Origin of the sequence: Limibacillus halophilus, assembly GCF_014191775.1 — a bacterium.
Taxonomy (GTDB): domain Bacteria; phylum Pseudomonadota; class Alphaproteobacteria; order Kiloniellales; family CECT-8803; genus Limibacillus; species Limibacillus halophilus.
This window is the reverse complement of sequence record NZ_JACHXA010000008.1, coordinates 112,084-167,064: the sequence shown is the minus strand read 5'-3', so window position 1 is coordinate 167,064 and position 54,981 is coordinate 112,084. Positions and strand designations below refer to the sequence as shown.

The window sequence follows — 54,981 nt, the reverse complement described above, 5'->3', positions numbered from 1 at the left end:
AGGAATATGGCGGCCTCGCCGCGATGCATGCTCTCTAGAAAGTCGCAGGCCTGTCGCAAGGCATCCGGCAAATCATGACAGGCCATTCCCATGCGGTATTTGAATTTGGGCAGGCAAAAGAGCTCGCAGGCGAACTGGTGAAAGTCGTCATCTTCTTGCTGATGGGGAAAGATATCGGATACCCAAAGATGAAAGGGTAGCTTCGTCCCGTCGGAGAGCACATAACTGCCTTTAGCCTCATGGGCTGCCTCGAGCGCCGGATTGGGGCCTTGCAATTTGTCCCTGATATCGACCAGTTTTTTCGGATCGCCTTGCTGTTCGGTCATTGCTTCGGCTCCGTTGCCGGGCGTTTGCCGCTCATCGCTTTTTGGGCGTCTTCGGTGTTTTTCTTTCGTGAGTCCCATAGGGCGTTGACTTCCCTGTCCACGAACTCACTGTGGCGGGCGCGGATTGCCGCTCGACCCTCCTCGGTGCCGCTATCGGGGTAGCCGGGGTGCTGGTAGGGGTAGGGCTCCGACATCCAGAAGTGAAACGGCGTTATCTCGCCGTTGAAGGCGACGTAGCTGCCCTTGGCCTCCAGGGCCGTGTCCAACTCCGGGTTCGGCCCGGTGATATGCTCACCCCGGGTGATATGCCGATGCAGCCTGTGCTCCTCTTCTGCCAAGGGTTGATCCTCCTATTCCGCTGCGCTTCATACAGTTCGAATAGGGTCACCTTTATATAGAGAACAAATAAAGAACAAATTTGTCTGAATTTGTCACCGACCGTGGTCGTGGCGCACGTTCGCCATTCTCGCTAACGGTCAGGCCAGTGATCCGCATGTGGGTCATTCCTCGGGCTTCTTTTTTCTCTGTGGGCGGGTCTCTTCCCACTCCCGGCCCAGGTCGTCGAAGAAGGTTTCTAGCTCCTGGTCGATTTCCGCCTGCTCTTCGGACGTCAAAGGCCACGCCCAAAGTCGTTCGTTTTCACGACCAGTTCGGCCACCTCCTCCTCGGAGGGCCAATCGGGTTCGAAGTCCTGTGGTTTTGGCAACGGGAAGCGTTCTCCCGCTTCATCAAAGAGCGTTTTGCCCCGCAAGACCTCACGCAGGAAGCAACAGGCCAGTGCTAGCCTGTGTGCGTTGCTCGTCCCAATAACGCGCATCGGGATTTCCCCCGTGTAAGGCTGACAGTCAATCAAACCATAAGCGCTGACTCCGTCCTCAGCGTCCGGCTGCCGCAATACAAAGCAAAAGCTATTGCGTTCGCCAGTCTCATCCAAGGTGAAGCCAGTAATTTTCATTCGTCCTCGATGACCTCGTCCAGACCGACCGGTTCTTCTCTTGGGAAAGTTGGGTCGAAGTCTCTGGGAGACGGGAGTTCAATCTGCTGCCCCAAAGCGTCAACAAAAGGCCGCCCAATGCCTTTGAGGAAGGATTGAGCACAGAGAACTGCTGCTGCCACAGCCTCCTCTGCACAGTCGCCTTCGACGAGATAGAGTTTTGTCATTAGAGGCGAGCAAAGAAGGTCACAGCCAAACCGTTCAGCATCGATCTCGAAAGGTTCACCCGTCGTGATGGTTAAGGGGGAACGGCCATTATCCCGCCCTACCAAATTGCCTTTGAACTCGAGTCTGGTTGTCATTATCCGGTTCCATTAACCCTTGGAGTTCCAGTATTGCGTCTTGCTATCAATCGACGAACTTCGGGAAAATGCTCTCAGGTGTGGGTAGGGTGATCGCCATGCCTTCGTCGTCCTCCAGCGTCATCCTCTCGTCTTCAAGGCGTTCCAGGACGATTTGGATGGCAACGGCAACAGTGTGGTCGGGCCACTCGCTGACAACATCGAAGTCTGGCGGCGTGAGCGTGCATTCCAGCGACGCACCCCAGAGCCCGGCGCGACGATCTTCTTCCGGATACGCCTGTGGTTCCCCAATGACCAGATGAAACGGCGCACGTTCGCCATTCTCGCTAACGGTGAAGCCAGTGATTTGCACGCGGGTCATTCCTCGGGCTTCTTTTCTCTCTGTGGGCGGGTCTCTTCCCACTCCCGGTCTAGGTCGTCGAAGAAGGTTTCTAGCTCCTGGTCGATTTCCGCCTGCTCTTCGGGCGGTAGGTCATCAAAGCAGATGTAGGTAGGGTCGTAGTCGCAGGGGTGCGGTGGCTCAATGCGCTGTCCCTCGGCGTCTTCCAGAGTGGAAGCGCGGGCGCGTAGGCAAGCGCGCAACCCCGCCGCGGCCAGGGCAAGTGCGCCCTCTGCTGTTTCATAATCACTAGGATAAATGAAGTTGCCAAAGAGTCGGTGGCAGCGGACTTTGCAACGATACATGCCATTTGGGAGCATTTCTGGCAGACTAGTTTCGTATTGGAATGAAAGGCGGCGCCCAGATCGGGTCCGAACAAAGCAATCCAGATTGATTTTGTTGGATCTTCTAGTGTTGTTACTCATCGAAGTAGCCTTCCATACTGGGAACATTTGGAAATCCACGCACACAGGCTCCTAATCGGTGCTCCACCCTTGCTAAGCACTCATCTCTGCGCTGCTGGGATTTATTTCTCCTACATCGGGCGTCGTACATTTCCTTTCGTCTTGCACACTCCTCGCTACGCTCCCCGGGCTCCATATTTCCAAACTCTTCCTGAAGTTCCTTTTCCTCCGCTTCATTCTGTTCCGCCCTTTCCTTCATACGTCGGCGGTGTTCCTCGGTTGAATCGCCGTCCGGTGCTTCTCCGTCCTCGGATTGGCTGGGCATCTGGGTGCCGGGAGCCTCTTCGGGGGTCGGGTTTGGCACAGGAATGGGCGGTCGGGCCGCGGGCTTTTGAGGGGTCGGTCGGGGACGACTGAATCCTCCGCCGCCGAAAAAGTTGGGCCCAAGTTCGGGCCAGATAATGCGATTGTCTCCAGGCTTTTCGCCCGGAGCGGCGTTTGCCTCCTGAACCGGCGCGGCTTCCGTCGTCTGGGGCGCCTCTTGGGTTAGGGGCGTGAGGCGGACCGGGTTGGAGGTTGGGCGCGGGCCGGTCGTGTTGCGGCCCTGGACGCGCGCGGGGTCAAAGGCCACGCTGACGCCAGCGTCGGCTTCCGGTTGGAAGGAGAAGCCGCTGTCTTCAAAGGCGCGCTGCATGGCCTGGCTGCCGCCCTGTTCGCCACGCACGGCGCGCTTGGCGCTATCGAGTGCGGCGCCGGTCATGCGGAAGCCGAGATCGGCCGGACTCATGGGTTCGAATTTGCTTTTGCCGCCCGCTTCCAGAAAGCCGATCTGGGAGGGACTGATGGGGGAGAGGCGTTGCTGCTCCTCGGCGAAGAGTCCGATCTGCTCTTCTGGCCGCAGGCGCGCAACCCGGGAGGGGTCGGTTAGACGCATGGTGATCCACTGTTCCTTTTCTTTTCAACAAGTAAGATAGGGAAATAGTCGATCAACCAGGAAAAATGGTGAACAATAGGGTATTATTTTGTAACCGCGTGGTGGGCCCTGTGCTATCGGCGCGGTGCGGCCCTTTCAGGCGCGCACCAGCCTCTCCAGCCGCCCTCTTGACCTGCCGGTCTCCCGCGCGTAAGTTCCGCGCCAATCACCGTCAGGACCATTCGTCTTTGCGGTTCCAAGGAGCCCCACCAGCCTGCGAGTTTCGCACACTGGTGCGAAACCGCTTTTGCGTTGGTCCCTGGGGAGTTTCGCACACTGGTGCGAAACCGCGTTTGCGTTGGTCCCTGGGGAGTTTCGCACACTGGTGCGAAACCGCGTTTGCGTTGGTCCCTGGGTTTAGATGAGGATTTGAAGCGGCCCGAGGGTCGCCCGGGAGTTGTGATGTTCGAGAGCCTGCAAGAACGCCTGAGCGGAGTCTTCGATCGCCTGACGCGCCGTGGCGCGCTGAGCGAGGAAGACGTCTCCGTCGCGCTGCGCGAAGTGCGTGTGGCGCTGCTGGAGGCCGACGTGGCGCTGCCGGTGGTCAAGGACTTCGTCGCCGCCGTCAAGGAAAAGGCGGTCGGCCAGGAAGTCTTGCGCTCGGTCACGCCGGGTCAGCAGGTCGTCAAGATCGTCCACGACGAACTGGTCGCCATGCTGGGCGGTGTGGCGGAGGATGAGGGCGCGCAGGCCGGACAGCCCTTCGAACTGCGCGGCCTGGGCCTCAACCTGAACGTGACGCCGCCAGCGCCGATCCTGATGGTGGGCCTCCAGGGTTCAGGTAAAACCACGACCACGGCCAAGATCGCCAAACGCCTTGCCGAGCGCGAGAAGAAGAAGGTCCTGATGGCCTCCCTCGACGTGCGCCGTCCGGCCGCCCAGGAACAGCTTGCGCTGCTGGGCATCCAGGCTGGCATCGCGACCTTGCCGATCGTGCCGGGCGAGACGCCGGTGAAGATCGCCAAGCGGGCGCTGCAGACCGGCGCGCTGGAAGGCTACGACGTGGTGATGCTGGACACCGCCGGGCGTCTGGCAATCGACGAGGCGCTGATGGCCGAGGTTGCGGCGGTGCGCGACGCGACCAAGCCATCGGAGACGCTGCTGGTCGCCGACGCGATGACCGGCCAGGACGCAGTCAACGTGGCCACGGCCTTCAAGGACAAGGTCGGGCTGTCGGGCATCGTGCTGACGCGGGTCGACGGCGATGCGCGCGGCGGCGCGGCGCTCTCGATGCGTGCGGTGACGGGCTGCCCGATCAAGCTGTTGGGTACCGGCGAGCAGATCGACAAGCTGGAGACCTTCCACGCCGACCGTATCGCGGGGCGTATCCTGGGCATGGGCGACGTGGTCTCGCTGGTCGAGAAGGCTGCCGAGACCATCGAACAGGACGAGGCCGAGAAGCTCGCCAAGAAGATGCAGTCGGGCAAGTTCGACTTGGACGATCTGGCCAGCCAGCTCAAGCAGTTGCTGAAGATGGGCGGGCTGTCCGGGCTGATGGGGATGTTGCCGGGCGTCGGCAAGATCAAGAACCAGATGAAGGACGCCAAGATCGACGATTCCATGATCAAGCGGCAGTTGGCGATCCTCTCCTCGATGACCAAGGAGGAGCGCCGCCGCCCCGAGATCATCAAGGCGAGCCGCAAGGTGCGCATTTCAAAGGGCGCGGGCGCCACGGTGCAGGAAGTCAACAAGCTGATGAAGCAGCACCAGGAAGCCGCGCGCATGATGAAACAGGTCAAGAAGATGGGCAAAAAGGGAATGATGCGCCACGGACTGCCGGGAATGATGCCGGGCAAGGGGCCGAAAGGCGGCGGCTTCCCGGGCTTTTAGCCCTGGGACCTGGTAAGCGCCCGAATGACGACAGCAGAAACACGCGACCAGAAGACAAGAACCACTTTTTTACAAACTGAAACGACTTAGAACGTCAACGAAAGGAACAACCATGTCTCTCAAGATTCGCCTCGCTCGCGGCGGCGCCAAGAAGCGCCCCTTCTACCACATCGTCGTGGCCGACTCGCGCTCTCCGCGCGATGGCCGCTTCATTGAGCGCGTCGGCAGCTACAACCCGATGCTGGCCAAGGATCACGCCGAGCGCGTGGTGATGAAGGAAGAGCGCATCACCTATTGGCTGGGCGTCGGTGCACAGCCGACCGACCGGGTGGCCCGCTTCCTTTCCACCAAGGGCATGTTCGAGCGTAAGATTCCACAGCAGACCTTGAAGAGCCAAGCCAGCGCCAAGACCCTGGAGCGCCTCGCCGAGCGCGAGGAGACCAAGAAGGCCGCCGAGGAAGCCAAGCAGGCTGCTGAAGAAGAGGCCAAGCAGGCCGCCGCCGCCGCTGCCGAAGCTCCCGCCGAGGAGGCCCCGGCTGAAGAAGCTGCTGCCGAAGCTCCCACCGAGGAGGCCCCGGCTGAAGAAGCTGCTGCCGAGGCGCCCGCCGAGGAAGAAACCAAGGCCTGAGGGTCGAGGACTCTTTAGCGGGTCGAGGTGCCGGGTATGGCTGCGCCGGAAAATAGCGCCGACAAGCGGGTCTGCCTGGGCGTCATCGTCGCCGTGCACGGGGTGCGCGGTTTGGTGAAGGTAAAACCCTTCACCGAGACGCCCGAGGCGCTGACCGCCTATGGACCTCTGGGCGATGCCGCCGGAGTGCGCTCCTGGCAGGCAACGCTCAAGGGACTCCAAAAGGGTAATGCGTTGTTGGCCTTGTCCGGCGTGGAGACTCGCGAGGCGGCTGAGGCGCTGAAGGGCTTGGAGCTCTACGTGCCCCGCAACAGTCTGCCAGAGCCCGCCGAAGAGGAGGTCTTCTATCACGACGACCTCTTGGGGCTGGCGGTGGAAGACGGCGAAGGACAGGTGCTGGGGCAGGTTCTGTCGGTGCAGAACTTTGGGGCAGGCGATCTGCTGGAGGTGGGAGAACCCGGTGAACGTAGCCGCTTCATCCCCTTCACGCAGGCCGTGGTGCCGACGGTGGATATCGCGTTGGGGCGTCTGGTGGTCGACCTGCCGGAGGAAACCTGAGATTTTGCACCGTCATGGGACGGGGCCGATAATTGGGCTGGACGAAGAGGGCGCGAAAAGGCATAACACCGGCCTTCCGAGGCCCGGTGGGCCCCCGGTGGTCCCGTAGGACGCTCCTTGAAGGGCGGTCTTGCGGGTAAAGGAGCGAGGCGGATATGAGCGCTGCGGAGGTGGAACCGACAGTTCCCTGGATGGCGACAGTCCTGACGCTTTTTCCGGAAAGCTTTCCGGGGCCGCTCGGGATCAGCCTTGCGGGCAAGGCTCTGGAAGAAGGGCGCTGGAATCTGGAAGTGCTGGACATTCGCGACTTCGCGCGCGATAAGCACCGCACCGTGGATGACACGCCCTATGGCGGGGGTGCAGGCATGGTCATGCGCTCCGATGTTGTGGACGATGCGATCGAGGCGAGTTCGGCCAGTCCGGGACCGCTATTGTATCTCAGTCCGCGCGGACGCCTCCTGACGCAGGAGCGTGTTCGCGAACTGGCCTCCGGGCCGGGAGCGCGGCTTCTCTGCGGCCGCTACGAGGGTGTCGATCAGCGCGTCTTGGATGCGCGCGGGGTCGAGGAGATAAGTGTCGGCGACTACATTCTCTCCGGCGGAGAGATGGCGGCGCTGGTTTTGATGGATGCCGTGGTGCGTCTCTTGCCCGGTGTGATGGGCAATGATGACAGCGCCGGCGAGGAATCCTTCGAGCGGGGACTTCTTGAGTACCCGCACTACACGAGGCCTCCGGAGTGGCGGGGGCAGACGGTGCCGGAAGTCTTACTTTCCGGGCACCATGAGAAAATCCGGCGTTGGCGTTTGGCCGAGGCGGAGGCGATTACCCGGAAACGGCGGCCCGATCTTTGGGTGGCCTACCGGGCGGAACGAAAGCAAGGGGCCGATTAGGCCAGGGTTGATAAAGATTGAGCGGTATGGTCGTCGGGGTAGGTCCGTCGGATGACCCGCTGCCGCCCAGAAAGGACTAAAGTCATGAACGTGATCCAGCAGCTTGAGCAGGAGCAGATTGCCAAGCTCAGCGACGGCAAGGCGATCCCCGAGTTCACGCCGGGCGACACCGTCCGCGTCAATGTGCGCGTGGTCGAAGGCAACCGCGAGCGTGTGCAGGCCTTCGAGGGTGTCTGCATCGCCCGCAAGAACCGCGGCATCAATTCTTCCTTCACCGTGCGCAAGATTTCCTACGGCGAGGGTGTTGAGCGTGTTTTCCCGCTCTACAGCCCGCGAATTGATTCGGTTGAGTTGGTGCGCCGCGGCGACGTGCGACGTGCCAAGCTTTACTACCTGCGTGGCCGCCGTGGTAAGTCCGCCCGTATCGCCGAAGCGACGACCGGTGTGGCCGCCAAGGCCGCTCAGGCCGATCGCGAAGTCGCACAGGCCAAGAAGGAAGCCCAGAAGCAGGCTTCCGCAGCCAAGGCCGCCGCGAAGAGCTAAAAGCCCTTCCATCGGCAGTCTAAGCACTACAAAAGCCGCCGGAGCGATCTCGCCCCGGCGGCTTTTTTGCATGGGCCAGCGATTTTTGCATGGGAGGGTCCGGGCGTTGGGGTAGCCCTTCCTCTTTGCCTTTTGGCCGCTTGGCGCTATGCTCCCGCCGCTTTCGCGCGATATCTCCGATCTCGGGAGATGTCGCGGCGTCATCATAGTTCGAGGAATCGCAACAGCCATGAGTCAGCCCAAGACCCTTTTCGACAAAATCTGGGACAGCCATCTCGTCCAGCGTGACGACGACGGAACCTGTCTCATTTACATCGATCGCCACCTGGTCCACGAAGTGACCAGCCCGCAGGCTTTCGAGGGGTTGCGGCTCGCCGGGCGCAAAGTTCGGCGGCCCGATGCCACGCTGGCGGTCGCCGATCACAATATTCCGACAAGCAATCGCGCCCAGGGCATCGAAGACGAGGAAAGTCGCATCCAGGTCGAAACGTTGGAGAAGAACTGCCGCGACTTCGGCGTCCCGTATTTCGAGGTAATGGACGTGCGCCAGGGCATCGTCCACATTATCGGGCCGGAACAGGGTTTCACGCTGCCGGGCATGACCATCGTCTGCGGTGATTCCCATACCTCGACCCACGGCGCATTCGGATCGTTGGCCTTCGGCATCGGCACCTCCGAGGTGGAGCATGTGCTTGCGACCCAGACCTTGATCCAAAAGCCCGCCAAGAATATGCGAATCACCGTGCGGGGCACCCCGCCCAAAGGCACCACGGCCAAGGACCTGATCCTGGCCATTATCGGCAAGATCGGTACTGCCGGCGGTACGGGCCACGTCGTCGAGTATGCGGGCGATGCCATCATGGACCTGTCGATGGAAGGTCGTATGACCATCTGCAACATGTCCATCGAGGCTGGTGCGCGCGCCGGTCTGATCGCTCCGGATGAGAAGACCTTCGAGTATATCAAGGGCCGCCCCATGGCGCCCAAGGGTGCGGCTTGGGAGCAAGCCGTCGCCTACTGGCGGACCCTGCCGTCGGACGCAGGCGCTGCTTATGACAAGGAAGTCGTGCTGAAGGCCGAGGATATCGTGCCGCAGGTCACCTGGGGCACCAGTCCCCAGGACGTGCTGCCGATTACCGCCAGGGTTCCCGATCCGATGGCCGAGAGCGACGAAAGCCGTCGCGGCTCGATTGAGCGCTCGCTGGAGTATATGGGCCTCAAACCGGGGCAGCCCTTGACCGACGTTACGGTCGACAAGGTCTTCATCGGATCCTGCACGAATGGTCGCATCGAAGATCTTCGCGCTGTCGCCGAAGTGGCCAAGGGCCGCAAGGTCGCTCAGGGCGTGTATGCCATGGTCGTGCCGGGTTCTGGACTGGTGAAGGATCAGGCGGAAGCCGAAGGGTTGGATACAATCCTGATCGAAGCCGGGTTCGACTGGCGCGAGCCGGGTTGCTCCATGTGTCTGGCCATGAACGCGGATAAGCTGCAGCCGGGTGAGCGTTGCGCCTCGACCTCGAACCGCAACTTCGAAGGCCGTCAAGGCCGCGGCGGGCGCACCCATCTGGTCAGCCCCGTCATGGCCGCCGCTGCCGCGATCACCGGGCATCTGGCCGACGTACGCGAGTTGCTAGATTGAACGGCGAGACCGAAAAGGAGAGATAAGAGCAATGCAAAAGTTCGATAAGGTCACCGCCACCGCTGCGCCGTTGCCCATCGTCAACGTCGACACGGACATGATCATCCCCAAGCAATTCCTGAAAACGATTCAGCGGACGGGCCTGAAGAAGGGCCTGTTCTATGAATTGCGGACAGATGAGAAGGGCAACCCCAAGGACTTCGTGCTGGATAAGGAGCCTTGGACCGATGCTGGCGTACTGGTCGCCGGCGCGAACTTCGGTTGCGGCTCCTCACGTGAGCATGCGCCCTGGGCCTTGCTGGACGCCGGTATCCGCGTGGTGATTGCCGCCTCTTTTGCCGACATTTTCTACAACAACTGCTTCAAGAACGGCATCCTGCCGATTACCCTGCCGCAAGCCCAGGTTAATCAGTTGATGGCCGACGCCAACCAGGGCGCCAGCTTGTCCATCGACCTTGAGGCGCAGTCGATCACGCGTCCCAACGGCGAGACTGTTGCTTTCGAGGTCGAGCCCTTCCGCAAGCATTGCCTGCTGAACGGCCTGGATGACATCGGTCTGACCCTGCAGAAGGAGGCGGCTGTCGATCGATTCGAGGAAACTCAGCGCCTGGGTGCACCCTGGCTTTATCGAGAGAGCGCCTGAACTGGATTTGGGGCGCAATCGCCCGCCGCGCGTTTTGCATACTGCACGAAAATGATTGGGAGACGAACCGAACATGGCCGCCAACAAGAAGCTATTGATCCTGCCGGGTGACGGCATCGGTCCCGAGGTGATGGGGCAGGTTCAACAGGTCATCAACTGGATGGATAAGCGTCGGGCGGTCACGTTCGATGTTGAGACGGGCCTCGTTGGTGGCGCGGCTATCGATGCCGAAGGTAGTCCCCTGGCGGATGCGACAATGGAGAAAGCATCCAATGCGGATGCCGTTCTGTTGGGCGCCGTGGGCGGCCCGAAGTGGGACGAGCTCCCCTTCGAGCAGAAGCCGGAACGGGGGCTGTTGCGGCTGCGCAAAGAAATGGAACTTTATGCCAATCTCCGCCCGGCGCTTGTGTTCGACGCCCTGGTCGAGGCATCGACCCTGAAACCCGAGGTCGTCAAGGGCCTGGATATCATGATCGTGCGCGAGTTGACCGGCGGTATTTACTTCGGCGAGCCGCGCGGCATCGAGGATCTGCCGGACGGGCAGCGCCGCGGCATCAACACCCAGGTTTACACGACCAACGAAATTCGCCGGGTGGCGGCCGTGGCCTTCGAGTTGGCGCGCAAGCGCGGCAAGCGGGTCACCTCCTGCGAGAAAGCCAACGTCATGGAGTCCGGCGTGCTCTGGCGCCAGGAAGTGCAGAAGCTGCATGACGAGTCCTTCCAGGATGTAGCACTGTCGCACATGTACGCGGACAACGCGGCCATGCAACTGGTGCGAAACCCAAAGCAGTTCGACGTGATCGTCACGGACAACCTCTTCGGCGACATTCTCTCCGACGAGGCGGCGATGCTGACCGGTTCGCTGGGTATGTTGCCCTCGGCTTCGCTGGGCGATCCCGACAAACATGGCCGTCGTCAGGCGCTCTATGAGCCGGTGCATGGCTCGGCTCCGGACATCGCGGGCCAGGATCTGGCCAATCCCATTGCCTCGCTCCTGTCCTTCGCCATGGCCCTGCGTTACACCTTTGATCTGGCGGAAGATGCCGATCTTATCGAGCAGGCGGTGCAGCGCGTGTTGGCCGGCGGCTTGCGTACGGCCGACATCATGAGCCCGGGCGCGGCCAAGGTCTCGACCGTCACGATGGGGCAGGCGATTTTGCGCCAGCTCGATCAGATGGCGGCCTAGGTAATGCAGTCAAAGGCTCGCAGGTCGAAAAAACGTTGACCGGCGAGCCTCGCGGCCTTAGTTATTCGCATCTGTTGAAGCTAAATTCGAGGGTAGAACGGTGCTTGTCGGGGTTTGTTGGAGCGTGAAGGGTCAGGAGGGTGCTTATGCGCCTTGCCGTGGCGCCGTCATGCCGAAAACGACGACCGCGAAAAGCAAAACCACCACCGGAAAGGCGGTGGCCTGACCGTTCTTGTGACGCCCGCGAATAGCAGCAGCACGATGAAGAACGTAGGGGCCACCGGAAACGGGAGGCCCCTTAGCTTTTTGGTGACTCAAGACCCGACGGTCTGTTTGTGTCGGTAATATCGTCAAGGTCTCTGGTCGATGCCCAGGCGCACATACTCCTGTTCCAGGCGCCCGGTCATCCAGAGGAAGAACATGCGGAAGTCGCTTAGGAGCGACCAGAACGGGTAGGTGAAGGTGGCAGGCTTGTTGCGCTCGACGAAAGCGTGACCGATCCAGGCAAAAGTGTAGCCGCTGACGAGGGCTGCAACCAGCAGCCACCAGGTCTGGGTCGCCAGGGCAAGAAAAACCAAGCAAAGCCCCAGGGCCGTGCCGATAAAATGCAGCCTGCGGGACCGGGCGCTTTGGTGTTCTGACAGATAGTAGGGCCAGAACGCCGCATAGTTTTGAAGTTTCTCCGCCAAAGGCCATTTCCTTGTGCTGGGCGGTGGCAAGCCATTAATCAGGCGTCGAACCGTAAGGTAGGCGCAGTAATTGAAGTTTAAACCCTAGGACGAGGTGAATAGAAGACCATGGGTTACAGAGTAGCAGTCGTCGGTGCGACGGGTAACGTTGGCCGTGAAATCATTCAAACGCTGGCCGACCGTGAGTTCCCGGTCGACGAGCTCATCGCCTTGGCAAGCGAGCGGTCCGTTGGCCGCGAGGTTTCTTTCGGCGAAGACGAGGTGGTGAAGGTCCAGGATCTCGCCAAGTTCGACTTTCAGGGCGTGGATTTGGTTCTGTCCTCACCCGGTGCGAAAGTCTCCGCGGTCTATTCCCCCAAAGCCGCGGCAGCCGGCGCGGTGGTCATCGACAACACATCACATTTCCGGGTTGATCCGGACGTGCCGTTGATTGTGCCCGAGGTGAATCGGGAAGCCATCGCGGGCTATACCGCAAAAGGCATCATCGCCAACCCGAACTGTTCGACCATTCAGATGGTCGTGGCGCTGAAGCCTCTGCACGACCTCCAGCGCATTCGCCGCGTGGTGGTTTCCACTTACCAGTCCACCTCTGGCGGCGGTAAGGAATCGATGGACGAATTGTTCAATCAGACGCGCGGCATTTACATGAACGAGCCTATCCGGCCGAAGCGGTTCACCAAGCAGATAGCCTTCAATGTAATTCCGCATATCGACGTTTTCATGGACGACGGTTCGACCAAGGAAGAGTGGAAGATGACCGTCGAGACGAAGAAAATCCTCGACCCGGGCATCAAGGTGCATGCGACCTGTGTGCGCGTGCCGGTATTCGTTGGGCACGCCGAAGCCGTCAACGTCGAGTTCGAGGGGCCGGTTGACGAGGACGAAATTCGTGCAGCATTGCGTGCCGCGCCGGGCATCTCGCTGGTCGACCACAGGCAGGACGAGGGCTACGTGACACCGGTAGAATCCGCCGGATCGGACCCGGTCTACGTGAGTCGCGTGCGGATGGATCCGACAGTCGACAACGCGGTCTCCTTGTGGGTGGTTTCCGACAATCTGCGCAAGGGCGCCGCACTCAACACGGTGCAGATCGCCGAGTGCCTGGTAGAAGATTATCTGAGCTGAGGACACGGTGGCTTGTCGGACGCAGTGATCATCCGTGACGGGCGCCCCGGCGATGCCGGGGCGCTCGCGCGTTTGGCCAATGCCTTGAGTGTGCACGAGGGCCTGGGCGCTGCGGTTTTTACCGAGGCCGGCGTACGGCGTGATTTCTTTGCGGCAGACGGGCGGCTTTCCTGCATTGTGGCCGAAACGCCATCCGGCGAAGTCGTCGGGTACCTCCTGTATCAGGACCTGTACAACACCGACCGTGCCGGTTGGGGTCTCTTCATGCTGGACCTCTATGTCGATGACGGATTACGCGGGAAAGGCGTTGGGCGAGCCCTGGTCGCACGTCTTGCGGCAAAGGCTGTGAAGCGCAAGGCCGTGTCCATCTGGTGGGGCGTGATGTCGGCGAACGGCGGCGCACGGGATTTTTATCGCATCCTGGGTGCAACCGACGACGACGCACGACTGCTGGGCATCGAGGGCGGGGATTTACAGCGTCTGGCCGCCGAGGATTCTTAACCTTCCTGCTCGACAAACTTGATGGCCTGAGTTGCCAGGCGCAGAACCTGCGGCCGGTGCGGCGGGTTGGCGAGGAAGCGTGCCAATGCTGCTAACAGGGTGTCGTGCCAGGGCGCTTGTGGAGCGGCGGTGAGCTCCTCTTTGATGGCGGTCGATAGCTTCACCACATGAGCCGTGACGATGGGCTCGGGATTGCCGTGGTCGAACAGCGTCTTGAAGGCGTCGTCCAGGAAGGCCTTTCCGTCCTTGGGTGCCCATTCCCGCTCCAGCGGCTCATTGCTAACCGCGCCGGCGTTGCGTCCGACGAAACAGGCGAGTTGCAAAAGGACAGCAGGCCAGAGATCGGGATTTCGTTCAGCGAGGTTCCGTCCGGCGTTGGCGAAGGTGATGGCATGCGTGAAGCTGAGCCAGGTTTTTGATTCCGAGGGCTTCAGATCAACCCGCCTTTCCAAGCTGAGATCAAAATGCAGGAAGTTGTAGGCCGCCGCGCCCAGTAACGCCTCGTACAGCGCGTGCGTCTTTCCCGATGATTCCAGGGTACGCCTCAGCGCTTGCTTAACGCCGAGGCCGCGAAAATCCTCTGAGGACACCGGAGTCCGACCCGCGCCGTCCCATGCCTCCAGCGCGGGCTTGTAGGCGCGAAACTCGGGGATCAAATCCTCGCGCCAAGCCTCGCATAGCGCGCGCGTCAAAAGCAGCGCCAGCGGTTCCAGGGCGTCGTGTCCCAGTCGCTCCAACAAGCGGCCGGTCTTGTAGGTATAAATCGCCGAGTGACCAAAATCGGCATAATGATGGAGCGCGGCACGGGCGAAGGCTGGTTCCATATCTGGCCAGCCAAGGCCTTGCGCCAAAGCGCCGTGGACTAAGCGACTCGCAGCCTCGTCGTCGCTGGCAAGGATTGCCTGTTCAAGGCTTGCGGCGTCGAACGGCTCGGCTTCTTGGGAAAAGGGCCGGGGTGCCTCGCTCAAGCTGTCGTCGATCAGGTGATCGACGATCTCCACCAACGGGACCAGACGTTCGGCGGGCGTGCGGGCGTAGTCGGCCCTCAAGGCCAGCCAGTCGTTGGCGGCGGCCTGGGCGTGAGACATGCCATAGGCAAAGCGCGGCGCGGTTTCGCAAATGGCACGGGTGACGGCTGAAAGCGGGTTGCCGCCAGCGTTCTCCAGTCGCGCAATCTCGCGGGCGATGCGACCGCGGTCACGTCGGCGAAGGGCATCCGTTAGCGCGGTTAGCGCCTCGGAGATTCGTTGCTCCGCTGGCGGATCGCTCAGGTCGAGGAGAATCTCACCGCTTTCGGTTTTGACGGGATAGACGCGCACGCGATCACCTTCCTCCGTACTCCCGTCGCGCAGGTTGAAGCGCCAGGAATGCCAGTTACAGGTCAAGCGGCAACCGGTGCCATCCGGACCGTCGTCCAGCGACCCTTCCATCAGCGGATAACCCTCGTGCGGGCAGCGGTTGCTACAGGCGAAAACTCCACTCGATGTGTGGAAGATCGCCACTTGCTTACCCTCATGGCGCAGCAGAAACCGGCCTTTTTCCTTCAGTGTTTCCAAGCTGGTTGCGCGAACCCAACTCCGTTCCATCACTCCACTCCCAACAGCGGTCCACTCGTTCATCGTCGCTAGTTTCAATCAGGCACTTGAATTATTCAAGAAAAATCTTTAGAAAATAAGAATGGCTGAAACCAACAACTATAAATCCCGCCGCCAGATCCTGGATATCCTGAAGCAGGAGGGCGAAAAGACCGCCGAGGAGCTTGGGGAGCGCTTGGGCGTGACAGCGATGGCGGTGCGCCAGCATCTCTATGACCTGGAAGCGGAAAGCCTGGTGCGGCACGAGGCCCGGCCGGCCGGCCGTGGGAGACCGCGCAAATGGTGGTGCCTCACCCCGGCGGCGGATCGCTTCTTTCCCGATGGTCATGCAGAGCTCACGACCGGTTTGCTGGGAGCCATGCGTGAAGCCTTCGGCGACGAGGGCCTGGAGCGCCTTCTGGCGGCTCGCCGCGCCGGGTTGATCGAGACCTATGCGAAGGTCGTCGCGCCACATGACGCTTTGGAGAACAGACTGGCTGCGCTCGCGGCGGAACGTTCGCGCGAGGGCTATATGGCTGAGGTCATGCCACATCCGCAGGGCGGTTGGCTGCTAGTTGAGAACCACTGCCCAATTTGCACGGCAGCAAGTGCTTGCAGCGGGCTTTGCCGTATCGAACTCGAGGCCTTTCGCGCGGTGTTGGGCCAGAGCACCCAGGTGGCGCGAGAGGATCACATCTTGGCGGGCGCCCGACGCTGCGCTTACCGGGTTGTCGGCGACGATTGATCGCTTTCCTTCGTCGGCGTCAACCGCTATCAAGTCGCTCCATGGAGAAACGGACATCATCGCCAGAAGGCCCACAGGCCCGCTATCAGCGCTGGCTTGCGGAAGGTGCTGTCAAACCGGACAGCGCGCAGGCCGCTGCCGCCGAGAAACTCCAGGCGTTGCACGAGGCTTTGCAGGGTTACCGTCCGTCTTCTTCGAACGGCAAGAGTTTGCTCGCACGCTTGGGTTTTGCAAGCCGGAAGTCATCCGGCGAAGTGCCCTTGGGGCTGTATCTCTTCGGCCCGGTAGGCCGTGGCAAGTCGATGCTGATGGACCTTTTTCATGAAACCGCGCCGGTAAGGCTGAAACGCCGGGTTCACTTTCATGCCTTCATGCAGGAGGTGCACGACGAACTCCACGCCTGGCGGCAAGAGACCAAGGGACAGGAAACCGATCCCCTGCCGCGACTAGCAGCGGCACTCGCCGAACGGGTCCATCTGCTGTGTTTCGATGAATTCCACGTCGTCAACATTGCCGACGCGATGATTCTCGGCCGTTTGTTCGAGGCGCTTTTCGACGCCGGTGTCGTGGTCGTGGCCACCTCCAACTGGCCCCCGGAGAGACTCTACGAAGGGGGCCTGCAGCGTGATCGCTTCCTGCCTTTCATCGAGCTGTTGCAGGAGCGCACCGATGCGTTCGATTTGGGTGAAGGGCTGGACTACCGGATTGCGCGCTTGCGCGATATGCCGACATACCACACGCCTCTGGGCGAGCGGTCGTCGGCGGCATTGAACCGCGCGTTCGAGCGCCTGACCGACGGCGCCCAGCCCCACGCCGGATCCGTCAAGGTGAAGGGACGGGAAATCCCGGTCTCAAGGTGCGCGCGCGGCGTCGCTCGCTTCACCTTCGAGGAGTTGTGCGCCAAACCGCTAGGTGCCGGGGATTATCTATCCCTAGCGCGGCATTTTCACTCCTTCATACTGTCGGACATCCCGGCGCTTGGCCCGGACAGGCGCAACGAGGCACGGCGCTTCATGACCCTCATCGATGCGCTTTACGAGCACCATTGCAATTTGATTGTTTCGGCGGCGGCCTTGCCGGAAAGTCTCTATCCCGAAGGTGATGGCACCTTCGAGTTCCAGCGCACCGTCAGCAGATTGCAGGAGATGCAATCCAAGGACTACATCGCCAAACCGCATCTGGCCGCGCGCGAGCGGCAACGGCCGAATACCGATGGCCCCGCTCCCATCGAGACCAAGCTCAATGGGGCCAAACCCACAGCCGCGACAGAGTGAAGCTCCAAACGAAGGTGATGCCGATCGCCACGATCTTGGCCAACCAGGCCGGCATGATGAGTGCCGCGAGCCAAATCGAAGCCGAAGCCAGCAAGAGCGCCGACCCGGCGGTCAAAAGATAGCGCAGGAACTGTCCTTTCATGTCGCTATCGCCAGCGACCCGGGCGAAAGTCCAGTTGCGGTTCAGTAGAAAACCGACCGAAAAGGCGGCAAGCCAAGCAAGCAGATTGGCCAGCAACAGGGCATACCCGAGTTCATAGAATAGTAAGTTGAAGAGAGCGAAGTCGACCGCGGTGTTGATGCAACCGACCGCGATGAAGCGTTTGGCGCGTTGCCCGTCGGCAAGCTTTTTGATCAGGGCCGTTGCGCCTTGCGTCATGGTTTGAACTTCCCTCAGACTGCTGTCCGTTCCTAAACAAGAAAATGCCCGGACGCCACAAAGGAATTGGCAAAGCGCGCGCGGTCGGGGAACGATTTGCTTTTCCGCGATCCGCACCGGGGGTATGATCCCGCCATGCTTTTGTCCGTTGTCGTTCCCGCTTTTAACGAAGAAGAAGTGCTGTCGGCGTTCCACGAACGGCTGATCGCGGTTCTGGGCGCCCTGCCGAGTGAATATGAAATTCTCTACGTCAATGACGGTAGCCGTGACGCGACCCTGGAAATCTTGGGGAAAATTCGCAAACAGACACCACAGGCAGCCATCATCGATCTGTCCCGAAACTTTGGTAAGGAGGCCGCGATGACGGCCGGCTTCGATCTGGCCAAGGGCGACGCAGTGGTGGTGATCGATGCCGACCTCCAGGATCCGCCGGAGTTGATCCAGGACTTCTTCAGAGCCTGGAACGACGAAGGTTTCGATGTGGTTTACGCTCGTCGTCGGACGCGTTCGGGCGAAAGCTGGTTGAAGCGCACGACAGCGACGGCGTTCTACTGGACGATGAGCAAACTTAGCCAGGTCGAGATTCCCCGCGACACCGGCGATTTCCGCCTTATGAGCAGGCGGGCGGTCGAGTCCCTGAAGCAATTGCGCGAACAGCATCGTTTCATGAAAGGACTGTTTGCCTGGGTCGGCTACCCGGCAAAGGAAATTCTCTACGACCGCGATCCGCGGTTCAAAGGTGTGACGAAGTGGAACTACCTGAAGCTCTGGAACTTCAGTCTCGAGGGTATCACCGGCTTCACCATCGCGCCGCTCAAGGTCGCGACCTATCTTGGTCTGGTGATATCAGTCGTGGCGGCCGTCTATGGCACCATCATCATCCTGCAAACCTTGATCCAAGGATCCGACGTCCCCGGCTATCCGTCCCTCATGTCGGTTATTTTGTTTCTTGGCGGCGTCCAGCTCTTCTTCCTGGGGCTGATCGGGGAATACCTGGGCCGCGTGTTCAATGAAAGCAAACGCCGACCTCTCTACATCGTGAAAGATTATCAAGCCGCCCGGTCCAGCGACTCCTGATCTGCGGTGCCGATCTTGCGTCACCGTTCCTCGGGGGAAGCGTGAGGTTTGCGGGTCGTGACGCTTTAAACCGGCCCATTCAAGGCATATTGCGCCTTGCTCTTGCAGTGCAGCATGATTCGCGCTACCAACGCCCCGTCATATCTAGCAAGGGCCTGCCGGGAGTGCGTAACCGCGGCGATCTGGCGACCCGCTTACTCAAGAGGGAATAGAAAGAATGGCTCGCACCAAGATTGCCTTGATCGGCTCAGGCCAGATCGGCGGTACATTGGCTCTTCTTGCCGGCTTGAAGGAATTGGGTGATGTCGTGCTTTTCGACATCGCGGAAGGCATTCCGGACGGCAAGGCACTTGATTTGGCGCAGGCTGCGCCGGTCGAGGGCTACGATGCCAAGCTCTCCGGGACCAGCGACTATGCGGGTATCGCCGGGGCGGATGTCGTTATCGTCACTGCGGGCGTGCCCCGTAAGCCCGGCATGAGCCGAGATGATCTCCTGGGTATCAACCTCAAGGTCATGGAATCCGTCGGCAAAGGGATTCGCGAAAACTGTCCCGATGCTTTCGTTATCTGCATAACGAACCCGCTGGACGCCATGGTTTGGGCGTTGCGGGAGGCTTCGGGTCTGCCGCACGCGAAGGTCGTCGGAATGGCCGGTGTGCTGGATTCCGCACGTTTCAGGCATTTCCTCGCAGACGAGATGAACGTTTCGGTCCAGGACGTATCCGCCTTCGTGCTGGGCGGTCATGGCGACACCATGGTGCCGACCGTGCGCTACACCACGGTGGCGGGCATTCCGCTGCCCGATCTGGTCAAGATGGGCTGGATCACGCAAGAGCGTGTGGACGCGATTGTCGATCGTACACGCAATGGCGGAGCGGAGATCGTCGGCCTGCTGAAGACCGGATCGGCTTTCTACGCGCCCGCTTCCTCGGCCATCGCAATGGCGGAGAGCTATCTGCGGGACAAGAAGAGGGTTCTACCCTGCGCGGCCTACCTCTCCGGGCAATACGGCGTGGATGACCTTTACGTGGGCGTGCCGGTCGTGATCGGTGAGGGCGGTGTCGAGCGTATCGTTGAGCTTGAGTTGACGGCGGAGGAGCAGGAAATGTTCTCCAAGTCCGTCACGGCCGTTCAAGGATTGGTCGAGGCGTGTAAGAAACTCGGTTTCAAGGGCGGCGCCTAAGGCGCCGTTTCCTTGTCGTCAGCGTGTCCGGCCGGGTTCGGTTGCGCTATGGCAAGGGCTTGTTAAAGTGAGCCGTCACGGGTACGCGCGGCTGACCGGAACGCATGGCGTGCCAACAAACCTTTCGATTAACGGGAAGAGACAGGCAGCATCCCGATGAACATACATGAATATCAGGCCAAGAGCCTTTTGAAGAAGTATGGAGTGGCGGTACCGCGTGGCGGTGTGGCCTTTACCCCTGAAGAGGCCGCGAAGACAGCGACCGAGCTGGGGGGGCCGATTTGGGTCGTGAAGTCGCAGATTCATGCCGGCGGTCGTGGCGCTGGTCGCTTCAAGAACGATCCGGACGGGAAAGGCGGCGTCCGTGTCGTTAAGTCCATCGACGAGGTGCGCGACAACGCTGGCAAGATGCTGGGCGAGGTTTTGGTCACCAAGCAGACCGGGCCGGCGGGCAAGGAGGTCAAGCGCCTCTACATCGAGGAAGGTTGCGACATCGCGCGCGAGCTTTACCTCAGCCTGTTGATTGACCGCGCCACCAGCCGCATCACCATCATGGCCTCCACCGAGGGCGGCATGGAGATCGAAGAGGTTGCTGCGGAAAATCCCGAGAAAATCCTGAAGGAAGCCATCGACCCGGCAACCGGTCTGATGCCATTCCATGCCCGTAAGATCGCATTCGGCCTGGGACTGAAGGGCAAGCAAGTGAATTCGGCGGTCAAGTTCCTGATGGCCATGTACAAGGCTTTCACCGATCTGGATGCCTCAATCGTGGAAGTCAATCCGCTGGTCATCACCGGTGACGATCAGGTGCTGGCGCTGGATGCTAAGATGAACTTCGACGACAACGCGCTGTTCCGGCACGCCGATGTGGCGGAAATGCGCGACGAGGACGAAGAAGACCCGATGGAACTCGAGGCCCAGCGTCACGAACTCAACTACATCAAGCTCGATGGCAGCATCGGTTGCATGGTCAACGGTGCGGGTCTGGCGATGGCCACGATGGACATCATCAAGCTCTACGGCGGCTCACCCGCAAACTTCCTGGATGTCGGTGGCGGTGCGACCAAGGAGCGTGTCACGGCGGCCTTCAAGATCATCCTGTCGGACGAGAACGTCGAGGGCATCCTGGTGAACATCTTCGGCGGCATCATGCGCTGTGATGTGATTGCAGAAGGTGTCGTGGCGGCGGCCCGTGAGGTCAGCTTGCATGTGCCCCTGGTTGTTCGTCTGGAGGGCACCAATGTCGAACTCGGTAAGAAAATTCTGGAAGAATCCGGCCTGCCGATCGTGTCCGCCAATGATCTTGGGGACGCGGCAGATAAGGTGGTCAAGGCCGTGAAGGAGGCAGCATAATGGCGGTTCTCGTCGATAAGAACACGAAGGTTATCTGCCAGGGCTTCACCGGCGCCCAGGGGACCTTCCATTCGGAGCAAGCCATAGCCTATGGCACCAAGATGGTGGGCGGTGTGACCCCCGGCAAAGGCGGCAGCAAGCATCTTGACCTGCCGGTCTTCGACACCGTGGCGGAAGCTGTCGCCGTCACCGGCGCCAATGCCAGTGTGATCTACGTGCCGCCGCCCTTTGCAGCGGACGCCATTCTGGAAGCAGTAGATGCCGGTGTCGATTTGGCGGTCTGCATCACCGAGGGTATCCCGGTCACGGATATGGTGCGCGTTAAGCGCGCGCTGGTCGGTTCCGGAACGCGGTTAGTTGGTCCGAACTGCCCCGGCGTCATCACGCCGGACGAATGCAAGATCGGCATCATGCCGGGCCACATTCATAAGCGTGGCAAGATCGGCATCGTTTCCAGGTCCGGCACGCTGACCTACGAGGCCGTTGCTCAGACGACGGCTGCCGGATTGGGACAGTCGACCTGCATCGGCATCGGCGGCGATCCGGTCAACGGCACGAACTTCATTGACTGTCTGGAATTGTTCCTGGCGGACGAGGAAACCCAAGGCATCATCATGATCGGTGAAATCGGCGGTACGGCGGAAGAAGATGCCGCGGATTTCGTGCGCCAGTCGAAGGTCAAGAAGCCTATCGTCGGCTTCATTGCCGGTGTTACGGCGCCTCCCGGGCGACGGATGGGCCACGCGGGCGCCATCATTTCCGGCGGCAAGGGCGGCGCGGATGACAAGATTGCGGCGATGCAATCGGCCGGGTTCCTCGTTGCGGACTCGCCCGCGGCGCTTGGTCGCACTATGGTTGAGGCAATGAAGGGCTGAGTTTTCTTGCTTTGGAAGCTCTGAACGGAAGCCGGAACGCAACAGCAGGAGGCGGTGCGGTCACGTCTCTACAAATGGTCTGACGCCGCTCTCGCTCTCTACACGGGCGAAGAGCGGCGCCGGTCCCTTGGCGGGCCGCGGCGAAGTTGAAGATGGGACAAACGAACCACGACCAGACCTATTACGGACCGAATGCGCGGGAGCTGGCGGCGCTTTTCACGCAGTTCCAGCGCGACCCTTCTTCGGTCGAGCCTTCGTGGCGGGAGATCTTTTCCGAACTGACGGACGATGCGGCCGGACTGCTGAGCAGCCTATCCGGCCAGAGTGGCAATGGTGCCGCAGCGGTTGATGCGACCGGCGAGCCCGGGCCGGAGACATTCAAGACGTCGTGCGACGGTAGCGGAAATGCATCGGTTCAGGCGGTCGCCGCCGGAATTTCGCAAGGCCGGGAACTGACCGCCGATCACGTTCGCTCGGCAACACTCGATTCCATTCGCGCCTTGATGCTAATCCGTGCCTATCGGGTTCGCGGGCACCTTGAGGCTGATCTTGATCCATTAGGGCTTGTGGAGCGCAGCAGCCATCCTGAACTGGACCCGGCGTCCTATGGATTTACCGAGAGTGACTGGGACCGTCCGATCTTCCTGAACAATGTCCTTGGGATGGAAACCGGCACGCTTCGACAGCTTATCAAGGCCGTCCGTGCCACTTACTGCGGTAAGATCGGTGTCGAGTTCATGCATATCCAGGACCCGGACCAGAAAGCCTGGATTCAACAGCGCATCGAACAGGCCCGGAACCAGACCGACTTTACCGACAAGGGCAAGATCGCAATCCTGGAGCGGTTGGTGGCCGCCGAGATTTTCGAGCAGTTCCTGAACAAGAAATATACCGGCACGAAACGCTTTGGACTGGATGGTGGCGAGGCCATGATTCCCTGTCTTGAGCAAATTCTGAAGCGTGGCGGGCAGCTTGGCCTGAAGGAAGTGGTGCTTGGCATGCCGCACCGCGGACGGCTCAACATGCTCGCCAACTTTATGGGCAAGCCCTTCCAGGCGATCTTTTCCGAGTTTCAGGGCGGCGCGAGCCACCCCGAGCAAGTCGGTGGCTCGGGCGACGTCAAGTACCATCTCGGCACCTCGTCGGATCGCGAGTTCGACGGCAATCAGGTGCACCTGTCGCTCACCGCTAATCCATCTCATCTTGAAGCCGTGAACCCGGTTGTGGTTGGTAAAGTGCGGGCGAAGCAGGAGCAGTTGGGCGATAAAGACCGCACCCAGGTCATGGCTTTGCTGTTGCACGGCGACGCGGCCTTCGCGGGTCAGGGGCTGGTGCCGGAAACGCTGGATCTGTCAGAGCTGAAGGGCTACCGGATCGGCGGCACCATTCATTTTGTGGTCAATAACCAGATTGGCTTCACGACCAACCCGGTCAATGCGCGTTCGGGGCCTTATTGCTCCGAGGTCGCGAAGATCATTCAGGCACCCATATTCCATGTGAATGGCGACGACCCGGAAGCGGTCGTCCACGTCGCCCGTATAGCCACCGAATTCCGCCAGCAGTTCAAAAAGGATGTCGTCATCGACATGTTCTGCTACCGGCGTTTCGGGCACAACGAAGGTGACGAGCCCGCTTTCACGCAGCCGTTGATGTATCGCGCGATCAACAAGCACATGACCGTGCGGCAGATCTATGCGAAGCAGCTTATGGATGAAGGGCTGCTGAACCAAGCAGCCGCCGATAAGATGGTCACGGACTTCGAGGCTGTGCTCGAAAAGGAATTCGAGGTTGCCAACAGCTACAAGCCGAACAAGGCCGATTGGTTGGAAGGCGCCTGGGCGGGCATGAAGTCGCTCCAAGGGTTCTCGGCTCATCGCGGCCAAACGGCGGTTGAACTCGAAACCTTGCGTGAGATCGGCAAGGCGCTGACCACGGTGCCGGACGATTTCAACATCAACCGCAAGATCGCGCGCCAGCTCGATGCCAAGTGGAAGGCTATCAGCAGCGGCAAGGGCATTGACTGGGCGACGGCCGAGGCCTTGGCCTTCGGGAGTCTGCTGCTGGAGGGCGCGCCGGTTCGGCTATCCGGCCAGGATTGCAATCGCGGCACTTTCTCGCAGCGTCATGCGTCCCTGATCGATCAGGAAACAGAATTCCGCTATGTGATGATGAACCACATACGCGAGAAACAGGCCAAGGCCGAGATCGTGGACAGCCCCTTGTCCGAAGCGGCGGTGCTGGGTTTCGAATACGGCTTCTCGCTCGCCGAACCGCGGGCCCTGGTGCTCTGGGAAGCGCAGTTCGGCGACTTCGTCAACGGCGCGCAGATCATCATCGATCAGTTCATAACCTCGGGCGAAAGCAAGTGGCTGCGCATGTCCGGTATCGTCATGCTGTTGCCGCATGGCTACGAAGGACAAGGGCCGGAGCATTCCTCCGCCCGCATGGAGCGGTTCCTACAGCTTTGCGCGGAAGACAACATTCAGGTCGCCAACTGCACGACGCCGGCGAACTACTTCCACATCCTACGCCGCCAGATTCAGCGCGATTTCCGCAAGCCGCTCGTCATCATGACGCCCAAGTCGCTATTGCGGCACAAGAAGTGCGTGTCGGATTTGGATATGTTTGGGCCCGGAAGTTCGTTCCACCGGGTTCTGCATGAGGACACGCCCCCGTCCAAACCTAAGGACGTCAAGCAGGTTGTGCTTTGCTCCGGTAAGGTCTTCTACGATCTGCTGGAGGCTAGGGACGCCCAGAAGATCAAGGATGTCCACATCCTGCGTCTGGAGCAGATCTACCCCTTCCCGGTGGACGCCTTGGCGGAAGAGCTGGAGCCCTACAAGCACTGCGAGTTGGTCTGGTGCCAGGAGGAGCCCCGCAATATGGGCGGCTGGAACTTCGTGGCCGAGTTCATCGAAGAAGTCGCGGAGCTCGTGGGCTTCAAGAATTCGCGGCCGCGCTACGCGGGGCGTCGTTCGGCGGCTTCTCCCGCGACCGGTTCGGCGAAGCGCCACGCAGCCGAGCAAGAATCCCTGGTCAACGATGCTTTGACTATTGGCAAGGTTCGTGAGGGCCGGATTGGCACACGACGGCGCATTGACGACGAAAAAGACAAAGGCAACGCTGCAAAGTGAAAAAAGGGGTGCACCGCTGCGACCCCCTCGAACTGAAAAGAGAGACGAGACATAGGCATGGCCAGTGAGATCAAGGTGCCCACATTGGGCGAGTCCGTGAGTGAGGCGACAATTGCACAATGGCTGAAGAAGCCAGGCGATGCGGTCGCCGCCGACGAGCCGATCGTGGAGCTGGAGACCGACAAGGTAACACTTGAGGTCAACGCACCAGCAGCGGGTGTCCTGGCCGAAATTCTCGCCGAGGAGGGCGCGAACGTCGAAGTGGGGGCACTTCTGGGCAGGATCGACGAAAATGCAAGCGCCGCGACGCCGAAGAAGGCCGCTGCGCAGGACAAGGCCCCCGCACCTGCAAAGACGGAGGCCGCCCCGGCCAAGGAAGAGTCTGCCTCCGTCCCGGCTGCCGCGGCGCCGGCCGTGTCTGGCGAGACCGTGGAGGTTACGGTCCCAACCTTGGGTGAGTCTGTTACCGAAGCGACCATTGCCAAGTGGCTGAAAGCCGAAGGCGAGGCAGTTGCCGCGGACGAGGCCCTGGTCGAACTGGAAACCGATAAGGTGACCCTGGAGGTCAACGCTCCCCAGGCCGGTGTCCTGAGCGCCATAAAGGCAAAGGAAGGCGATACGGTTGAGGTCGGCGCTTTGTTGGCCTCCATCTCCGCCGGTGCCGCGCCGGGTAAAAGCGAAGCGCCGGCGGCTGCGAAAGCGGCGCAGGCCGAGCCCAAGGCGGACTCCAAGGCCGACTCCAAGGCCGACTCCTCTGGGACCGCAGCGCCCGCAAAGTCCAAATCGCTTGACCCCGCCGCGTTGGCGGGTGGTGGCAAGATCACCAAGGAAGACCTTATCCGCTACTTTGAAGAAACCACGCCACCCAGTGCGATGACGCTGTCACCGGCAGTTGCCAACCTGATCGCGGAAAAGGGGCTGGATCCCAACCGCATTCAGGGTACAGGGCCGCAGGGCCGGATCACCAAGGAAGACGTGCAGGATTTCCTGGATGGCAAGCAGTCGGCGCAAGTCCCCGTTCAGACGGTGCCCGAGGCTCCGGCGGCGGCTGCAGCCGCTGCATCCGCGCCGGCTCCGGCCGCCAAAGCGGCAGAGTCCAGGCAGGAGCGGGTGCGCATGCCCAAGTTGCGCCAGACCATCGCCCGGCGCTTGAAGGAAGCACAGAACACAGCGGCGATTCTGACAACTTTCAACGAAGCGGACATGGGCGCGATCATGGCCCTTCGCGCGCAGCACAAGGAAGCCTTCGAGAAAAAGCACGGCGTGAAGCTCGGATTCATGTCGTTCTTCGTGAAGGCGGTTGTCGCGGCGCTCAAGGAAATTCCCTCGGTCAATGCGCAGATCGACGGTGAAGAGATGGTCTACAACAACTACTACGATATCGGCGTTGCGGTCTCGACCCCGAACGGCCTGATGGTTCCGGTACTGCGTGATGCCGACAGTCTGTCCTTCGCGGGCGTGGAAGCGGGTATTGCCGATCTCGGCAAGCGGGCGCGCGACGGTAAGCTCAGCATGGACGAAATGCAGGGCGGCACCTTCACCATCACCAACGGCGGCACTTTCGGGTCGCTTTTGTCGACGCCGATCCTGAACCGCCCGCAATCGGGTATTCTCGGCATGCACAAAATTCAAGAGCGGCCGATGGCGATCAACGGCGAGGTGGTGGTGCGGCCGATGATGTACCTCGCCCATTCCTACGATCACCGGATGATCGACGGCCGCGAGGCCGTGACCTTCCTGGTCAAGGTCAAGGAAGCCCTGGAAGATCCCCAGCGCCTGTTGCTGGACCTGTAGGGGGTCACGACCGGCGAGAAGTTGATGGGCTGTCGAAGTCGACTGATATAGCCGACCGAGCGTTTGCTTTTTTTGGCTCAACGTAATTGAATGAAAATCGATACGTAAAACGGATGTGCGGCAACGTCCGGACGTTTGGGAGGGTGGAAATGTCAGAAGGCAGCAATGACCGTAGGGTCAATAAGAATTCACGCATCGTTCGGCTGAAGGTCAGCGACGGTTCGGTCATAAAGGGCCGCATTTTCCTCGATGCAGACGAGCGGGTTATCGACATGTTGAACGATGAACGTGACTTTATTCCCTTTGAGGATGAAGCCAGCGCCATTTTCTGTGTCAACAAAAACCAGATCATCGGAATTTTCGACGATCTGGACCAGACAACAGGCTCCAAGGTAAGGCAGCCGCAGCGATCCGAGCAGGCATCTGTGCCGCCGACCACGCCGCCCAGTTCCCGGTTCCGCTAATCAAATCGCCCTTCGATCAGGGGCGGATGAACGGCATAGCAACGTCGTGTTTGGCGACTTGAGAGCCGGCTGCACCGGGTCCCAAGACCCGATCCATGCGTCTTTTCGCTTGCTTTCTGCGACAATTCGCTTATGTTTCGGGCCGTCATAGGACTTTGAACTGCCGACTTGTTATGCCCGCTTGGGCCGAGAGATCGCTGCAATTCCTAGACATGTTAATGCTCAAGCATATGGGATGCATGAGCGAATCACCATTAGGAGGACAGCGATGCCAACGGGCACGGTCAAATGGTTCAACAGCACCAAGGGTTTTGGTTTCATTCAGCCTGACGCAGGCGGCGCGGACGTTTTCGTCCACATTTCCGCCGTCGAGCGCGCCGGTCTGAGCGGCCTGAACGAAGGTCAGCAGATTTCTTACGAGGAGAAGACGGACCCGCGCCGCGGTAAGTCCTCCGCGGAGAACCTGAAGGCCGTCTGAGGCTTTTTGGATCGAAAAGTTAAAGGGCGTCGCTTGCGGCGCCCTTTTTCTTTGCCTGTCGCCCTGCCGCCCTTACGTCAGAGATAAATCACATAATGCTTGCGCGTTCGCGTGACGACTTCCCAGGTGCCCTTGAACCCGGGTGGAATGAAGATTGCGCTGCCTGGTCTGAGTTCCAGCACAGCGCCGTGCTCATCGGTCAGGCGTGACTGACCTTCCAGAATGATACAATACTCAGCCTCGTCGTAGTTGATCCGCCAGGTTCCCGGCTCGGCCTCCCAGATTCCGGAATAGAGCTTTCCATCGCTGCTTTCATAGTAGTTCCAGGTGCGTTGCAGCGGATCGCCGGCGATTATCTTGGTCGCGTCCGGGCGGCTTTCTTCGACGGCGGGCAGTTTTTGTCCATAGACCATGATGTTGGCGATCGACATGACGATTTTCCTTTTCAATCGCGTATTGCGCGCTGGCTTCACCTTGTCTCCTTCCGGGCTTTGCGGCAAGGTGCGGGGCAACTGGCCTCCAAGGATTGCCGCCCTTTATGCCATGAGGCGTCCGAAGGGGTTTCCGATTTAGGCACCTTTGACTGAGGCACAGCGCCAAGGAGCTTTCTGGGATGAGCGATAAGAGTTACGACCTTGTGGTGATCGGTGGTGGGCCCGGCGGATATGTGGCTGCGATCCGCGCTGCGCAACTGGGTTTGAAGGTGGCTTGCGTGGAAAAGCGCGCGACGCTGGGCGGCACCTGTCTCAACATCGGATGTATCCCTTCCAAGGCCTTGCTGCAGGCGTCCGAGAAGTACGAGGAGGCGGCGCATGCCCTGGCATCCTTCGGCGTCAAGACGGGCAAGGTTTCGCTCGATCTGAACGGTATGATGACTCACAAGGACAAGGTCGTTGAGGCCAACGTCAAGGGTGTCGAGTTCCTGTTCAAGAAGAACAAGATCGATTGGCTGAAGGGCAGCGGCCAGGTCACCGGCAAGAACGAGGTCACCATCGACGGCAAGGAGAAGATTCAGGCGAAGAATATCGTCATTGCGACGGGTTCGACCCATGTCGATCTGCCGGGCGTGAAGGTCGATGAAAAGCAGATCGTCTCTTCGACCGGTGCCTTGGAGCTGGGGTCCGTTCCCAAAACCATGGTTGTGATCGGTGGCGGATACATTGGCCTGGAGATGGGATCGGTTTGGCAGCGCCTCGGGACCCAGGTTACCGTGGTGGAATACTTGGACAGATTGGTCCCAGGTATGGATGCCGAGGTTGCCAAGACCTTCCAGCAAGTGCTCAAGAAGCAAGGCATGGCTTTCAAGCTTGGCACAAAGGTCACGGCCGCCAAGCAGGCGAAATCCGGCGTGACCCTGACGGTCGAACCGGCGAAGGGCGGCGCCGCGGAGCAAATCAAGGCGGAGATCGTTCTGGTCGCGATCGGGCGCAGGCCCTATGTCGATGGGTTGGGCCTGGATTCAGTTGGTGTCGAACTCGATGACCGGGGCCGCATCAAGACCGATGCGCATTGGCGTACTAACGTCGAGAGTATCTATGCCATTGGTGATGTGATCGCCGGCCCGATGCTGGCGCACAAGGCCGAGGAAGAGGGCGTGGCCTTGGCGGAAATGCTGGCAGGCGGGCCTGGGCACGTGAACTACGAAACGGTTCCGGGCATCGTCTACACTTGGCCCGAAGTTGCCTCGGTCGGTAAGACTGAGGAGCAATTGAAGGAAGCTGGCGTCAAGTATCGGTCCGGCAAGTTCCCCTTTGCCGCCAATGGACGCGCGCGGGCCATGAACGCAACCGATGGCTTCGTGAAGATTCTAGCCGATGAACGGACGGACCGTGTCCTGGGAGCCCATATCATCGGGCCGGATGCCGGTAGTCTGATCCACGAACTGGTTATGGCCATGGAATTCGGCGGATCCGCCGAGGACGTGGCGCGGGCTTTCCACGGCCATCCGACCTTGAACGAGGCGGTCAAGGAGGCGGCCCTGGCGGTCCACAAGCGACCTCTCCATATGTGATCCGCCTTCGGCGGCGAAGGTTATGGTTGGATCAAGAGGTTTCCCGCTCGTTCGCTCGTCCCTTGCACTAACGTTTGTCCTGACCATGGCCGAGGTGCTCAACCTGATCGGCAGCGCAAGCTTTCCGGCGCTCTTGCCCGAGTTCAGGTCACTCTGGAGTCTGACCAACAGCGAGGCCGGTTGGATCAGCGGCATTTACCACGTGGGCTATATTTCAGCCGTTCCGTTGCTGGTGAGCCTGACCGATCGATTGGACGCTCGCCGCATCTATCTTTTCGCCTCCGCGGTCGGCGCACTCAGTCACTTCGGTTTTGGCTTCCTGGCCGAAGGATTTTGGAGCGCGCTCGGACTGCGGGCCCTCGGGGGAATCGGGCTGGCCGGCACCTACATGGTCGGCCTGCGTTTGTTGAGCGATCGGGTAACCGGACCCAAGGCGTCCCGGTCGATCTCGATCTACACAGCGCACTTCGCAATCGGGACGGCGCTTTCGGTCCTGTTGGCTGGAGAAGCCGCTCGCTTCGGGGGGTGGCCGAGCGCTTTCTATCTGGCGGGCGCGGCCTGCCTGTCGGCTTGCCTGATGGTCGGTTTGCTGATCAGGCCGATCAAGCGGGAAAAACTAGCTGCGATCGTGCCCTTGACCAAGCTTCTGGATCCCAGACCGTTGGTCGGGAACCGTCCGGCCTTCGGATACATCCTGGGGTATGGCGGGCATGTTTGGGAGCTGTTTGGTGTGCGCAGCTGGCTGGTCGCTTTTCTGGTCGCAGCCGTGGCCTTTCAGGACCTCGCTGGCGAGGGTTGGTCGGCGACGCGACTGGCGACCTTGCTCTTCATGCTGGGTCTGCCGGCCTCTTTCTTAGGGAACGAACTGGCTCTGCGCTTTGGCCGTCGGCGCGTCATCATCGGCGCCATGGGTGCGGCGGCGGCGTTGTCCCTGTTGGTTGGATACCTGGTGGGCAGCAGTCCAATGCTTCTACTGCCGATTCTCGGGCTTTACGTATTCCTCCTGAATGTCGATTCCGGCGCCTTGACGGCCGGTGTCGTCGAATGCGCGGACCCTGGTCGGAAAGGCGCGACCATGGCATTCCACAGCTTGATGGGATTCGCCGCAGGCTCGGTCAGCCCATTGGTGTTTGGATTGATGCTGGACTGGGGCGCCCTTTGGGATGAGCCCACCTGGGCTTGGGGCCTTGCCTTTAGCAGTCTGGCATTGGGACCCCTGCTTGGAATCCTGGCGCTGGTCTTGACGGCCCACTCGCTTCGTTTGGCGCCGCGTTAACGCAGAATTTCCTCAACGACATCAACAATGACTTGGGTGCTGCGGTCTATCAGGACGATATCGCTCCCGATGGCCACATACTCTTGGTTTTGTCGCCGTGGAAGGCGCGATAGCGCCGAGTCGGGCAACCGGGTCATGGCAATTCCTGGCGGAATCGCGCCGCCTCGCGCGATCTTCTTGCGAATGCCGGGCGGAATCGGCTTTGGCTTCTTGAAACCTTTCACCTCACGGCCGCCGCCGAAGATGTCATAGAGAATGCTGCGTTCCTGGGTGCTAAGCAGGATACCGGCGGCAGTTCCAACCGCATCGGTGGTCCCGCCGTTGTTCCCGCTGCCGCCCCGGGTCGCAGGGGTGGCGATGTCTGGATCCTGCTCCAGCGGCCGGCTCTTTGGCGCTATTTCGGGTTCTTGCTCCAGCGGGCGACTCTTCGGCGCTATTTCGGGTTCTTGCTCCAGCGGACGGCTTTTCGGAGCCGAGGATTCAGTCTTCTCGATCACGCGGTCACCTTTTCGGTTGTTTTGAGCACAAGCCGGTGCCGCAAGCAGTACCATGAAAACGGAAACCAGCAGTTTGCGAAGGATCATCACGCTCTCCCTTTGAGTTTTCCCGCAGGCGCGTCACACGCGACCCGCTCGGGGATGGCTTTTCCTATATACGTCCAACAGGCGCTCCGTATCTACAGAGGTATAGCGCTGTGTGGTCGAAAGCGAACTGTGGCCCAACAGCTCCTGTATCGTCCGAAGATCGCCACCGCCCGCCAGCAGATGGGTGGCAAAAGAGTGGCGCAGGGCATGCGGCGTCGCATCCGGCGGCAGTCCCAGGAATCCGCGTAGCCGCTCCAAGGTCTCCTGAACACGGCGCGCGCCCAGGGCATTGCCCCGCTTGCCGACGAACAAGGGCTCATTCGGTGACGGTTGGAAGGGGCAGCTCTCCAGATAATCACTTACGGCCGATCCGATAACGGGCAACAAGGGAACGATGCGTTCTTTCCCGCCTTTCCCACGTATCCTAAGGGCGCTTTGACCGGCAGCGGGGGCTTCGCGCCGGGTCAAGGCAAGAGCCTCGCCAATTCGCAAACCGCAGCCATAGAGTAGCAGGAATATCGCCAGATTTCTCTTGGCAACCCAAAGCTCATCCCCTAGTTCGAACAACCCCTTGAGGCAGTCTTGCATCTCTCTATGGGTGAGGGCCTTGGGCAGGCTCTGCTTTTGACGCGGATTCCGAAGCGCTGTCACGGCCGCGTTTTCAAACAGCCCATGCCGCTTACCCCAGTTAAAGAAGGAGCGCAGGCTGGAGAGTGCTCTCGCGGTCGAACTCTTGGCCAGGCCGCGTCGGCCTCTTGCGCTGAGCCAGGCCCTGAAATCAACGGTTTTCAAGGATTCAAGATGCGCCAAAGAGGGTGGGCCGCCCTCATGCAGGGTCACGAAACTAAGAAAGTCGCTTAGGTCGGACTGGTAGGCGGCGAGGCTGTGCGGCGACAATCGCCGCTCGTCCGACAACCACCGCTGCCAAGCGGCAAAGGCTTTGGCCAGGTCCGGTGCCAAGCTGAGGGCGGTGGTGTCCATGGTCAGTCCGGCAGGTCAAGCCAGGCACGAACCGTGATCTCCAGGCTGCGCGCCAGGAACTCCAGCAATTCCGAACCCTGCTGTGGATGGAAAGCGCCGACCTGACGCGCGCCGAGTGCCAGTAAAGCAGGCGGCGTGACGGGTGAAATACTAAGTCGAATCAACGCGTCGGAGCGCACCAAGCCGGCCATCGGGCCGAAGACATCGATATCTCCCGCAATCTCTTCGCGCAGCAGCAAGCGCCGCTTTGGCCCGAGCAGTCGCGTCACGGTTCCCACGTCCACCCGGTGCAGACCGCGCACTTTGATCTCGCCGCCTTCGAACTCACTGGCGTCGATATCCTCGGCCCGCCGCTCGACGCAGAGCGTTGCGACATCGATATCGAGCAGGATCGCCAAATCGTCGGTAACCGTTTCGATCAAACGCTCGAAGGTCGGGGCCGAAAGAATAGCGAGAACGGCCTCATGAATCCGCGCCTGGGCGCTCATGTTGCTGCGGCCGGTGGTGACCAGGAAATCATGGCTGTCGCGCAGGCCGCGCATCTCGCCGCGCAGCCGCTCCAACATGAAGCGATGCAGATCGAGGACAACGCCCCCTGCGGCCCCGTCGAGGCGCCGCTCGGGCGGAACCAGCGTTTCGATCAATTCCGGATGGCGGACCAGGAAATCCGGGTGTTCACGCAGATAATCCGCAACGGTCGTATCGTTCAGGTGCTTGTTGGGAGAGTCGTCCGCAGATGCAGAATCCAGCCGCTCCTCCGGCTGTTCCCCGGACGCGTCTCCCGGGCCGATCTTTCCATTGCAGCCCCGCGGGGGCGGGGTTGCGTCGTCTGCGTTATGCGGCATCGGCTCCCTTACCCTTGCCGGCGCGATCCAGAATCGATTGGCCGGTCTTTTCCCAGTCCTTTAGGAAGGCATCCAAACCTTTGTCGGTCAGGGGATGCTTGAACATCGCCTTGAGAACCGCAGGCGGTAGCGTGGCTACGTGTGCGCCCATCTTCGCGGCTTCCACCACGTGCAGGGGATGCCGCACGGAGGCGACCAACACCTCCGTTTCGATTTGCGGATAGGCGGCATAGATCTGTACGATATCGGCGATCAGCCCAAGACCGTCCTGCGAAAGGTCATCCAACCGACCGATGAAGGGAGAAATGAAGGTCGCACCGGCCTTCGCGGCCAAGAGCGCCTGGGCCGCGGAGAAACAGAGCGTCACATTGACCATGGTTCCTTCGGCGGTCAGCACCTTGCAGGCCTTCAAACCATCGACTGTCAGGGGAACCTTGACCGTAATATTTGTCGCCAACTTGGCTAGCGCACGGCCTTCGGCGATCATGGTTTGCGAGTCGGTGCCGGTGACTTCGGCGGAAACCGGTCCGGGGACCAGGGCGCAGATCTCTTCCAGAACCTCAAAGAAATCACGACCGGATTTGGCGACCAGCGATGGGTTGGTGGTGACTCCGTCCAGCAGGCCCGTTTCCGCCAATTCGCGAATCTCGCCTACGTCCGCGGTGTCGATGAAAAACTTCATTGAGCGACCTTTCCTGGCTTGCTTTGCCCCCTGGCTTTGGCGCTTCATGCCGCCAACGCCGCAAGGGGTTGAATTCATGTGGCGCGGTGATAACCCTTCACGTAGCTCTCGGCAACCGCCTCGACTAGAGTGTAAACCATGGCCGGACCGCATGCCACTTTTCCCACGGACTCCGCCGGGAAATTCGACGATGAAGCGCTGACCTTGGCAGCGGGGTCGCAGCGTTGCCGTGTTTTGCTCCCCTTGCCGTTGGCGGGTCCTTACGACTATCTGGCGCCCGAAGGCACCGCTTTGGCGCCGGGTGACTTGGTCTGTGTGCCTTTGGGGCGGCGCGAAAGCGTCGGAGTCGTTTGGGACTCCAGCGATCAGGACGATGGCGAGGAACTGCCCGTTGAGCGTTTGAAGGTCGTCAAGTCGCGAATCGACTTGCCGCCGATGACGCCGGATCAGCGTCGTTTTGTCGACTGGGTTGCTGCCTACACGCTGACGGCGCCGGGTGCGGTTCTGAAAATGGCCTTGTCGAGTGCCCAGGCGTTAGAACCGCCACCGACACGCCCGGTTTACCGTCTGGTTCGGCCAGACATTGCCCAGCCGTCTGCGGGTGAGGTGAAGCTGACGCCCGCGCGCCGCCGTGTCATGGCCATCGCCGCCGACGGCATGGCCCGTTCCGCCGCCGAACTGGCCCGCGAAGCCGCTGTCGGGACCGGCGTGGTAAAGGGGTTGGCGGCGGCAGGATTGCTAGAGCGCCTCGAAATGCCGAGCAGAATCGAGATCAATGCGCCCGATTCGGCGCGGCAGGGTCCCGTTCTTTCACAAGCGCAAGGCCAAGCGGCGGCGGCGTTGCGGGCCATGGTCGACAGTAAGGACTTCTCGGTGTCGCTGCTCGATGGCGTTACCGGCTCGGGCAAGACCGAAGTCTACATGGAAGCCGTGGCGGCGGCACTCGCCGCCGGTCGGCAAGTGTTGGTCATGCTGCCGGAAATTGCGCTGTCGGTACAAGTTCTGGAGCGGTTCGAAGCGCGGTTCGGTGCGCCGCCCGCAACCTGGCATTCGGACATGACCCAGGCTCAGCGGCGCGATACCTGGCGCGCGGTGGCCTACGGCGAGGCGCGGGTCATCGTCGGCGCGCGCTCGGCGCTTTATCTACCCTTCAAGGAACTGGGATTGATCGTCGTCGACGAAGAACATGAGCAAGCCTTCAAGCAGGAAGATGGCGTTGCCTACCACGCCCGCGACATGGCGGTGGTTCGCGCCAGCATTGGACGATTCCCTGCGATCCTGGTGTCGGCGACACCGTCGCTGGAAAGCGTTTTCAACGTCCAGCAAGGTCGCTACGCGGAACTGCGCCTTCCTGCGCGGCATGGTGGAGCGTCCCTGCCGGATGTGGAAGCTGTGGATTTGCGCCGCGATAAGCCGGAACGAATTCCCGAACTGGGCGCGGGATGGCTGTCGCCGTCGCTGCGCCAAGCTTTGGCCGAGACACTTGGCCGCGGCGAGCAGGCGTTGCTTTTCCTGAACCGTCGCGGCTATGCGCCGCTCACCCTTTGTCGCGCCTGCAATCACAGGCTGGAATGTCCGAACTGCACGGCTCTGCTCGTTGAGCATCGCCTTAGTGACCGGCTTGTCTGTCATCACTGCGGCTTTACGCTGCGCAGACCGACAAATTGCCCGGCCTGTGGTGAGGCCGATTCCCTGATCGCCTGGGGACCGGGTGTCGAACGCGTGGCCGAGGAGGCGGCCTATCTTTTCCCGGAGGCGCGGCGTTCGGTTCTGTCCAGCGATACGATCTATGGACCCAAGGCGGCGGCGGAGTTCGTGCGCCGGGTTCAGGAGCATGAAATCGACCTGCTGATCGGCACCCAGATCGTCGCCAAAGGCCATCATTTTCCTCAATTGACATTGGTCGGAGTCGTGGACGCCGATCTGGGCTTGTCCGGCGGCGACCTGCGGGGCGTGGAGCGGACCTATCAACTTTTGCATCAAGTGTCCGGCCGCGCCGGGCGGGAAAGCAAGCCTGGGCGCGTGTTGATTCAGACACATGAGCCGGACCACCCGGTGATCGAAGCATTGGTATCGGGAGATCGGGATCGCTTTTTCGCGGCTGAGGCCGAATCCAGGCGTGATCTCATGATGCCGCCCTTCGGACGTCTGGCGGCTGTGATTTTGTCCAGCGGCGACCTCCAAGCTGTGGAAGAGGTTGCCAGGGCTTTAGCGCGCGCGGCGCCGAAGGCGGAGGGTATCCAGATCCTGGGCCCCAGCACGCCCCCTCTGGCTGCACTGCGCGGCCGCCACCGGCGCCGCTTCCTGGTTAAAACCCCGCGCGATCAAAGGCCTCAAAGTTACTTGCGGGACTGGCTTGGGCGCATCAAGCTGCCGAACCGGGTTCGCTTGCAAGTCGACATCGATCCCTATTCCTTCCTTTAGCGGCCGGTTCCGAGCGACAGGATGTGACAAAAGGTGCGAACAAGACGTGGGAGTCGTCTTGCAAGGGTTGGCTCGCTATGATACCTAACGCGCGCCCTGACCAGGGAAGTACGGGTTTCAGGGCATAGTCGTTTATGGGTTTCACGGCTCTTTAGGGGGACCTTCCGTTTTCCGCGGAATTACTCCGGAGCCAGTTTCTGTTTGGGGACGTCAGTTTGGCAGCCGACAACACCAGCGAAAGCGGTCTTGCGGGGCGCTATGCCGCAGCCCTTTTAGACTTGGCCGAGGAAAAGAAGGCCCTGGATGCCGTCGCAGAGGATCTGCGGGGGTTGAAGGTGCTTCTGGACAGCAGCGATGACCTGCTCCGCCTCACACGCTCTCCGCTCTATGGTCGCGAGCAGAAGGCAGCGGCGATGGCCGCGCTTCTCGACAAGGCCAAGGCGCAGGAAATCACGAAAAATTTTGTGCAAGTTGTGGCGCGGAACCGCCGCCTCTTTGCGCTCAGGGAAATGATCGACGCCTATCTGGCAGAGTTGGCGCGCCGCCGCGGGGAGGTCACCGCGAAAGTGACCTCGGCCCAGGCGCTATCCGACGCCCAGAAGGATAAACTCGTTCAGTCTTTGAAGGATGCCATCGGTGGCAAGGTGCAGGTCGACGTTACAGTCGATCCCACATTGCTCGGTGGCCTTGTCGTTAAGGTCGGCTCTCGTATGATAGACGGGTCGCTGAAGACCAAACTCCAAAAACTTAAGGTTGCTATGAAAGGGGTTGGGTGATGGACATCCGCGCCGCTGAGATTTCTTCCATTCTGAAAGAGCAGATCGAGAACTTTGGAACCGAGGCCGATGTTGCCGAGGTCGGTGAGGTTCTTTCCGTCGGTGACGGTGTTGCTCGCGTCTACGGGCTCGATAATGTCCAGGCTGGTGAACTCGTCGAGTTCCCGGGCGGCATTAAGGGTATGGCCCTGAACCTCGAGACCGACAATGTCGGTATCGTCATCTTCGGCAGCGACCAAGCCATTAAAGAAGGCGATGTCGTCAAGCGGACCGGTACCATTGTCGACGTGCCTGTTGGCCGCGGATTGCTGGGGCGCGTCGTTGATGGACTTGGCAACCCGATTGACGGCAAGGGCGAGATCAAGACCGAAGAGCGCAGCCGCGTTGAGGTCAAGGCGCCCGGTATCATCCCGCGTAAGTCGGTGCACGAACCGGTGCAGACGGGCTTGAAGGCCATTGACGCTCTTATCCCCATCGGTCGCGGTCAGCGCGAACTGATCATCGGCGACCGCCAGACTGGCAAGACCGCCATCGCGATCGACACCTTCATCAACCAGAAGCCGCTTCACCAGGGCGATGACGAGAGCAAGAAGCTTTATTGCATCTACGTCGCGGTCGGTCAGAAGCGCTCCTCGGTCGCCAACTTGGTTAAGCAGCTCGAAGATTACGGCGCGATGGAGTATTCGATCATCGTTGCCGCAACCGCATCCGACCCGGCGCCGCTACAATTCCTGGCGCCTTATGCCGGTTGTGCGATGGGCGAGTACTTCCGCGACAACGGTATGCACGCGGTTATCGTTTATGACGATCTATCCAAGCAAGCCGTCGCCTATCGTCAGATGTCCCTGTTGCTGCGCCGCCCGCCGGGCCGCGAAGCGTTCCCCGGCGACGTCTTCTACTTGCACTCCCGTTTGCTGGAGCGCGCCGCGAAGATGAACGACGAGAACGGGGCGGGTTCCCTGACGGCTCTGCCGGTCATCGAAACCCAGGCCGGTGACGTGTCGGCCTACATTCCGACCAACGTGATTTCGATCACGGACGGGCAGATCTTCCTGGAGACGGATTTGTTCTACAAGGGCGTTCGCCCTGCGTTGAACGTCGGTCTCTCGGTTAGCCGCGTGGGTTCCTCGGCACAGATCAAGGCGATGAAGAAGGTCGCCGGTAAGATTAAGCTGGAATTGGCCCAGTACCGTGAGATGGAAGCCTTCTCGCAGTTTGCCTCCGATCTCGATGCCGCAACGCAGCGTCTGCTGGCCCGTGGCTCGCGCCTGACCGAACTGTTGAAGCAGCCGCAGTACCGACCGCTGGCGGTCGAAGAGCAGGTTGCCGTGATCTACGCAGGCGTCAACGGCTACTTGGATAAGTTGCCGCTTTCAAAGATCACCGATTTCGAGACACGGTTCCTGGCGGAGATTCGGGAAAAGGGTGCCGACATCCTTACGTCGATTCGCGATACCCGTGACCTGAATGACGAGACCGAGGGGAAGTTGAAGGACTTCCTTGCGGAATTCGTGAAGGTTTTCGCCTGAGGCGATGAATCGACCGATTTAGCGTCCAGGGATCCAATAGCCGAGAGAGGCGAAAGTGCCCAGTCTCAAGGAGTTCAGAAATAGGATCGCCAGCGTCAAGTCGACGCAGAAGATCACGTCGGCCATGAAGATGGTGGCGGCGGCTAAGCTGCGTAAGGCGCAGGAGCAGGCCGAAGCCTCCCGTCCCTATGCCGAACGGATGGCGCGTATGCTCGGGTCCTTGGCGGAAAGCGTCAAGGGAACCCCCGGCGCGCCGCCGATGCTGGCTGGCAACGGCAAGGACGATGTGCATCTCATCATCCTGGCGACGGCCGATCGGGGTCTGTGCGGTGGTTTCAACACCTCCATCGTGCGCGATGCCAGGCGACGGATCGAAAAGCTCAAGGCCGCTGGCAAGACAGTCAAGATCCTCTGTCTTGGGCGCAAGGGCCGCGACCAACTGCGCCGGGTTTATGGAGAATCGATCATCGAGACGATCGAAGACATGAACCGTCCCATGGTCAACTTCGACAAGGTCGCCGATGTCTCCGAACGCGTCACGCAGATGTTCGAGAATGGCGAGTTCGACGTTTGCTCGATCTTCTATGCACGCTTCAAGTCTGCGATGACGCAGATCGTTACCGAGCAGCAGCTCATTCCGTTCCAGGGTGATGAAGCTGATGAGGACGACAAGTCGGACGAACAAGGCGACGGCGCGGCAGCAGTCGGCGGCGCGGTCTATGAATACGAGCCGAACGAAGAGCAGATTCTCAAGGAGCTGTTGCCGCGCAACCTCGCGGTACAGATCTTCAAGGCCCTGCTTGAGAACAACGCCAGCGAGCATGGCGCTCGCATGACGGCGATGGATAGTGCGACCCGCAATGCGGGCGATATGATTGATAGCCTGACCTTGCGGTACAACCGTACCCGTCAGGCAGTCATCACCAAGGAGCTGATCGAAATCATCTCCGCGAAGGAAGCGCTCTAGGGCGCGCTTTCGGAGAGTCGTAGGAGCAGAGAAAGATGGCGAAAAAACTGGTTGGCAAGGTCACGCAGGTCATGGGTCCCGTGGTCGACGTTCAGTTCGCGGGCGATTTGCCGGCAATCATGAACGCGCTCGAGACCACCAACGATGGCAAGCGTCTGGTCTTGGAAGTGGCGGCCCACCTGGGTGGGGGCGCAGTGCGCACCATCGCCATGGACGCGACTGAGGGTCTGGTCCGTGGCTTGGAGGTCACCGATACCGGTGCGCCGATCACGGTGCCGGTCGGTCCGGAGACGCTTGGACGCATCATCAACGTAATCGGCGAGCCGATCGACCAGCGTGGTGAGTTGAAGACCAAGCAGACCTCGGCAATTCACCGTGAAGCGCCGAAATTCGAGGATCAGTCCACCGAAGCCGAGATGCTGGTGACGGGAATTAAGGTCATCGACCTGCTGGAGCCTTATGTGCGTGGCGGTAAGATTGGCCTGTTCGGCGGCGCCGGCGTGGGCAAGACCGTTCTCATCATGGAGTTGATCAACAACATCGCAAAGGCGCACGGCGGTTATTCCGTGTTCGCCGGTGTGGGCGAGCGTACTCGTGAAGGTAACGACCTGTACCACGAGATGATCGAATCCGGCGTTATCAAGCTGGACGAGGAAGGCTCCAAGGCCGCCTTGGTTTACGGTCAGATGAACGAGCCGCCGGGAGCGCGTGCGCGCGTCGGTTTGACGGGTCTCACCCTGGCCGAATACTTCCGCGACGAAGAAGGCCAGGACGTGCTGTTCTTCGTGGATAACATCTTCCGCTTCACGCAAGCGGGTTCCGAGGTTTCGGCACTGCTTGGCCGTATCCCCTCCGCCGTGGGTTATCAGCCCACGCTGGCTGGTGAGATGGGCAACCTGCAGGAACGCATCACCTCCACGAAGAAGGGTTCGATCACCTCGGTGCAGGCCATTTACGTGCCTGCTGACGACTTGACCGACCCGGCGCCGGCGACCTCCTTTGCTCACTTGGACGCAACGACGGTGTTGTCGCGGTCGATTGCCGAGTTGGGCATTTATCCCGCCGTGGATCCGCTGGATTCGACCAGCCGCATTCTTGACCCGCGCATCATCGGCGAGGAGCACTACAACGTCGCGCGCGAAGTGCAGCGGATACTGCAGCAGTACAAGGCCTTGCAGGACATCATCGCCATTCTCGGCATGGACGAGCTTTCCGAGGAAGACAAGCTGACCGTGGCGCGGGCGCGTAAGATCCAGCGCTTCTTGTCTCAGCCCTTCCATGTGGCTGAAATCTTTACCGGAACCCCGGGCGTGCTGGTGTCGCTGGAAGATTCGATCAAGGGCTTCAAGGGCATCGTCAACGGTGACTACGATCACCTGCCCGAAGCGGCCTTCTACATGGTCGGCACCATCGAGGAAGCGCAGGAGAAGGCCAAGAAACTGGCGCAGGAAGCCGCTTAAGGCGGTTTCCTTCCAGGAGCTTGATATTGGAACGGGTCTGATAGGGAAAGATGGGCGTCATGGCCGAACAGGTTGAATTCGAGCTGGTTTCTCCGGAACGGCTGCTCATTTCAGAGGCGGTCGACATGGTCGTCGTCCCCGGCGGAGACGGTAACTTCGGCGTGCTGCCACGGCACTCGCCGTTGGTGTCCACGGTGCGTCCGGGTGTCATCGACATCTATCAGAAGGGCCAGATCGAGAAGCGTATCTTCGTTGCCGGCGGCTTTGCCGAGGTAACGCCGGAGCGTTGTACGGTGCTGGCTGAAGAGGCGGTGGCGGTCGAGGAAATCGACCGCGCGGCCACTCAGCAGGCCCTTAAGGACGCGCAAGAGGACCTGGAGGACGCGAAGGATCAGGCAGCCCGCGATCATGCGGCGCTGCGCGTCAAGGTTTTGGAAGCCAAGGTCGCGGCCACTCAAAGCTAAAAGCCGGAATTATTTGTCACATCCTTGGCGGCGCAGAGCCTTGCTATGATGGTATAGTGAAAGGGCTGGGCCGTTCCGGTTCGTGGAATAATGCCACCGGAATTGGCGCGTCGATCAGGCAGGTAATGCCTTGAAGCTTTATAAGCGAATCACAAAATAGGTCGGTAAACCCGATCAGCCTTGAAGCGGAGCAGACCATGGGCCACTGGACTTTGGACGATATTTCTTGGCAATCCTTCGATCCTTCGAAGGTGGATCCGGAGATTCTGAAGGTTGCCAAGGCGGCGGCGCTGGTCGAGTACAACGGCGCCGATTATGCCGACTACCTCTGCAACGTTTTCGCAGACGACGACGCGTTTCAGGAGGCCGCGCGCACCTGGGCCGAGGAAGAGGTCCAGCACGGCCAGGCACTGGGCCGTTGGGCGCAGTTGGCCGATCCCAGCTTCAACTTCGAAGCGGCGTTCAAGCGCTTCGTCGACGGCTATCGGATTCCTGTCGATTCGACGGAGTCCGTGCGCGGATCGCGGTCGGGTGAGTTGGTGGCGCGCTGCATCGTCGAGGTCGGCACCTCGTCCTACTATTCGGCGCTGGGGACAGCCTGCCAGGAGCCGGTTCTGCGTGACATCTGCAAGCGGATCGCGGCGGATGAACTGCGCCACTACAAGCTCTTCTACCTGCACCTGAAGCGCTACCTAGAGCGTGAGGACATCGGCAAGGCCAAGCGCCTGATGATCGCCTTACAGCGGGCGGGCGAGTCAGAGGACGACGAGCTGGCCTATGCCTACTACGCGGCAAACATGGCGGAGAATCAGCCCTATGACCGCAAGAAGGCCAGCCGGGAATACATGCGCCGGGCATACAGCTACTACCGCCCGCAGCATCTGGAGCGGGCAGCCGCGATGATGTTCAAGGCCGCCGGCCTCGATCCCCAGAGCCGCATGGTCCGCCTCTGCTCGAAAGCGGTTTACAGCTTCATGCAGTTCCGCGCCAAGCGCATGGCCGCCGGCGCGGGCGTCCTGGAGACCCAGAAAGCCGCGTAAGGCGCAAAGCGGACAGCTAGACCGTTAAGAACAACCAACCCCGCCGAGTGAAAACCCAGGCGGGGTTTCTATTTTGAGCATGAATTCACTTGGGTGGCGGGTGCACGCCCTTCTCTCAACGTGGATTCGATTCAGAAAGACCACTTCAAGGACAAACTAGACGAGAGAAACCGGCTAATTACCGCCGGGTGAACTTTCGTCCTCCGAAGTTTGCGGTGCATGCTCACCTAACTGCAGCACTTCGTCGAGTGCGAAAGTGAGATTCCGGCGCAATCGGTATCTCGAGATATCAGACAGGTTGCCTGCCTCCTCGAATAGTTCGTTTCGAACCTTTGTTGCCCAAGACCGTTCCTCCGCTAAGGCACCGTCGAGCTTATTGTTCTCATACCGAGCTTTGAGGGACATTAGTATGGCACGCTGTTGGGATGGGTGATGTTCGAGAATCGCAGACACAAAGCGGTCTATATCAGCTGATGCTAAGATCGGGATGTTATAGAACTCGTTCTTACCTTCGTGGGTCAGGGCTATTCGACTAAAGAAGAGCTCTGGATCGGCTATCATATTATCTAACAGTTCTTCTGCGATTGCAGGGTAGCGGTCTACAGCAGCAGCTTGAATCTTATCGTTCAAGTGTTTGTATAGATATTTGTATTCAGGCGTATTGTGCTGGTGAATGCCTAGGCCAGCATAACCGCTATCCCGAATGCTCGAGATTTCTTGGACCTCAAGACGACCACTTTCGTAAAGGTCATCAATGTATTCTTTTCCCTCAGCAATCACGTCCTCAAGTGGTTTCTGGATTACATCGATTTTTGACAACCAAATCCTTAGGCCCAATACATGCAATATCTCGCCTGGAACTACGAACGCACGAGCTGCAAAGGCTTTCTCCATTCTTTCGAATGCCGAATAGAACTCATCGTCGGTCCTTTCGAAGGAATGCCAGACAGTCCGCCATGCTGGTTCATCTTCAACATTTACGAAGAACGAACTTGCATCCAGATCGTTGCAAATCTCGTCTGTAGAGACGATTCCCCTATCAAAAATGTTCACCAACGTTTCATCGGATAAAACCGAAGTGCCTAGATCAATCTCGGGATAACGATTCTGCGCATTAGATATTGGGAGTGAGGCAGCCTCATCGCGTTCAGAGCGCATCGCTGAAGCTATCAATGCGAAGTGGCGCCCGCGGAGGTCATTTGTCGTTAGGCGACCCGCCTTTAACTCAAATGAGAATGCAAACAGCAAACTCATTAGCACAATCATCGCTGTTTCGTTCAGTTTGTGCCTTTCGTGAAGAGCACAATACACCCGTTCAAAGTCCCACAAGCTCTGCTGTAAGATTCGAAGATTGTAGAGTTCAGATTGATTGTAAACTTCGAAGATCACATCTGCATTTGAGCTTAGAAACCTTTTTGCCCCAACGTTTTCGATTGCGCCAATAAACGCCTCTAGCGCTTGGTGGAAAGTTGATTGGATTTCTAGCGTCTTTCCGATCAATTTCTCACGAACGGATTGGTAACGCTCGCAGTCGTTAATCTCCCGCTCATTAGCAATGATGATCACCTTACGCTCTTCGTGTTCGACAAATTCGTTTATGTATCCAAGGATCCTTTCGATCCTCGGAATTGCGCAGCGCTCCAGATCATCAAAGATGAACAAGTCAGAGTTAGCTCGTTCGAGAAAATCTTTGGGTTGAATGCCTAGCTCAAATCGAAAGTATTTTCCGAGCGTTTTTGCTGCTCGTCCGGCAAATTTTACTCCTTTGTTCTCTAGTATTGGATACATGGCACGAAATATAGCGTCGTCTATTTCATCAAATGAGTTTAGCCCGTACAGACTGACGTAGACATGCCGTAGGTCCTCGTCCGCTACGGACTTCACAAACTCTTTTACAAAGAACGTTTTTCCGATGCCCCATGGACCATTTAGCATTACCGCAAAATGGGGAGCGCTCGGAGACCTAACGTAGTGTCTAAGGTAGTCTACGACGTGCTGATTGGGATCAAGTTTAACGCTCATGTGTACAATCCGCGCCTTGGGTGCAAATCGATTCCACAAGTTGATGAGGAACGATCGAAGAATGGGAAAGGGCAATAAACTGAATCTCATGCCTTTAGTCATTAGTTTGTCTCTAGTGCCAAACTCAAATAGAAACCTGAATCAATACTGGTGGAGGCTGGTAACTTGGGTCAATGATGCGCATTGTAGAAGCTTTTCTGCAACCGCTCTGGAGGGCGTAGAACGAGGTGAGCTTAGGGAGCAGGCAATTGGCCTTTATCCCTGTTCGCCCCACTCACCCGCGCCAATTCCCCTCGGATAAAATCGATGAAGCAGCGTATCTTGGGCGCCAGGTAACGCCTTTGCGCGAAGAGGGCGTAGAGCGCCTGTTCCTCGGGCTGCCAATCCTCCAGCAATCTGACAAGCCGCCCGTCCTCCAGTTCCGTGCCGATGACGAAAGCGGGTAGCAGGGCAATGCCCGCGCCTGCAAGTGCCGCCTCGCGCAGGGCGATGCTGTTGTTGACGCTGTAAGGCCCTTTGATGGCGATGCTCACGCTTTGCTCTGGTCCAATCAGGCGCCAGTTGCGGGGCGAGCTGGACAGGCTATAGACGAGGCAGGCATGGGCCTGCAGGTCCTGGGGCACAGCAGGCACACCTCTGGCGGCAAGATAGCGCGGTGACGCGCACAGCACGCGGCCCACCGGGATGATGCGCTGTGCGACCAGGCTCGAGTCCGCGAAGGTGCCGCCGCCGCGAATGGCGATGTCGTACCCCTCCTCAACCAGGTTGACCGCGCGGTCGTTCATGTCGAGATCGACCTCGATCTCGGGGTAGCGTTCAAGGAAACCGGCGATGATCGGCGCCAGGTGCAGCAGGCCGAAGGACATGGGTGCGCTGACCCGCAGCAACCCCTTGGGCACCCGGGATTGCTGGGCCGCCTCAAGATCGGCCTCTTCAATCTCCGCCAGGATGCGCAGACAGCGCTGGTAATAGGCCAGACCGGCCTCGGTCGTCCGCATGCGCCTTGTCGTGCGTTCGAGTAACCGCACGCCAAGGTGTGCCTCCAGCCCGGCAACGTTCTTGCTGACGGCCGCTTTGGACAGCCCCAGGTCGCGGGCGGCGCCGACGAAGCTCTCCAACTCCACCACCCGCCGGAAGACCCGCATAGCCGTGACGTGATCCATGATTGTTCACCAATGGTATATAAAGAAACCACAGTTTACCTACTTATTATAAAACAATCAGCTTGTTATCTCTTTGACATCGAAAAGGGGCATCTCCCTTTGACCCATCACCCGGCGTTCTGGCGCCGCAGCGAGGGAAAAACCGGTGTCATGAATAGAAATCTTGATCTAATGCTGACGGCCCTGGCGCCGGCGATCTGGGGCAGCAGCTATCTCGTCACCACTCAGTTCCTGCCCGATGGCTATCCGGTGACGGTGGCATTCCTGCGCGCGCTCCCCGCCGGATTGCTTCTGCTTCTGGTGGTTCGGCGTTTGCCGAGCGGGTGGTGGTGGCTGCGCGTGGCGATCCTGGGGGCATTGAACTTCTCAATTTTCTGGACCCTTCTTTTCGTCGCCGCCTACCGCCTGCCGGGCGGGGTTGCCGCAACCGTCGGCGCGATCCAGCCGCTGGTTGTGGTCTTTCTGGCGCGCGGCCTGCTGGGATCGCCCATCCGCGGGCTCTCGGTATTGGCGGCGCTGTTCGGTCTGGGCGGGGTTGCGCTTTTGCTGCTGACGCCGCAAGCCGCGCTCGATCCCCTGGGTGTCGCGGCGGGGCTCGGCGGCGCTGTTTCAATGGCGGCGGGTACCGTCCTCAGCCGCAAGTGGCAGCCGCCCGTCGGTCTCTTGACCTTCACGGCCTGGCAGTTGACGGCGGGCGGATTCATTCTGCTGCCGCTGGCATTTCTACTGGAACCGGCCTTGCCGCCGCTCACCGATCGCAATGTCATGGGGCTGGCCTATCTGGGCCTGATCGGCGCCGCCTTCACCTATGCCCTCTGGTTCAGGGGCATCGCCCGGCTGGAACCTGCGGCCGTCTCGGCCCTGGGTTTCCTCAGCCCGACCACGGCCGTCGTGCTTGGCTGGCTGATTTTGGGCGAGGCGCTGACGCCTTTGCAGGGCGCTGGAATCCTCATCGTTCTGGCAAGCGTCTGGCTCAGCCAGCAGGCCGGACGTCTGCGCGTGGCGTTCCCCATCGCCAGGTGTAATCCCGGAAACAAACCTTTGGAGATTGAAACATGAAAATCGCAATCCTTGGCGCCGCCGGTGATGTTGGCGGAAGAATGGTATCGGAAGCCCTGGCACGCGGTCACACGGTTACCGGTGTCGCACGCAGCGAGGCTCAGCTTGCAAAACTGGCCGACGGTGTGCTGGGTAAAAAAGCAGATGTCTGGGATAGCGAGGCCTTGGGCGAGACGCTCGCCGGGCAGGATGTTGTGGTCTCGGCCTTGCGTCCGCGCGAGGGCTTCGAGGAAGACCTCGGCCCGCTGACCGTCTCGGCGATGAGCGCGGCCAAGGAGGCGGGCATCCGTGCCTTGATCGTCGGCGGGGCAGCAAGCTTGCGGCTGCCGGACGGCAGCGGACATACCGTCTTGAGCGCGCCCGGATTTCTACCGCCCGCGGTCGAGCCGATCGCCAGGGCCTGCAACGCCCAGTATTTTCTCTGGATGGACCAGATGGGCCCTGACGATTCCTATCTCTGTCCACCGGCGATGCTGACCCCGGGCAAGCGCAGCGGCAGCTACCGGCTGGGTTCGGAGTTTCTGCTGGCCGATGCTGGCGGCGAATCCTGCATATCGATGGAGGATTTCGCCGTTGCCATGATCGACGAGGCCGAAAATGCGCGGCACAAGGGGCAGCGCTTCACGGTTGCTTACTAGTCCAAAAAGCAAGGGGCGGAGCCGCCAAGTCGCGCTCCACCCCTCTTTTACTTTGCTCAGACCCCAATCAGCCGCCGCTGCTGGCCTTCTGGTGCATGCCGTGGCCCTGATGATGCTCACAGGTCACAGCCGGGTTGAGCGGCGTGAAGACGCCATTCGGGTTCTCGCGGTAGATCCACACATGGCGGTCGTAGTGCGGCTCGAAGAAGTGGGCTTCATCCACCTCGGTGGCCGGGTCGTCCACCATCTTGTCGTAGGCGACGCCGTGGAAGCTGGGAATACTCTCCATTCCGCTCTGCTTCATGCCCTTCATGAAGACAAGGTTCTCCACCGCCACCAGTTCAAGCGATCCGTCGGCCTGCGGCTCATAGATCAGGACCGAAGGATTGAGAAAGTCCATGTGGGTGCCGGTCCCGTCGACCCGGGAATCCGGCCCGCTGTCGAGACCCAGCAGGTCCGGGCGGAAGAAGTGGATGCCCATGGCGCCAGCTTCCGCTGGCTCACCCAGCATCTCGGCGGTCTCGCAGATGTCGCCGGGATCGCGGATGTAGCCTTCGGAAAGCGCCACGTTCACGTCTTGGAAGCGCTCGTTCGCGATGCGCACTTCCTCCAGGGTCGGCTCACCGGGACCGGGGCCGGCCAGGACGCCGCCCGCCGTCAGGCCGGAAAGGCCGACGGCAAGGGCCGCCAAGGCAAAAAGTTTCAAGAAGCCCGTGGTGCGCCACGCGCCACGTGGGTAACGTTCGTTCATAATCTTATCCTCTTTCGTGAATGCCGTAGGGGGCTCTTGTTCCCCTGATTGGAAACCGATCGAAGAGGCGTGGTTCGCTTGTATCTCCCTTGAGGAGGGCTTGCAGTTCTCGGCCCGCCTGTCTCCCGCCGCGATCGATGGCGGATAAATAGAGGCTGACCCCTTTCGCCTCCATCAGCTTTTCTAGCGTTTTAAGATGCAAAAATGCATAATACCGCATGATCGATTGGAACGACCCAGGCTTTTTCCTCGCCGTCGCGCGGGCCGGAAGCACGGCAGGCGCAGCACGTTCCCTCGGCGTCAATCAATCCACTGTCGTCCGGCGTATCGCAGCGTTGGAGAAGGAACTGGCCCTTCGCCTCTTCTACAAGAAGCGGGACGGCTATCGCCTGACCCCCGAAGGCGAGGCCCTGCTGCCCGAGGCCGAGGCCGTCGAGGCGTCGGTGCAGGCGCTGGTTCGCCGCTCGGCGGCGCTGGAGAGCGACTTTACCGGATCCCTGCGTGTGACCACGGCCGAGGGCATGGCCATGGGCCTTGTGCCGCAGCTTCTCTACGCTTTCCACCGGGCGCACAAGGGTATCCAGGTCAACCTCTTGATCGAGGACCGTTACAGCGATCTGAGCGACGGCCATGCGGAGATCGCCCTGCGCGCCGGGCCGCCCGGCAACGGCTCCCTGATCGGCCGCAAGCTGTCGGACCAGTGCTGGGCCGTCTACGGCAGCCAGGGTTATGTGGAGACCTACGGCGCGCCTGCGACGCCCGAGGCCCTCAACGGCCACCGCCTGATCGGCTTCGAAGGGCCGATCGAGCACATCACACCGGCCCGCTGGCTGCGCGAGGTCGCCCCCGACTGCCAGATCGTCAGCCGCAGCAACAGCATCCTGGGCCTGCTGTTTTCCGCGCAGTCGGGTTTCGGCCTGTCGCTGCTGCCCTGTCAGATCGGCGACCCGGAACCGAGTCTGGTTCGCGTCATCGATCCGCAGCCGGGCCTGACCGCCGGGTTCTGGATGCTGACCCATCCGGACCTGCACAAGCAGCCCAAGGTTCGCATCTTCTTCGACTTCATGGCCAAGGAGATCGTCAAGTACCGGCCGCTGCTGCTGGGCCAGACCCGTCCGGCGCGCGAGACGGCTGCGCCGGAATTGACGCCGCCGCTCTCGGCAATCGAGGCCAACCCCTGCGAACCCGCCGACAACCCGGACCCCGACCAGCACGTTTAATCAGCGCGCCTGAGAGCACGCTGCTAGGTGAGGGGGCCGATCTTCTCCCGGACCGCCGCCAGCGCCTCGGCCTCCTGGGTCAGATGCGCCATGCCGAGCACGATCTCGCCTTGCGCCGGGGCCGTCACGTAGCGCAGCGAGGTGAGGTCGCTGTTCTTATGGAGCGGCAGCACATGGGCATGGACGTGCGCGATATCCCCGCCGGAAAACATGTAGGCGGCCTTTTCGACCGGATAGATTTCCTTCAGGCGCTTGGCCAGCCTCTGCGCCAGGGCGGTGATCTCGTTGACGACCGCCAGCGGCGCATCGTCGAAGTAGTCGTAGTGGGCCTTGGGGATGATCAGCGCATGCCCCTCGCGGATCGGGTTGCGGTCCAGGAACACCAACAGCCGCTCCGTCTCCGCCAGTACCACCGGCTCGATCTCCCGCCGCCCGATCTTGCAGAACAGACAATCCGCTTTCACCGCAGCCATCCATGCCTCCCACAGCCATTGGTCACGCGATCTGCCCCAGCCCGATTTGACCGCAAACGCGGACGATTTGGTAGTGGGTTGGGGGAGCAGGCGCGGGATATCTCACCTAATTAACTTTAGAGTACCAAGACGGAGATTGTTCTGACGCCTAAATTACCGCCTTCAGGGCGCCAGTGTTCTCGTATCAGGCACCATGCGGGACTGAATACATTTATAAATCAATCGCTTCAAACATATAGCCGATGCCTCAACGTCTTCTGTCGCTGTAGAATTAATCTTGGAACCATGAATTGCCTTTGAGCGGCTAACGTAAAGCTCTCTAATTTGAGAAAAAATCTTTTTCTTTTGTTCTTCATTATTTGGCTCAAGATAATTAGCTATAAATAAACTTAATCTAAAAGATATTTCATTCTGAACCCCAAATATTCCCTCTATGCCTGACCAAAGTATTGCCAACTGTGCTCTAGGATTAGAATGCCACCTATAAGTTGCCATACAATGGACCGCATTTCTAAATCTTTGGTCATCAAGTAAATCTTGTGCGTTATGGAAATTATCTTCCAACCATACGGCCTCATCTTCACTGATTTGATGTGATGCCTTTACCAAGCCACGAAGGTGATAATTTGTAATTGATAATTGCGAATGGCTTTTAATTTTTTCGTATGGAACAGAACTTTGAAAATTGCAAACCGCTTCGACATTATACAAAGCACTAAGTAAAACAGCATCCCATAGAGAATTCCATGCTAAGACAGCATGCTTTTTAGGGTCATTCTCACTTATCAAAATTTGGCTTTCAACACTAGCAAGAAATATGCACATAATACCAAACGAAAGCTGATCTTTCGCGATATCTGATATTATCTGGAAATCAATTTTTTTATTAGCCGGTAATAGTTTAACAGATTTACTCAGGCAAATAACTCGATGTGTTTTTATTCCATTGATTAATAAATATGATTCTTTATTATTTCCAAATGTTCTCATGGCTTACCCACACAAGTTTGATTTGAAATATTTAGTTGAGAATGCAGTATATCAAAATTCTATCTTTCATGATCTGCTAATGCAGTTGGGGGATGCAACCGCGGCTTTGCCCCTTTGCCAGGATGAAGTTGCGCTTAGCCCGCACAGGGGACGAAGCGGGTTAGAAAAAACTGCGGGACGGATTAGTCTGACTACACACATCTTGTTGGGCCCGATCAACAACCGCCCATCGAGAATCAGATCAAAAACCGCTAAATTCAGGGGAAATACTGGCGCGCCCGAGAGGATTCGAACCTCTGACCTCTTGCTCCGGAGGCAAGCGCTCTATCCAGCTGAGCTACGGGCGCGTCGCGGGGCGGACATTACTCGAAGCGGCGGGGCGGAACAAGCCTCAAAGCTCGTCCAGAAGGCGGGCTTTTCTTTTGCGCCGCAGGCGGGAAATACCGATGCCCGACAGGATCAGGGCGAGCGCGATCCAGGCCTCGACGTGCAGCCGCTCACCCAGGAAAACCCAGGCCCAGAAAACCCCGAACAGCGGCACCAGATAGGATACCTGGCTCATGAAAACGGCGCCGGTGTCGCGGATCAACTGGAAGCGCAGCAGGTGGGCAAAGCCCGAGGAGACGAGGCCCAGGAACAGGACCGCCGCGATGGCGGCGATACCGGGCCGCGAGGCCAGCGGCGCCTCGAAGATGAAGGCCGCCGGAAGCAGGTAGACCGCGCCCATCAACAGCGTCGCCGAGGCACCGCTGGCGGCGGGCAGGTGGCTGATCTTGCGGGTCATGACGCCCGAGGCCGCATAGCTGGCCGCCGCGCCAACGATGGCCAACTGCCCGAAGAAGGAAGCGGTGAGGCCGGTCAAGGCCTCGCCACCCACCAGGATCATGACGCCCAGCAGCCCCAGGATCATGCCCGCGACCTTGTATCCGGTGATGCGGTCGTCGTGGGTCAGGACGTGGTTGGCGAAGAGGGCGACGAAGGGACCCGCGCCCATCAGGATCGAGGCCAGCCCCGCGCCGATGAACTGTTGTCCCCAGGCGATCAGCAGGAAGGGCAGGGAGGTATTGACCGCGCCAATGACGGCGATCCAACCCCAGTCGCGGCGGCGGTACGGCAGTTTCGTGCCGGTCGCGGCCAGCAGTATCAACAGGACCACCACGCCCAGCAGGGTGCGGCTGACCGCCAGGGTGATGGGGGCAAAGCCCTCCAGCCCCAGTTTGATGCAGAGGAAGGCCGCGCCCCAGATAGCACCCAGCGTCAAGAGCTTGGCGAAGTCGAACGCGGTCGCCTGCCGAATGGCGTTCACGAGGCCTCCTTGCCGCGCTCTCGTGCGCTGTTATCGGTGACGGAAGGCAGCGGCTGATCGGGGTCGGCGATCCAGGCGGCGATATCGGCGTAAACCCGCGCGGCCTGCAGGTCGCGCAGCAGCCAGTGCCAGCCGTCGGGGTAATCGAGGCGACGTTGGCGTCCGGATGCTTCGGCGGGGAGGTTGGTCCAGAATCGGTCCAGCGAGTCGGCCGGGATGACCTGATCCTTATCACCGTAAAGCAGCAGCGTGCGCGCCGTCAGCTTGGGTGCGGCCAGCAGCGCTTCGTCCATCAGATCGACAAGGCCGCCCACGGCGTCGATCCGGGTCTTCTTGATGACCAGCGGGTCGGTCGAAAAGGCCTGGAGCAGGGGTAAGTTGTCGGTCGCCTGAATCTTGAGGTCGCTGCCGGTCGCCGTCATGCCGGGGACCAGACGCCGGGCAACCCAGAGGGAGACGCGGGGGACCAGACCCATCTCGTCATAACCCCAGACGGCGGGGGCGGACAGAATGATACCCGCGACCTGCGGCGCGCCGGGGCGCGTCGTGGCGGCGATCACGACTGCGCCTCCCATACTCTCCCCCAGCAGATAGAGCGGCAGGCCGGGATGGCGCGCGGCCAAAAGCGCCGTGGCATTGCGCAGATCGGCGACCAGACGGCCGGTTCCCGGCCACAGACCGCGATGAGGGGCTGCGCCAAAGCCGCGCTGATCGTAGGCATAGACCGCGATTCCCGCCGCCGCCAGGGCCGTGCCGGGCAGGGCGAAGGCTTCTGCATAGTCGTTCATGCCGTGCAGCGCCAGGACGACGGCTTGCGGCTCGCCGACCGGCAGCCAGGCGCGCCAGGGCAGAAGCAATCCGTCATCGGCGCGGAATGTGCCCTCGCTCGGCGTGGCGGTCGTCAAAAGTTCGGGGGGTGGCCCTTCGCCTGCGTTGTAAGGCCCCGGCGGTGCGAACTGCGTCGTGCAGCCCGCCAGTGCAAGGGCCAGCAGCAGTGTCATCAGGAAGAAGCGAAAGGCTCTTGCGTGATCAGCCTTGAGCGCCCGCATGCGCGCCCCGCGTGAGCTGCAGGAAGATATCCTCCAGGTCGGTTTCCTCGGTCGTAACATCGACCGGTGTCAGCCCGGCGCTGCCCGCAGCCGAGAGGATTCGCGGCAGCGGACTTTCGCTGGCCCGGTACTGAAAGCGCAGCGCATGTTCGCCGACCTTCTCGACGCTGAACTCCGCAAAAGGCTTGGGCACCGCCTCGAAGCTTTCGGCGAAGGTGATGGTCAGGGTCTTGTTGTCCAGCTTGCGCAGCAGGGCCTGCGTGGTGTCGCAGGCAATAACCTCGCCATGATTGATGATGGCGATGCGGTCGCAAAGCTCCTCGGCTTCTTCCAGGTAGTGAGTCGTCAGCAGGATCGTGACGCCGCGCCGATTAAGTTCCTTCACCTGCGCCCAAAGCTGCTGGCGCAGCTCGATATCGACGCCGGCGGTCGGCTCGTCCAGCACCAGTACGGGCGGGTTGTGAACCATCGCCTTGGCGACCATCAAGCGCCGGCGCATACCGCCGGAAAGCGTCCGGGCATAGGCCTTGGCCTTATCAGACAGACCCAGCATCGCGAGGATCTCCAGGGTCCGGCGCTCGCGCGGCGGAACGCCATAGAGACCGGCCTGCAACTCCAGCAGCTCGAAGGGCGTGAAGAAGGGGTCGATGTTAAGCTCCTGCGGCACCACGCCAATAGCGGCGCGCGCCTGCCGTGTTTGGCGGTCGATGTCGCAGTCCCAGATGCGGGCGGTGCCGCCGGATTTGTTGACCAGTCCGGCCAGGATGTTGATGAAGGTCGACTTGCCCGCGCCGTTGGGTCCGAGCAGCCCAAAGAGGCTGCCGCGCGGAATCGTGAGGTCCACGGTTTTCAAGGCATGCTTGGCGCCTTGCTTGCCGGCGGCGGCGTAGGTCTTGTCGAGGCCAACGGCCTCAACCGCGAAGTCCGGCAAGTGGGGATTTTTGTCGGCCGCGCCGACGGCGCTTGTCATCTGTTCGTCCTTTGGCATGATGGCAATGACTTAGGCCTTTCGTCCGCCCACGACAAGCGATTGATTGTTAGGCGTGACCAGTTATAGTCCCAGCCGAGTTTTCGGTTGAGTGAGGAAGCGATGGCAAATCAGATCGAGCCGCCCGAGGTTATCGAGGTAGAACGCGCGCAAGTCGCCTGTGACGGCGGCGATGATGCGATGGGTCATCCCAGGGTTTACCTGAACATGGGCGACAAGGGATTCGTGGAGTGTCCTTACTGCGATCGCCGCTTCGTGCTGAAGGAAGGGGCTGACGCCTCGGCTGGCCACTGACCGGCACTCGACTTGGGAGGCAGGCTTCAGGCATGCTGCTGACATCATG

General features: G+C 60.2%; 56 protein-coding genes, 1 tRNA gene and 1 pseudogene (2 of these 58 cut by a window edge). 34 read left to right on the top strand and 24 right to left on the bottom strand.

The window, feature by feature from the left end:
- From FHR98_RS13785 to FHR98_RS13755, 7 genes are all read right to left on the bottom strand, one after another.
- Window positions 1–326, bottom strand: the beginning of a protein-coding gene (locus tag FHR98_RS13785) for a hypothetical protein (RefSeq protein ID WP_183417287.1). Its footprint begins 544 nt before the window's first position; the window shows 326 of its 870 coding nt (coding positions 1–326); the start codon lies at window positions 324–326; its stop codon lies off the left edge, out of view.
- A complete protein-coding gene (locus FHR98_RS13780; RefSeq protein ID WP_183417286.1) occupies window positions 323–664 on the bottom strand; it encodes a hypothetical protein in 342 nt (113 codons plus the stop codon). The genes FHR98_RS13785 and FHR98_RS13780 overlap by 4 nt, the downstream gene beginning before the upstream one ends.
- 272 nt (window positions 665–936) lie before the next feature.
- On the bottom strand, window positions 937–1,281 hold the full coding sequence (locus FHR98_RS13775; RefSeq protein WP_183417285.1) for a hypothetical protein: 345 nt from the start codon (window positions 1,279–1,281) through the stop codon (window positions 937–939).
- Window positions 1,278–1,622, bottom strand: a complete 345-nt coding sequence (locus FHR98_RS13770; protein WP_183417284.1) for a hypothetical protein — start codon at window positions 1,620–1,622, stop codon at window positions 1,278–1,280. Before FHR98_RS13770 ends, FHR98_RS13775 begins: the two co-directional genes overlap by 4 nt.
- Window positions 1,623–1,668: 46 nt before the next feature.
- Entirely contained in the window at window positions 1,669–1,983 is a 315-nt protein-coding gene (locus FHR98_RS13765) for a hypothetical protein (RefSeq protein ID WP_183417283.1), read from the bottom strand.
- Complete coding sequence (locus FHR98_RS13760; RefSeq protein ID WP_183417282.1) at window positions 1,980–2,306, bottom strand: hypothetical protein; 327 nt, start codon at window positions 2,304–2,306, stop codon at window positions 1,980–1,982. Before FHR98_RS13760 ends, FHR98_RS13765 begins: the two co-directional genes overlap by 4 nt.
- A 112-nt stretch (window positions 2,307–2,418) precedes the next feature.
- On the bottom strand, window positions 2,419–3,339 hold the full coding sequence (locus tag FHR98_RS13755; RefSeq protein WP_183417281.1) for a hypothetical protein: 921 nt from the start codon (window positions 3,337–3,339) through the stop codon (window positions 2,419–2,421).
- A gap of 441 nt (window positions 3,340–3,780) precedes the next feature.
- Between FHR98_RS13755 and ffh the strand changes: the two genes are divergently transcribed.
- From ffh to leuB, 8 genes and pseudogenes are all read left to right on the top strand, one after another.
- A complete protein-coding gene (gene ffh / locus FHR98_RS13750) occupies window positions 3,781–5,208 on the top strand; it encodes a signal recognition particle protein (protein ID WP_183417280.1) in 1,428 nt (475 codons plus the stop codon).
- A gap of 112 nt (window positions 5,209–5,320) precedes the next feature.
- Window positions 5,321–5,686 (top strand): annotated as a pseudogene (gene rpsP / locus FHR98_RS13745) (30S ribosomal protein S16); the annotation flags it as partial.
- A 186-nt stretch (window positions 5,687–5,872) separates the two neighbouring features.
- The gene (gene rimM, locus FHR98_RS13740) at window positions 5,873–6,394 is read left to right on the top strand and encodes a ribosome maturation factor RimM (RefSeq protein WP_183417278.1); all 522 of its coding nucleotides are present in this window, start codon (window positions 5,873–5,875) and stop codon (window positions 6,392–6,394) included.
- A gap of 191 nt (window positions 6,395–6,585) precedes the next feature.
- On the top strand, window positions 6,586–7,284 hold the full coding sequence (gene trmD / locus FHR98_RS13735) for a tRNA (guanosine(37)-N1)-methyltransferase TrmD (RefSeq protein WP_437126639.1): 699 nt from the start codon (window positions 6,586–6,588) through the stop codon (window positions 7,282–7,284).
- Window positions 7,285–7,368: 84 nt separating this feature from the next.
- Complete coding sequence (gene rplS, locus FHR98_RS13730) at window positions 7,369–7,827, top strand: 50S ribosomal protein L19 (protein WP_183417276.1); 459 nt, start codon at window positions 7,369–7,371, stop codon at window positions 7,825–7,827.
- Between the two features lie 229 nt (window positions 7,828–8,056).
- Window positions 8,057–9,466, top strand: a complete 1,410-nt coding sequence (leuC, locus tag FHR98_RS13725) for a 3-isopropylmalate dehydratase large subunit (RefSeq protein WP_183417275.1) — start codon at window positions 8,057–8,059, stop codon at window positions 9,464–9,466.
- Window positions 9,467–9,497: 31 nt separating this feature from the next.
- Window positions 9,498–10,109 carry a 3-isopropylmalate dehydratase small subunit gene (gene leuD, locus FHR98_RS13720; RefSeq protein ID WP_183417274.1) on the top strand — a complete coding sequence of 204 codons (612 nt, stop codon included), beginning with the start codon at window positions 9,498–9,500 and terminating at the stop codon, window positions 10,107–10,109.
- 73 nt (window positions 10,110–10,182) lie between these two features.
- Window positions 10,183–11,295: a 3-isopropylmalate dehydrogenase gene (gene leuB, locus FHR98_RS13715; RefSeq protein ID WP_183417273.1), complete on the top strand. Its 1,113-nt coding sequence runs from the start codon at window positions 10,183–10,185 to the stop codon at window positions 11,293–11,295.
- A 350-nt stretch (window positions 11,296–11,645) separates the two neighbouring features.
- On the opposite strand, the gene FHR98_RS13710 is transcribed toward leuB, so the two are convergent.
- A complete protein-coding gene (locus FHR98_RS13710; protein WP_183417272.1) occupies window positions 11,646–11,984 on the bottom strand; it encodes an Mpo1-like protein in 339 nt (112 codons plus the stop codon).
- Between the two features lie 108 nt (window positions 11,985–12,092).
- Between FHR98_RS13710 and FHR98_RS13705 the strand changes: the two genes are divergently transcribed.
- Window positions 12,093–13,109 (top strand): aspartate-semialdehyde dehydrogenase, encoded by a 1,017-nt coding sequence (locus FHR98_RS13705; protein WP_183417271.1) that lies wholly within the window; start codon window positions 12,093–12,095, stop codon window positions 13,107–13,109.
- A 12-nt stretch (window positions 13,110–13,121) separates the two neighbouring features.
- A complete protein-coding gene (locus tag FHR98_RS13700) occupies window positions 13,122–13,610 on the top strand; it encodes a GNAT family N-acetyltransferase (RefSeq protein ID WP_183417270.1) in 489 nt (162 codons plus the stop codon).
- On the opposite strand, the gene FHR98_RS13695 is transcribed toward FHR98_RS13700, so the two are convergent.
- The gene (locus FHR98_RS13695; RefSeq protein WP_183417269.1) at window positions 13,607–15,196 is read right to left on the bottom strand and encodes a Rieske (2Fe-2S) protein; all 1,590 of its coding nucleotides are present in this window, start codon (window positions 15,194–15,196) and stop codon (window positions 13,607–13,609) included. The two genes, FHR98_RS13700 and FHR98_RS13695, sit on opposite strands and share 4 nt — an antisense overlap.
- A gap of 91 nt (window positions 15,197–15,287) precedes the next feature.
- On the opposite strand from FHR98_RS13695, the gene FHR98_RS13690 reads away from it, so the two are divergent.
- Both FHR98_RS13690 and zapE read left to right on the top strand, forming a co-directional pair.
- Window positions 15,288–15,929: a helix-turn-helix transcriptional regulator gene (locus FHR98_RS13690; protein ID WP_183417268.1), complete on the top strand. Its 642-nt coding sequence runs from the start codon at window positions 15,288–15,290 to the stop codon at window positions 15,927–15,929.
- 41 nt (window positions 15,930–15,970) lie between these two features.
- Entirely contained in the window at window positions 15,971–17,203 is a 1,233-nt protein-coding gene (zapE, locus tag FHR98_RS13685; RefSeq protein ID WP_183417267.1) for a cell division protein ZapE, read from the top strand.
- On the opposite strand, the gene FHR98_RS13680 is transcribed toward zapE, so the two are convergent.
- On the bottom strand, window positions 17,169–17,582 hold the full coding sequence (locus FHR98_RS13680) for a GtrA family protein (RefSeq protein WP_183417266.1): 414 nt from the start codon (window positions 17,580–17,582) through the stop codon (window positions 17,169–17,171). The genes zapE and FHR98_RS13680 overlap by 35 nt on opposite strands.
- A 135-nt stretch (window positions 17,583–17,717) precedes the next feature.
- On the opposite strand from FHR98_RS13680, the gene FHR98_RS13675 reads away from it, so the two are divergent.
- From FHR98_RS13675 to FHR98_RS13640, 8 genes are all read left to right on the top strand, one after another.
- Window positions 17,718–18,659: a glycosyltransferase family 2 protein gene (locus FHR98_RS13675; RefSeq protein ID WP_183417265.1), complete on the top strand. Its 942-nt coding sequence runs from the start codon at window positions 17,718–17,720 to the stop codon at window positions 18,657–18,659.
- A 217-nt stretch (window positions 18,660–18,876) separates the two neighbouring features.
- Window positions 18,877–19,842 (top strand): malate dehydrogenase, encoded by a 966-nt coding sequence (gene mdh / locus FHR98_RS13670; protein WP_183417264.1) that lies wholly within the window; start codon window positions 18,877–18,879, stop codon window positions 19,840–19,842.
- A 156-nt stretch (window positions 19,843–19,998) separates the two neighbouring features.
- Entirely contained in the window at window positions 19,999–21,195 is a 1,197-nt protein-coding gene (gene sucC, locus FHR98_RS13665; RefSeq protein ID WP_183417263.1) for an ADP-forming succinate--CoA ligase subunit beta, read from the top strand.
- Window positions 21,195–22,070 carry a succinate--CoA ligase subunit alpha gene (gene sucD / locus FHR98_RS13660; protein WP_183417262.1) on the top strand — a complete coding sequence of 292 codons (876 nt, stop codon included), beginning with the start codon at window positions 21,195–21,197 and terminating at the stop codon, window positions 22,068–22,070. The genes sucC and sucD overlap by 1 nt, the downstream gene beginning before the upstream one ends.
- A 152-nt stretch (window positions 22,071–22,222) precedes the next feature.
- Window positions 22,223–25,204, top strand: a complete 2,982-nt coding sequence (locus FHR98_RS13655) for a 2-oxoglutarate dehydrogenase E1 component (RefSeq protein ID WP_183417261.1) — start codon at window positions 22,223–22,225, stop codon at window positions 25,202–25,204.
- Window positions 25,205–25,261: 57 nt separating this feature from the next.
- Window positions 25,262–26,998: a 2-oxoglutarate dehydrogenase complex dihydrolipoyllysine-residue succinyltransferase gene (gene odhB / locus FHR98_RS13650; protein ID WP_183417260.1), complete on the top strand. Its 1,737-nt coding sequence runs from the start codon at window positions 25,262–25,264 to the stop codon at window positions 26,996–26,998.
- 149 nt (window positions 26,999–27,147) lie between these two features.
- On the top strand, window positions 27,148–27,462 hold the full coding sequence (locus tag FHR98_RS13645; protein WP_183417259.1) for a DUF6812 domain-containing protein: 315 nt from the start codon (window positions 27,148–27,150) through the stop codon (window positions 27,460–27,462).
- 268 nt (window positions 27,463–27,730) lie between these two features.
- Window positions 27,731–27,940, top strand: coding sequence for a cold-shock protein (locus FHR98_RS13640; protein WP_183417258.1), 210 nt, complete (start codon window positions 27,731–27,733; stop codon window positions 27,938–27,940).
- 77 nt (window positions 27,941–28,017) lie between these two features.
- On the opposite strand, the gene FHR98_RS13635 is transcribed toward FHR98_RS13640, so the two are convergent.
- On the bottom strand, window positions 28,018–28,371 hold the full coding sequence (locus FHR98_RS13635) for a cupin domain-containing protein (RefSeq protein WP_246377842.1): 354 nt from the start codon (window positions 28,369–28,371) through the stop codon (window positions 28,018–28,020).
- Window positions 28,372–28,553: 182 nt separating this feature from the next.
- Between FHR98_RS13635 and lpdA the strand changes: the two genes are divergently transcribed.
- Complete coding sequence (gene lpdA, locus FHR98_RS13630) at window positions 28,554–29,951, top strand: dihydrolipoyl dehydrogenase (protein WP_183417257.1); 1,398 nt, start codon at window positions 28,554–28,556, stop codon at window positions 29,949–29,951.
- A 22-nt stretch (window positions 29,952–29,973) separates the two neighbouring features.
- Complete coding sequence (locus tag FHR98_RS13625) at window positions 29,974–31,227, top strand: MFS transporter (RefSeq protein WP_221205906.1); 1,254 nt, start codon at window positions 29,974–29,976, stop codon at window positions 31,225–31,227.
- Here the strand turns inward: FHR98_RS13625 and FHR98_RS13620 are convergent.
- The 4 genes from FHR98_RS13620 to fsa are packed head-to-tail and all read right to left on the bottom strand — an operon-like array spanning window position 31,224 to window position 34,319.
- Entirely contained in the window at window positions 31,224–31,811 is a 588-nt protein-coding gene (locus FHR98_RS13620) for a hypothetical protein (protein ID WP_183417256.1), read from the bottom strand. The two genes, FHR98_RS13625 and FHR98_RS13620, sit on opposite strands and share 4 nt — an antisense overlap.
- A 33-nt stretch (window positions 31,812–31,844) precedes the next feature.
- Entirely contained in the window at window positions 31,845–32,792 is a 948-nt protein-coding gene (locus FHR98_RS13615; RefSeq protein WP_183417255.1) for a tyrosine recombinase XerC, read from the bottom strand.
- A 2-nt stretch (window positions 32,793–32,794) separates the two neighbouring features.
- The gene (locus FHR98_RS13610; protein WP_183417254.1) at window positions 32,795–33,637 is read right to left on the bottom strand and encodes a DUF484 family protein; all 843 of its coding nucleotides are present in this window, start codon (window positions 33,635–33,637) and stop codon (window positions 32,795–32,797) included.
- Complete coding sequence (gene fsa, locus FHR98_RS13605) at window positions 33,627–34,319, bottom strand: fructose-6-phosphate aldolase (RefSeq protein WP_183417253.1); 693 nt, start codon at window positions 34,317–34,319, stop codon at window positions 33,627–33,629. Before fsa ends, FHR98_RS13610 begins: the two co-directional genes overlap by 11 nt.
- Window positions 34,320–34,457: 138 nt before the next feature.
- Here fsa and FHR98_RS13600 point away from each other — a divergent pair, with 138 nt between their 5' ends.
- From FHR98_RS13600 to FHR98_RS13570, 7 genes are all read left to right on the top strand, one after another.
- Entirely contained in the window at window positions 34,458–36,743 is a 2,286-nt protein-coding gene (locus FHR98_RS13600) for a primosomal protein N' (protein ID WP_183417252.1), read from the top strand.
- Between the two features lie 215 nt (window positions 36,744–36,958).
- The gene (locus FHR98_RS13595; RefSeq protein ID WP_183417251.1) at window positions 36,959–37,519 is read left to right on the top strand and encodes a F0F1 ATP synthase subunit delta; all 561 of its coding nucleotides are present in this window, start codon (window positions 36,959–36,961) and stop codon (window positions 37,517–37,519) included.
- Window positions 37,519–39,048, top strand: a complete 1,530-nt coding sequence (atpA, locus tag FHR98_RS13590) for a F0F1 ATP synthase subunit alpha (RefSeq protein WP_183417250.1) — start codon at window positions 37,519–37,521, stop codon at window positions 39,046–39,048. The genes FHR98_RS13595 and atpA overlap by 1 nt, the downstream gene beginning before the upstream one ends.
- A 55-nt stretch (window positions 39,049–39,103) precedes the next feature.
- Complete coding sequence (locus FHR98_RS13585) at window positions 39,104–40,015, top strand: F0F1 ATP synthase subunit gamma (RefSeq protein WP_183417249.1); 912 nt, start codon at window positions 39,104–39,106, stop codon at window positions 40,013–40,015.
- Window positions 40,016–40,050: 35 nt separating this feature from the next.
- Window positions 40,051–41,475 (top strand): F0F1 ATP synthase subunit beta, encoded by a 1,425-nt coding sequence (gene atpD, locus FHR98_RS13580; protein WP_183417248.1) that lies wholly within the window; start codon window positions 40,051–40,053, stop codon window positions 41,473–41,475.
- Between the two features lie 59 nt (window positions 41,476–41,534).
- Window positions 41,535–41,939: a F0F1 ATP synthase subunit epsilon gene (locus FHR98_RS13575; RefSeq protein WP_183417247.1), complete on the top strand. Its 405-nt coding sequence runs from the start codon at window positions 41,535–41,537 to the stop codon at window positions 41,937–41,939.
- A 197-nt stretch (window positions 41,940–42,136) separates the two neighbouring features.
- Window positions 42,137–42,979, top strand: a complete 843-nt coding sequence (locus FHR98_RS13570) for a ferritin-like domain-containing protein (protein WP_183417246.1) — start codon at window positions 42,137–42,139, stop codon at window positions 42,977–42,979.
- Between the two features lie 174 nt (window positions 42,980–43,153).
- Here FHR98_RS13570 and FHR98_RS13565 read toward each other — a convergent pair whose 3' ends face one another.
- Window positions 43,154–45,001, bottom strand: coding sequence for a P-loop NTPase fold protein (locus tag FHR98_RS13565; RefSeq protein ID WP_183417245.1), 1,848 nt, complete (start codon window positions 44,999–45,001; stop codon window positions 43,154–43,156).
- A 233-nt stretch (window positions 45,002–45,234) separates the two neighbouring features.
- Window positions 45,235–46,164 carry a LysR family transcriptional regulator gene (locus FHR98_RS13560; protein WP_183417244.1) on the bottom strand — a complete coding sequence of 310 codons (930 nt, stop codon included), beginning with the start codon at window positions 46,162–46,164 and terminating at the stop codon, window positions 45,235–45,237.
- Between the two features lie 150 nt (window positions 46,165–46,314).
- On the opposite strand from FHR98_RS13560, the gene FHR98_RS13555 reads away from it, so the two are divergent.
- Together FHR98_RS13555 and FHR98_RS13550 are read left to right on the top strand one after the other, a co-directional pair.
- Window positions 46,315–47,223 (top strand): EamA family transporter, encoded by a 909-nt coding sequence (locus FHR98_RS13555; protein WP_183417243.1) that lies wholly within the window; start codon window positions 46,315–46,317, stop codon window positions 47,221–47,223.
- A complete protein-coding gene (locus FHR98_RS13550) occupies window positions 47,220–47,861 on the top strand; it encodes an NAD(P)-dependent oxidoreductase (protein WP_183417242.1) in 642 nt (213 codons plus the stop codon). The genes FHR98_RS13555 and FHR98_RS13550 overlap by 4 nt, the downstream gene beginning before the upstream one ends.
- A 67-nt stretch (window positions 47,862–47,928) precedes the next feature.
- On the opposite strand, the gene FHR98_RS13545 is transcribed toward FHR98_RS13550, so the two are convergent.
- Window positions 47,929–48,612 carry a hypothetical protein gene (locus tag FHR98_RS13545; protein WP_221205905.1) on the bottom strand — a complete coding sequence of 228 codons (684 nt, stop codon included), beginning with the start codon at window positions 48,610–48,612 and terminating at the stop codon, window positions 47,929–47,931.
- Between the two features lie 218 nt (window positions 48,613–48,830).
- Between FHR98_RS13545 and FHR98_RS13540 the strand changes: the two genes are divergently transcribed.
- The gene (locus FHR98_RS13540) at window positions 48,831–49,832 is read left to right on the top strand and encodes a LysR family transcriptional regulator (protein ID WP_183417241.1); all 1,002 of its coding nucleotides are present in this window, start codon (window positions 48,831–48,833) and stop codon (window positions 49,830–49,832) included.
- Between the two features lie 23 nt (window positions 49,833–49,855).
- Here FHR98_RS13540 and FHR98_RS13535 read toward each other — a convergent pair whose 3' ends face one another.
- The 6 genes from FHR98_RS13535 to FHR98_RS13510 form a co-directional block, all read right to left on the bottom strand.
- Complete coding sequence (locus tag FHR98_RS13535) at window positions 49,856–50,305, bottom strand: HIT family protein (protein ID WP_183417240.1); 450 nt, start codon at window positions 50,303–50,305, stop codon at window positions 49,856–49,858.
- Between the two features lie 162 nt (window positions 50,306–50,467).
- The gene (locus FHR98_RS13530; protein ID WP_183417239.1) at window positions 50,468–51,295 is read right to left on the bottom strand and encodes a HEPN domain-containing protein; all 828 of its coding nucleotides are present in this window, start codon (window positions 51,293–51,295) and stop codon (window positions 50,468–50,470) included.
- 270 nt (window positions 51,296–51,565) lie between these two features.
- Window positions 51,566–51,642: transfer RNA gene (locus FHR98_RS13525), tRNA-Arg, on the bottom strand.
- Between the two features lie 44 nt (window positions 51,643–51,686).
- Window positions 51,687–52,601 (bottom strand): DMT family transporter, encoded by a 915-nt coding sequence (locus tag FHR98_RS13520; RefSeq protein WP_183417238.1) that lies wholly within the window; start codon window positions 52,599–52,601, stop codon window positions 51,687–51,689.
- Window positions 52,598–53,710, bottom strand: a complete 1,113-nt coding sequence (locus FHR98_RS13515; RefSeq protein WP_221205904.1) for an alpha/beta hydrolase — start codon at window positions 53,708–53,710, stop codon at window positions 52,598–52,600. The genes FHR98_RS13520 and FHR98_RS13515 overlap by 4 nt, the downstream gene beginning before the upstream one ends.
- On the bottom strand, window positions 53,631–54,620 hold the full coding sequence (locus tag FHR98_RS13510; RefSeq protein WP_246377840.1) for an ABC transporter ATP-binding protein: 990 nt from the start codon (window positions 54,618–54,620) through the stop codon (window positions 53,631–53,633). The genes FHR98_RS13515 and FHR98_RS13510 overlap by 80 nt, the downstream gene beginning before the upstream one ends.
- Window positions 54,621–54,740: 120 nt before the next feature.
- Here FHR98_RS13510 and FHR98_RS13505 point away from each other — a divergent pair, with 120 nt between their 5' ends.
- Together FHR98_RS13505 and polA are read left to right on the top strand one after the other, a co-directional pair.
- The gene (locus tag FHR98_RS13505; RefSeq protein WP_183417236.1) at window positions 54,741–54,932 is read left to right on the top strand and encodes a zinc-finger domain-containing protein; all 192 of its coding nucleotides are present in this window, start codon (window positions 54,741–54,743) and stop codon (window positions 54,930–54,932) included.
- A 46-nt stretch (window positions 54,933–54,978) separates the two neighbouring features.
- Window positions 54,979–54,981 carry the start of a DNA polymerase I gene (gene polA / locus FHR98_RS13500; protein WP_183417235.1) on the top strand. The gene runs 2,835 nt beyond the window's last position, so the window shows 3 of its 2,838 coding nt (coding positions 1–3); the start codon lies at window positions 54,979–54,981; its stop codon lies off the right edge, out of view.

Excerpts from the sequence above, each read along its gene's own strand:
- FHR98_RS13775 (WP_183417285.1), bottom strand. The coding sequence starts at position 1,281 with ATGAAAATTACTGGCTTCACCTTGGATGAGACTGGCGAACGCAATAGC.
- FHR98_RS13770 (WP_183417284.1), bottom strand. The coding sequence starts at position 1,622 with ATGACAACCAGACTCGAGTTCAAAGGCAATTTGGTAGGGCGGGATAAT.
- FHR98_RS13765 (WP_183417283.1), bottom strand. The coding sequence starts at position 1,983 with ATGACCCGCGTGCAAATCACTGGCTTCACCGTTAGCGAGAATGGCGAA.
- FHR98_RS13760 (WP_183417282.1), bottom strand. The coding sequence starts at position 2,306 with ATGTATCGTTGCAAAGTCCGCTGCCACCGACTCTTTGGCAACTTCATT.
- FHR98_RS13755 (WP_183417281.1), bottom strand. The coding sequence starts at position 3,339 with ATGCGTCTAACCGACCCCTCCCGGGTTGCGCGCCTGCGGCCAGAAGAG.
- ffh (WP_183417280.1), top strand. The coding sequence starts at position 3,781 with ATGTTCGAGAGCCTGCAAGAACGCCTGAGCGGAGTCTTCGATCGCCTG.
- rimM (WP_183417278.1), top strand. The coding sequence starts at position 5,873 with ATGGCTGCGCCGGAAAATAGCGCCGACAAGCGGGTCTGCCTGGGCGTC.
- trmD (WP_437126639.1), top strand. The coding sequence starts at position 6,586 with ATGGCGACAGTCCTGACGCTTTTTCCGGAAAGCTTTCCGGGGCCGCTC.
- rplS (WP_183417276.1), top strand. The coding sequence starts at position 7,369 with ATGAACGTGATCCAGCAGCTTGAGCAGGAGCAGATTGCCAAGCTCAGC.
- leuC (WP_183417275.1), top strand. The coding sequence starts at position 8,057 with ATGAGTCAGCCCAAGACCCTTTTCGACAAAATCTGGGACAGCCATCTC.
- leuD (WP_183417274.1), top strand. The coding sequence starts at position 9,498 with ATGCAAAAGTTCGATAAGGTCACCGCCACCGCTGCGCCGTTGCCCATC.
- leuB (WP_183417273.1), top strand. The coding sequence starts at position 10,183 with ATGGCCGCCAACAAGAAGCTATTGATCCTGCCGGGTGACGGCATCGGT.
- FHR98_RS13705 (WP_183417271.1), top strand. The coding sequence starts at position 12,093 with ATGGGTTACAGAGTAGCAGTCGTCGGTGCGACGGGTAACGTTGGCCGT.
- FHR98_RS13695 (WP_183417269.1), bottom strand. The coding sequence starts at position 15,196 with ATGGAACGGAGTTGGGTTCGCGCAACCAGCTTGGAAACACTGAAGGAA.
- FHR98_RS13690 (WP_183417268.1), top strand. The coding sequence starts at position 15,288 with ATGGCTGAAACCAACAACTATAAATCCCGCCGCCAGATCCTGGATATC.
- zapE (WP_183417267.1), top strand. The coding sequence starts at position 15,971 with ATGGAGAAACGGACATCATCGCCAGAAGGCCCACAGGCCCGCTATCAG.
- FHR98_RS13680 (WP_183417266.1), bottom strand. The coding sequence starts at position 17,582 with ATGACGCAAGGCGCAACGGCCCTGATCAAAAAGCTTGCCGACGGGCAA.
- FHR98_RS13675 (WP_183417265.1), top strand. The coding sequence starts at position 17,718 with ATGCTTTTGTCCGTTGTCGTTCCCGCTTTTAACGAAGAAGAAGTGCTG.
- mdh (WP_183417264.1), top strand. The coding sequence starts at position 18,877 with ATGGCTCGCACCAAGATTGCCTTGATCGGCTCAGGCCAGATCGGCGGT.
- sucC (WP_183417263.1), top strand. The coding sequence starts at position 19,999 with ATGAACATACATGAATATCAGGCCAAGAGCCTTTTGAAGAAGTATGGA.
- sucD (WP_183417262.1), top strand. The coding sequence starts at position 21,195 with ATGGCGGTTCTCGTCGATAAGAACACGAAGGTTATCTGCCAGGGCTTC.
- FHR98_RS13655 (WP_183417261.1), top strand. The coding sequence starts at position 22,223 with ATGGGACAAACGAACCACGACCAGACCTATTACGGACCGAATGCGCGG.
- odhB (WP_183417260.1), top strand. The coding sequence starts at position 25,262 with ATGGCCAGTGAGATCAAGGTGCCCACATTGGGCGAGTCCGTGAGTGAG.
- FHR98_RS13645 (WP_183417259.1), top strand. The coding sequence starts at position 27,148 with ATGTCAGAAGGCAGCAATGACCGTAGGGTCAATAAGAATTCACGCATC.
- FHR98_RS13640 (WP_183417258.1), top strand. The coding sequence starts at position 27,731 with ATGCCAACGGGCACGGTCAAATGGTTCAACAGCACCAAGGGTTTTGGT.
- FHR98_RS13635 (WP_246377842.1), bottom strand. The coding sequence starts at position 28,371 with ATGTCGATCGCCAACATCATGGTCTATGGACAAAAACTGCCCGCCGTC.
- lpdA (WP_183417257.1), top strand. The coding sequence starts at position 28,554 with ATGAGCGATAAGAGTTACGACCTTGTGGTGATCGGTGGTGGGCCCGGC.
- FHR98_RS13625 (WP_221205906.1), top strand. The coding sequence starts at position 29,974 with ATGGTTGGATCAAGAGGTTTCCCGCTCGTTCGCTCGTCCCTTGCACTA.
- FHR98_RS13620 (WP_183417256.1), bottom strand. The coding sequence starts at position 31,811 with ATGATCCTTCGCAAACTGCTGGTTTCCGTTTTCATGGTACTGCTTGCG.
- FHR98_RS13615 (WP_183417255.1), bottom strand. The coding sequence starts at position 32,792 with ATGGACACCACCGCCCTCAGCTTGGCACCGGACCTGGCCAAAGCCTTT.
- FHR98_RS13610 (WP_183417254.1), bottom strand. The coding sequence starts at position 33,637 with ATGCCGCATAACGCAGACGACGCAACCCCGCCCCCGCGGGGCTGCAAT.
- fsa (WP_183417253.1), bottom strand. The coding sequence starts at position 34,319 with ATGAAGTTTTTCATCGACACCGCGGACGTAGGCGAGATTCGCGAATTG.
- FHR98_RS13600 (WP_183417252.1), top strand. The coding sequence starts at position 34,458 with ATGGCCGGACCGCATGCCACTTTTCCCACGGACTCCGCCGGGAAATTC.
- atpA (WP_183417250.1), top strand. The coding sequence starts at position 37,519 with ATGGACATCCGCGCCGCTGAGATTTCTTCCATTCTGAAAGAGCAGATC.
- atpD (WP_183417248.1), top strand. The coding sequence starts at position 40,051 with ATGGCGAAAAAACTGGTTGGCAAGGTCACGCAGGTCATGGGTCCCGTG.
- FHR98_RS13575 (WP_183417247.1), top strand. The coding sequence starts at position 41,535 with ATGGCCGAACAGGTTGAATTCGAGCTGGTTTCTCCGGAACGGCTGCTC.
- FHR98_RS13570 (WP_183417246.1), top strand. The coding sequence starts at position 42,137 with ATGGGCCACTGGACTTTGGACGATATTTCTTGGCAATCCTTCGATCCT.
- FHR98_RS13565 (WP_183417245.1), bottom strand. The coding sequence starts at position 45,001 with ATGAGCGTTAAACTTGATCCCAATCAGCACGTCGTAGACTACCTTAGA.
- FHR98_RS13560 (WP_183417244.1), bottom strand. The coding sequence starts at position 46,164 with ATGGATCACGTCACGGCTATGCGGGTCTTCCGGCGGGTGGTGGAGTTG.
- FHR98_RS13555 (WP_183417243.1), top strand. The coding sequence starts at position 46,315 with ATGAATAGAAATCTTGATCTAATGCTGACGGCCCTGGCGCCGGCGATC.
- FHR98_RS13550 (WP_183417242.1), top strand. The coding sequence starts at position 47,220 with ATGAAAATCGCAATCCTTGGCGCCGCCGGTGATGTTGGCGGAAGAATG.
- FHR98_RS13545 (WP_221205905.1), bottom strand. The coding sequence starts at position 48,612 with ATGAACGAACGTTACCCACGTGGCGCGTGGCGCACCACGGGCTTCTTG.
- FHR98_RS13540 (WP_183417241.1), top strand. The coding sequence starts at position 48,831 with ATGATCGATTGGAACGACCCAGGCTTTTTCCTCGCCGTCGCGCGGGCC.
- FHR98_RS13535 (WP_183417240.1), bottom strand. The coding sequence starts at position 50,305 with ATGGCTGCGGTGAAAGCGGATTGTCTGTTCTGCAAGATCGGGCGGCGG.
- FHR98_RS13530 (WP_183417239.1), bottom strand. The coding sequence starts at position 51,295 with ATGAGAACATTTGGAAATAATAAAGAATCATATTTATTAATCAATGGA.
- FHR98_RS13515 (WP_221205904.1), bottom strand. The coding sequence starts at position 53,710 with ATGTTACGACCGAGGAAACCGACCTGGAGGATATCTTCCTGCAGCTCA.
- FHR98_RS13510 (WP_246377840.1), bottom strand. The coding sequence starts at position 54,620 with ATGACAAGCGCCGTCGGCGCGGCCGACAAAAATCCCCACTTGCCGGAC.
- FHR98_RS13505 (WP_183417236.1), top strand. The coding sequence starts at position 54,741 with ATGGCAAATCAGATCGAGCCGCCCGAGGTTATCGAGGTAGAACGCGCG.